The sequence below is a fragment of the Streptomyces xantholiticus genome, from assembly GCF_014651015.1.
Classification (GTDB): Bacteria; Actinomycetota; Actinomycetes; order Streptomycetales; family Streptomycetaceae; genus Streptomyces; species Streptomyces xantholiticus.
The window spans coordinates 53,218-108,620 of sequence record NZ_BMWB01000007.1 but is presented as its reverse complement, the minus strand read 5'-3'; the positions used below and the strand labels follow the sequence as shown (position 1 = coordinate 108,620).

The 55,403-nt window shown below is 69.9% G+C and carries 58 protein-coding genes and 2 tRNA genes (2 of these 60 only partly in view); 16 read left to right on the top strand and 44 right to left on the bottom strand.

The genetic code is table 11. From position 1 onward, the window contains the following. Positions 1-727, top strand: partial view of a trypsin-like serine peptidase gene (locus IE198_RS13910; RefSeq protein WP_189886292.1) — the 3' portion only. 218 nt of this gene lie to the left of the window's left edge; only the last 727 of its 945 coding nucleotides appear in the window; its start codon lies beyond the left edge, outside the window; the stop codon is at positions 725-727. A gap of 259 nt (positions 728-986) precedes the next feature. Here the strand turns inward: IE198_RS13910 and IE198_RS13905 are convergent, their stop codons facing one another. The 10 genes from IE198_RS13905 to galU form a co-directional block, all read right to left on the bottom strand. Further along, positions 987-1,817 (bottom strand): hypothetical protein, encoded by an 831-nt coding sequence (locus IE198_RS13905; protein ID WP_189886290.1) that lies wholly within the window; start codon positions 1,815-1,817, stop codon positions 987-989. A 3-nt stretch (positions 1,818-1,820) separates the two neighbouring features. Continuing rightward, the gene (locus IE198_RS13900; RefSeq protein WP_229833911.1) at positions 1,821-3,176 is read right to left on the bottom strand and encodes a hypothetical protein; all 1,356 of its coding nucleotides are present in this window, start codon (positions 3,174-3,176) and stop codon (positions 1,821-1,823) included. Further along, entirely contained in the window at positions 3,176-3,601 is a 426-nt protein-coding gene (locus IE198_RS13895) for a hypothetical protein (RefSeq protein WP_189886288.1), read from the bottom strand. The genes IE198_RS13900 and IE198_RS13895 overlap by 1 nt, the downstream gene beginning before the upstream one ends. Positions 3,602-4,442: 841 nt before the next feature. Next, positions 4,443-4,516 (bottom strand) — tRNA-Ala (locus IE198_RS13890). 114 nt (positions 4,517-4,630) lie between these two features. Further along, positions 4,631-5,737 carry a divisome protein SepX/GlpR gene (gene sepX / locus IE198_RS13885; RefSeq protein WP_189886286.1) on the bottom strand — a complete coding sequence of 369 codons (1,107 nt, stop codon included), beginning with the start codon at positions 5,735-5,737 and terminating at the stop codon, positions 4,631-4,633. Between the two features lie 136 nt (positions 5,738-5,873). Next, positions 5,874-6,503 carry a GNAT family N-acetyltransferase gene (locus IE198_RS13880; protein ID WP_189886284.1) on the bottom strand — a complete coding sequence of 210 codons (630 nt, stop codon included), beginning with the start codon at positions 6,501-6,503 and terminating at the stop codon, positions 5,874-5,876. Further along, positions 6,500-7,006, bottom strand: a complete 507-nt coding sequence (locus IE198_RS13875; protein WP_189886282.1) for a MogA/MoaB family molybdenum cofactor biosynthesis protein — start codon at positions 7,004-7,006, stop codon at positions 6,500-6,502. The genes IE198_RS13880 and IE198_RS13875 overlap by 4 nt, the downstream gene beginning before the upstream one ends. Next, on the bottom strand, positions 7,003-7,512 hold the full coding sequence (moaC, locus tag IE198_RS13870; RefSeq protein WP_189886280.1) for a cyclic pyranopterin monophosphate synthase MoaC: 510 nt from the start codon (positions 7,510-7,512) through the stop codon (positions 7,003-7,005). Before moaC ends, IE198_RS13875 begins: the two co-directional genes overlap by 4 nt. A 72-nt stretch (positions 7,513-7,584) precedes the next feature. Beyond that, the gene (glp, locus tag IE198_RS13865; protein ID WP_189886278.1) at positions 7,585-8,886 is read right to left on the bottom strand and encodes a molybdotransferase-like divisome protein Glp; all 1,302 of its coding nucleotides are present in this window, start codon (positions 8,884-8,886) and stop codon (positions 7,585-7,587) included. A 4-nt stretch (positions 8,887-8,890) separates the two neighbouring features. After that, on the bottom strand, positions 8,891-9,817 hold the full coding sequence (galU, locus tag IE198_RS13860) for a UTP--glucose-1-phosphate uridylyltransferase GalU (protein WP_189886276.1): 927 nt from the start codon (positions 9,815-9,817) through the stop codon (positions 8,891-8,893). 93 nt (positions 9,818-9,910) lie between these two features. On the opposite strand from galU, the gene IE198_RS13855 reads away from it, so the two are divergent. Next, the gene (locus tag IE198_RS13855) at positions 9,911-10,528 is read left to right on the top strand and encodes a 5-formyltetrahydrofolate cyclo-ligase (protein WP_189886274.1); all 618 of its coding nucleotides are present in this window, start codon (positions 9,911-9,913) and stop codon (positions 10,526-10,528) included. Here the strand turns inward: IE198_RS13855 and IE198_RS13850 are convergent. After that, positions 10,494-13,283, bottom strand: a complete 2,790-nt coding sequence (locus tag IE198_RS13850) for a penicillin acylase family protein (protein ID WP_189886272.1) — start codon at positions 13,281-13,283, stop codon at positions 10,494-10,496. The genes IE198_RS13855 and IE198_RS13850 overlap by 35 nt on opposite strands. 216 nt (positions 13,284-13,499) lie before the next feature. Here IE198_RS13850 and IE198_RS13845 point away from each other — a divergent pair, with 216 nt between their 5' ends. From IE198_RS13845 to IE198_RS13820, 6 genes are all read left to right on the top strand, one after another. Further along, the gene (locus IE198_RS13845; RefSeq protein ID WP_189886533.1) at positions 13,500-15,011 is read left to right on the top strand and encodes a potassium/proton antiporter; all 1,512 of its coding nucleotides are present in this window, start codon (positions 13,500-13,502) and stop codon (positions 15,009-15,011) included. A 270-nt stretch (positions 15,012-15,281) separates the two neighbouring features. Next, a complete protein-coding gene (locus IE198_RS13840) occupies positions 15,282-16,553 on the top strand; it encodes an MFS transporter (protein ID WP_189886270.1) in 1,272 nt (423 codons plus the stop codon). 68 nt (positions 16,554-16,621) lie between these two features. Next, positions 16,622-16,945 carry an FmdB family zinc ribbon protein gene (locus IE198_RS13835; RefSeq protein WP_189886268.1) on the top strand — a complete coding sequence of 108 codons (324 nt, stop codon included), beginning with the start codon at positions 16,622-16,624 and terminating at the stop codon, positions 16,943-16,945. Positions 16,946-17,026: 81 nt separating this feature from the next. Then, on the top strand, positions 17,027-17,890 hold the full coding sequence (locus IE198_RS13830) for an S-methyl-5'-thioadenosine phosphorylase (protein WP_189886266.1): 864 nt from the start codon (positions 17,027-17,029) through the stop codon (positions 17,888-17,890). A gap of 299 nt (positions 17,891-18,189) precedes the next feature. Next, on the top strand, positions 18,190-18,711 hold the full coding sequence (locus IE198_RS13825) for an RcpC/CpaB family pilus assembly protein (RefSeq protein WP_308426805.1): 522 nt from the start codon (positions 18,190-18,192) through the stop codon (positions 18,709-18,711). Positions 18,712-18,834: 123 nt separating this feature from the next. After that, the gene (locus tag IE198_RS13820) at positions 18,835-19,347 is read left to right on the top strand and encodes a large conductance mechanosensitive channel protein MscL (RefSeq protein WP_189886262.1); all 513 of its coding nucleotides are present in this window, start codon (positions 18,835-18,837) and stop codon (positions 19,345-19,347) included. Between the two features lie 23 nt (positions 19,348-19,370). Here IE198_RS13820 and IE198_RS13815 read toward each other — a convergent pair whose 3' ends face one another. Then, the gene (locus IE198_RS13815; RefSeq protein WP_189886260.1) at positions 19,371-19,577 is read right to left on the bottom strand and encodes a hypothetical protein; all 207 of its coding nucleotides are present in this window, start codon (positions 19,575-19,577) and stop codon (positions 19,371-19,373) included. 550 nt (positions 19,578-20,127) lie between these two features. Here IE198_RS13815 and IE198_RS13810 point away from each other — a divergent pair. Together IE198_RS13810 and IE198_RS13805 are read left to right on the top strand one after the other, a co-directional pair. Beyond that, a complete protein-coding gene (locus tag IE198_RS13810; protein ID WP_189886531.1) occupies positions 20,128-21,180 on the top strand; it encodes a P1 family peptidase in 1,053 nt (350 codons plus the stop codon). Between the two features lie 144 nt (positions 21,181-21,324). After that, positions 21,325-22,146 (top strand): DUF6227 family protein, encoded by an 822-nt coding sequence (locus IE198_RS13805; protein ID WP_189886258.1) that lies wholly within the window; start codon positions 21,325-21,327, stop codon positions 22,144-22,146. A 120-nt stretch (positions 22,147-22,266) separates the two neighbouring features. On the opposite strand, the gene IE198_RS13800 is transcribed toward IE198_RS13805, so the two are convergent. Then, a complete protein-coding gene (locus IE198_RS13800; RefSeq protein WP_189886256.1) occupies positions 22,267-23,850 on the bottom strand; it encodes an MFS transporter in 1,584 nt (527 codons plus the stop codon). Positions 23,851-23,912: 62 nt separating this feature from the next. Here IE198_RS13800 and IE198_RS13795 point away from each other — a divergent pair, with 62 nt between their 5' ends. Beyond that, entirely contained in the window at positions 23,913-24,872 is a 960-nt protein-coding gene (locus IE198_RS13795; protein ID WP_189886254.1) for a helix-turn-helix transcriptional regulator, read from the top strand. 106 nt (positions 24,873-24,978) lie between these two features. Here IE198_RS13795 and IE198_RS13790 read toward each other — a convergent pair whose 3' ends face one another. Next, positions 24,979-25,980 carry a sigma-70 family RNA polymerase sigma factor gene (locus IE198_RS13790; RefSeq protein ID WP_189886253.1) on the bottom strand — a complete coding sequence of 334 codons (1,002 nt, stop codon included), beginning with the start codon at positions 25,978-25,980 and terminating at the stop codon, positions 24,979-24,981. A gap of 148 nt (positions 25,981-26,128) precedes the next feature. On the opposite strand from IE198_RS13790, the gene IE198_RS13785 reads away from it, so the two are divergent. Next, on the top strand, positions 26,129-26,668 hold the full coding sequence (locus IE198_RS13785) for a GNAT family N-acetyltransferase (RefSeq protein WP_189886251.1): 540 nt from the start codon (positions 26,129-26,131) through the stop codon (positions 26,666-26,668). Positions 26,669-26,753: 85 nt separating this feature from the next. On the opposite strand, the gene IE198_RS13780 is transcribed toward IE198_RS13785, so the two are convergent. Beyond that, positions 26,754-27,536 carry a dioxygenase family protein gene (locus IE198_RS13780; protein WP_189886249.1) on the bottom strand — a complete coding sequence of 261 codons (783 nt, stop codon included), beginning with the start codon at positions 27,534-27,536 and terminating at the stop codon, positions 26,754-26,756. Positions 27,537-27,669: 133 nt separating this feature from the next. Here IE198_RS13780 and IE198_RS13775 point away from each other — a divergent pair, with 133 nt between their 5' ends. Continuing rightward, positions 27,670-28,185, top strand: coding sequence for a MarR family winged helix-turn-helix transcriptional regulator (locus tag IE198_RS13775; protein ID WP_189886247.1), 516 nt, complete (start codon positions 27,670-27,672; stop codon positions 28,183-28,185). Between the two features lie 105 nt (positions 28,186-28,290). Here IE198_RS13775 and IE198_RS13770 read toward each other — a convergent pair whose 3' ends face one another. Beyond that, a complete protein-coding gene (locus tag IE198_RS13770) occupies positions 28,291-29,814 on the bottom strand; it encodes an MFS transporter (RefSeq protein WP_189886245.1) in 1,524 nt (507 codons plus the stop codon). Positions 29,815-29,909: 95 nt separating this feature from the next. Then, a complete protein-coding gene (locus IE198_RS13765) occupies positions 29,910-30,554 on the bottom strand; it encodes a TetR/AcrR family transcriptional regulator (RefSeq protein WP_189886243.1) in 645 nt (214 codons plus the stop codon). Positions 30,555-30,818: 264 nt separating this feature from the next. Here IE198_RS13765 and IE198_RS13760 point away from each other — a divergent pair, with 264 nt between their 5' ends. After that, positions 30,819-32,096: a M6 family metalloprotease domain-containing protein gene (locus IE198_RS13760; protein WP_189886241.1), complete on the top strand. Its 1,278-nt coding sequence runs from the start codon at positions 30,819-30,821 to the stop codon at positions 32,094-32,096. A gap of 58 nt (positions 32,097-32,154) precedes the next feature. Here the strand turns inward: IE198_RS13760 and IE198_RS13755 are convergent, their stop codons facing one another. Together IE198_RS13755 and IE198_RS13750 are read right to left on the bottom strand one after the other, a co-directional pair. Further along, positions 32,155-33,834: a class I adenylate-forming enzyme family protein gene (locus IE198_RS13755; RefSeq protein WP_229833909.1), complete on the bottom strand. Its 1,680-nt coding sequence runs from the start codon at positions 33,832-33,834 to the stop codon at positions 32,155-32,157. 72 nt (positions 33,835-33,906) lie between these two features. Beyond that, positions 33,907-34,965 (bottom strand): maleylacetate reductase, encoded by a 1,059-nt coding sequence (locus IE198_RS13750; RefSeq protein ID WP_189886239.1) that lies wholly within the window; start codon positions 34,963-34,965, stop codon positions 33,907-33,909. Between the two features lie 107 nt (positions 34,966-35,072). Here IE198_RS13750 and IE198_RS13745 point away from each other — a divergent pair. Beyond that, positions 35,073-35,145: transfer RNA gene (locus tag IE198_RS13745), tRNA-Arg, on the top strand. A 608-nt stretch (positions 35,146-35,753) separates the two neighbouring features. Here the strand turns inward: IE198_RS13745 and IE198_RS13740 are convergent. Further along, the gene (locus tag IE198_RS13740) at positions 35,754-35,966 is read right to left on the bottom strand and encodes a hypothetical protein (RefSeq protein WP_189886557.1); all 213 of its coding nucleotides are present in this window, start codon (positions 35,964-35,966) and stop codon (positions 35,754-35,756) included. A 184-nt stretch (positions 35,967-36,150) separates the two neighbouring features. Next, positions 36,151-36,339, bottom strand: coding sequence for a hypothetical protein (locus IE198_RS13735; protein WP_189886237.1), 189 nt, complete (start codon positions 36,337-36,339; stop codon positions 36,151-36,153). A 142-nt stretch (positions 36,340-36,481) separates the two neighbouring features. On the opposite strand from IE198_RS13735, the gene IE198_RS13730 reads away from it, so the two are divergent. Then, positions 36,482-36,718, top strand: coding sequence for a GntR family transcriptional regulator (locus IE198_RS13730; RefSeq protein ID WP_189886235.1), 237 nt, complete (start codon positions 36,482-36,484; stop codon positions 36,716-36,718). Positions 36,719-37,063: 345 nt separating this feature from the next. Here IE198_RS13730 and IE198_RS13725 read toward each other — a convergent pair whose 3' ends face one another. From IE198_RS13725 to IE198_RS13620, 23 genes are all read right to left on the bottom strand, one after another. Further along, on the bottom strand, positions 37,064-37,723 hold the full coding sequence (locus IE198_RS13725; RefSeq protein ID WP_189886233.1) for a collagen-like domain-containing protein: 660 nt from the start codon (positions 37,721-37,723) through the stop codon (positions 37,064-37,066). Further along, positions 37,720-38,016, bottom strand: a complete 297-nt coding sequence (locus tag IE198_RS13720) for a hypothetical protein (protein WP_189886231.1) — start codon at positions 38,014-38,016, stop codon at positions 37,720-37,722. Before IE198_RS13720 ends, IE198_RS13725 begins: the two co-directional genes overlap by 4 nt. 20 nt (positions 38,017-38,036) lie before the next feature. Beyond that, positions 38,037-38,396: a hypothetical protein gene (locus tag IE198_RS13715; RefSeq protein ID WP_189886229.1), complete on the bottom strand. Its 360-nt coding sequence runs from the start codon at positions 38,394-38,396 to the stop codon at positions 38,037-38,039. Positions 38,397-38,424: 28 nt separating this feature from the next. Then, the gene (locus IE198_RS13710; protein WP_189886227.1) at positions 38,425-39,348 is read right to left on the bottom strand and encodes a peptidoglycan recognition protein family protein; all 924 of its coding nucleotides are present in this window, start codon (positions 39,346-39,348) and stop codon (positions 38,425-38,427) included. A gap of 62 nt (positions 39,349-39,410) precedes the next feature. Continuing rightward, the gene (locus IE198_RS13705; protein ID WP_189886225.1) at positions 39,411-39,911 is read right to left on the bottom strand and encodes a hypothetical protein; all 501 of its coding nucleotides are present in this window, start codon (positions 39,909-39,911) and stop codon (positions 39,411-39,413) included. An 8-nt stretch (positions 39,912-39,919) separates the two neighbouring features. Next, positions 39,920-43,255 carry a hypothetical protein gene (locus IE198_RS13700; RefSeq protein WP_189886223.1) on the bottom strand — a complete coding sequence of 1,112 codons (3,336 nt, stop codon included), beginning with the start codon at positions 43,253-43,255 and terminating at the stop codon, positions 39,920-39,922. A 15-nt stretch (positions 43,256-43,270) separates the two neighbouring features. Then, the gene (locus IE198_RS13695; protein WP_189886221.1) at positions 43,271-45,424 is read right to left on the bottom strand and encodes a phage tail family protein; all 2,154 of its coding nucleotides are present in this window, start codon (positions 45,422-45,424) and stop codon (positions 43,271-43,273) included. A 22-nt stretch (positions 45,425-45,446) separates the two neighbouring features. Further along, a complete protein-coding gene (locus IE198_RS36115; protein WP_268246474.1) occupies positions 45,447-45,575 on the bottom strand; it encodes a hypothetical protein in 129 nt (42 codons plus the stop codon). A gap of 50 nt (positions 45,576-45,625) precedes the next feature. Then, a complete protein-coding gene (locus IE198_RS13690; RefSeq protein WP_189886220.1) occupies positions 45,626-46,051 on the bottom strand; it encodes a hypothetical protein in 426 nt (141 codons plus the stop codon). After that, a complete protein-coding gene (locus tag IE198_RS13685) occupies positions 46,048-46,470 on the bottom strand; it encodes a phage tail tube protein (RefSeq protein ID WP_189886218.1) in 423 nt (140 codons plus the stop codon). The genes IE198_RS13690 and IE198_RS13685 overlap by 4 nt, the downstream gene beginning before the upstream one ends. Positions 46,471-46,538: 68 nt before the next feature. Then, positions 46,539-46,961 (bottom strand): minor capsid protein, encoded by a 423-nt coding sequence (locus IE198_RS13680; protein WP_189886217.1) that lies wholly within the window; start codon positions 46,959-46,961, stop codon positions 46,539-46,541. Further along, positions 46,954-47,304 carry a minor capsid protein gene (locus IE198_RS13675; RefSeq protein WP_229833907.1) on the bottom strand — a complete coding sequence of 117 codons (351 nt, stop codon included), beginning with the start codon at positions 47,302-47,304 and terminating at the stop codon, positions 46,954-46,956. Before IE198_RS13675 ends, IE198_RS13680 begins: the two co-directional genes overlap by 8 nt. Continuing rightward, positions 47,301-47,612 (bottom strand): hypothetical protein, encoded by a 312-nt coding sequence (locus IE198_RS13670; protein WP_229833929.1) that lies wholly within the window; start codon positions 47,610-47,612, stop codon positions 47,301-47,303. Before IE198_RS13670 ends, IE198_RS13675 begins: the two co-directional genes overlap by 4 nt. A gap of 2 nt (positions 47,613-47,614) precedes the next feature. Further along, on the bottom strand, positions 47,615-48,010 hold the full coding sequence (locus tag IE198_RS13665; RefSeq protein WP_189886215.1) for a hypothetical protein: 396 nt from the start codon (positions 48,008-48,010) through the stop codon (positions 47,615-47,617). A 3-nt stretch (positions 48,011-48,013) separates the two neighbouring features. Continuing rightward, complete coding sequence (locus tag IE198_RS13660; RefSeq protein WP_189886213.1) at positions 48,014-48,229, bottom strand: hypothetical protein; 216 nt, start codon at positions 48,227-48,229, stop codon at positions 48,014-48,016. Continuing rightward, positions 48,216-48,848 (bottom strand): hypothetical protein, encoded by a 633-nt coding sequence (locus IE198_RS13655; protein WP_189886211.1) that lies wholly within the window; start codon positions 48,846-48,848, stop codon positions 48,216-48,218. Before IE198_RS13655 ends, IE198_RS13660 begins: the two co-directional genes overlap by 14 nt. Then, entirely contained in the window at positions 48,845-49,804 is a 960-nt protein-coding gene (locus IE198_RS13650; RefSeq protein WP_189886209.1) for a major capsid protein, read from the bottom strand. The genes IE198_RS13655 and IE198_RS13650 overlap by 4 nt, the downstream gene beginning before the upstream one ends. Positions 49,805-49,818: 14 nt before the next feature. After that, positions 49,819-50,571 carry a hypothetical protein gene (locus tag IE198_RS13645; protein WP_189886207.1) on the bottom strand — a complete coding sequence of 251 codons (753 nt, stop codon included), beginning with the start codon at positions 50,569-50,571 and terminating at the stop codon, positions 49,819-49,821. A 98-nt stretch (positions 50,572-50,669) separates the two neighbouring features. Further along, positions 50,670-50,828 (bottom strand): Rmf/CrpP fold protein, encoded by a 159-nt coding sequence (locus IE198_RS13640; protein WP_189886205.1) that lies wholly within the window; start codon positions 50,826-50,828, stop codon positions 50,670-50,672. 12 nt (positions 50,829-50,840) lie between these two features. Further along, entirely contained in the window at positions 50,841-51,911 is a 1,071-nt protein-coding gene (locus IE198_RS13635; protein ID WP_189886203.1) for a hypothetical protein, read from the bottom strand. 19 nt (positions 51,912-51,930) lie between these two features. Further along, on the bottom strand, positions 51,931-53,079 hold the full coding sequence (locus IE198_RS13630) for a phage minor capsid protein (RefSeq protein ID WP_189886201.1): 1,149 nt from the start codon (positions 53,077-53,079) through the stop codon (positions 51,931-51,933). Between the two features lie 15 nt (positions 53,080-53,094). Next, a complete protein-coding gene (locus IE198_RS13625; RefSeq protein WP_229833905.1) occupies positions 53,095-54,573 on the bottom strand; it encodes a phage portal protein in 1,479 nt (492 codons plus the stop codon). Further along, positions 54,573-55,403, bottom strand: the 3' portion of a protein-coding gene (locus IE198_RS13620; RefSeq protein ID WP_189886199.1) for a PBSX family phage terminase large subunit. The gene runs 453 nt beyond the window's last position; 831 of the gene's 1,284 nt are visible here — the last part of the coding sequence; the start codon falls outside the window, past its right edge; the stop codon is at positions 54,573-54,575. Before IE198_RS13620 ends, IE198_RS13625 begins: the two co-directional genes overlap by 1 nt.

The window sequence follows — 55,403 nt, the reverse complement described above, 5'->3', positions numbered from 1 at the left end:
GGCACCCGTTCCGGCCGGTACGGAGACCGTCATCGGCCCCACCTCCTTCCCCCAGGCCGGCGGGCCGTGGACCGGTGGCGGCGCGGTGGTGAAGACGTCCGGCCGGGTCTTCTTCACCTTCCAGGGCCGTACCGCCTCCTGTTCCGGCAACTCGGTCACCAGCCAGAACGGCAGCACGGTCATGACCGCCGGCCACTGCGTGAAGTACCAGGGTTCCTGGCACACCAACTGGGTCTTCGTCCCCAGCTACAACAACGGCCAGGCCCCCAACGGACAGTGGAGCGCCACCAAGACGCTCGCCACCGACCAGTGGGCGGCGAGCGAGGACATCAACTACGACGTCGGCGCCGCCGTCGTCGCCCCGAGAGACGGCAAGACGCTCGCCCAGGCGGTCGGGGCGCAGGGCCTGAAGTTCAACGGCGGCTACAACAAGGCCATGTACGCCTTCGGCTTCCCGGCGGCGGATCCGTACGACGGCAGCAAGCTGATCCACTGCAGCGGCAACAGCTCGAAGGACTTCCTCTTCTCCCAGGACCACAGCCTCGGCTGCAACATGACTGGTGGCTCCAGCGGCGGCCCCTGGTTCGAGTCCTTCGACGAGTCCTCCGGCACCGGCCTTCAGGTCTCGGTGAACAGTTTCGGCTACCGGTTCCTGCCGAACCGCATGTTCGGCCCGTACTTCGGTCCGGAGGCGAAGGCGGTCTACGACAAGGCGCAGGCGTCCTGATGCGGTGAGGCCCCATCGCCGAACCGGTACAAGAAGGGGGCCTGGCGGAAGAGTCCGCCAGGCCCCTTGCCGAGCCGCCCGCCAAGGCCGCCACAGCCTGCTGCCTGGGGCCCGCGAAGCTCCCTCGGAGTGGCGACAGGTACGAGGCAGACAGCCTTCGTGGTGTTCAACGCGGCCCCGCTCCCCAGGACAGCCTTTGCCGGTGCGGCGCCGCTGAGCGACTTCTCCACCGCAACTGGTGCAGGAGTCGGTGGATTCGTCAGCTCGGATCGTGATCGATGGTGGTGCCGCCCAGGCTGTCGGCGATTGTCCGCCCGGTGGAGGCGTCGCACAGTTGAATCGTCCAGTTCCCGGCGGCGACGAAGTGGCGCGGGCTACGTGTCTCGGCAAGCAGCATCCGCAGGTGATCGTCTCGTTCCGCGCTGGTGCGGTGGAGGGTGAGATGCGCGTCGCGTCCTTCCGACGGATCGCTGCAGGTCGGGTTCTTCGGCGCCTTCGTCACGCAGAGGAGCGTGCCCTTGTCGGTCTTCTGGCGCTGTGAGCAGGTGACTGCCGCGTCCAGCGCATCGGCAAGGGCGTCGACGTTCCGGTAGCGGGGGTCGGCCGGAATGGTGGGCAGGGGGCGCAACGGCGGGAGGACGACCGCGTCCAGTGCTGTGGCGACCTTCTGCGCGGCGATCGGAGAGTCGCCCGGCAGGACGCGGATGTACCAGTTGCCCGCCGCCACCAGCATCTGGCCGCGAGGCGGCGTTCTGCGGCTGTAGACCGACCGTCCGATCTCTCCCTCTTTGACGACGTCCGTGTCGAACACCGAGATCTCCGTCTCGACCGTCGCGCCGTGGTCCTCGAAGACGCAGTCCAGACTGCTGCCCGAGCCGGCCTGTCCCTGCCTGCGGCGCAGCACCTCGCAGTCGACGCCATTTCGCTGCAGCGCGACGACGACGTCATCGGCGGTGGCGAACCTGGGCCGCTCCGGCACATTCCCCGGGAGCGGCGTCGGCGGCGCCCCACTGCTGCGCGTGAACGCGTCGCACGCCGTCAGCGCCAGAAGCAGGAGACAGGCTGCTCCTGCAATTCCCGTCTTCCTCATCGTTCAGTCTCCAGGAGGCGTGGGCGGCGGGCCGGGACTCGGCGACGGTGTACCCGGCTCCGGCTCACCTGTACCGGTGCCGGTGGTCTGGCTGCCGGCGCTGTAGATCGGCTCGATGGACACGTGGTGCCCTGCCGGTGTCTCCGATTCAACCTGATTGATGGCCCGCGCACGTTCCTCGTCGCTCAGGTCTTCCCACGCCATCGCGTCGTCCAGGTGGGGCTCGATCCTGTCCCAATTCATGCCACGGGCCTTGATGTCGCCGCCCCGGGAGTCGGAATCATCTCCGGACTGCTCGTTCCGTTCCCGAACGTCCGGAGTATCCGCGGCATACAGAGTGAAAAGCTGCTTGTCGGTGTCCGATCCATATGGATTCTCCCGCAGCTGGGCGAGGTGGTACGCGGACAGCCGCACGTCGAGTTCCGGGTCGGCCTCGATCTCGGCAGCGAGCTCGGCGTCGCTCAGGTCGCCCAAAGACCTGCCGTCCGTCAGCCGGAACCTGTCCGGGTACTCCTCAATGACCGCCCGGGCCGTGGGCAGCTTCATATGGGTGATACCCAACGATTTATCCGGTTTGGGATAGAGAGTCAGTCCCCAGTTGAAGAAGCGGCCGAACTCGGTGAGCGGCCCGCGAAGGCTGGGGTTGTGGTTCTGGTACCACTGCTGCTCCTGCCACAGGATGGCCAGCAGCAGCTTCCTGCTGATCCCGGTCTCCGCGGACGCGAGCTTCACCGCGTTGAGCACGTTCGGCGGGACATTGATCGGGTGGATGCCGTCCAGCCCTCCGTCCAGGCGCAGCGCGATGCTCAGTGGGCTGTTGCCGTCCAGTGCTTCTCGGACCAGTTTCGGGTCGCTGATCCTGGTCAGACCCTCAACGGTCCGCAGCGCGCGGGCCGCCTCCAGGTCTGCGCGATCGGCCTTCGCCAGGGCATCCGATATGACGCTGTGCGCATGCTGCAGCTTCTCGCGCTCCGGACTCTCGGGCCCCAGCACGGTCGGCTGCGCGAAGTCGACTCTGCCGCTCTCGTCGACCTTGAGCCCGTTCCGGCGCGCATAGTCGAGGCCGCTCTGCAGGTCGCGCTGCGCGTTCTCGATGCCGGCCGCAAGGTCGTCGTAGGCCCGCGCCATGGCACGCAGAGCGAGGCCTGCCGCTTCGTAGTCGTCCCCGTGCTTGACGAACGTGTCCCGTGCGGCACGGCCGCCATCGCCCACCCAGCACTGCCGCAGGGTGGCGGCGATCTCGTCACGGGCATAACCGGCGAGACCGTCGCACTGCTTGGCCGCTCCCAGGACGTCGTCGGCCGCTTCCCGCCACTGCTGGGGCTTCGCGGAGTCGAGGTCGTTGACGGAGACCACCATCAGGCGTCCTCCAGCCAGTCGGCGGACTTCCTGAGCTTCGCCGCGATGGAGCCGTCCTCGCTGATCTGCGCGTCCATGCCCTTCGTCAGCGCCTTCGCCGCGTCCTCAACAAGGTCACTGAGCTGGTGGAGACGTTTCTGCCAGGCAGCCACACAGTCGTTGCTGGCGGCTCCGGCGTCCCACCCGGAATGGGTCTTCCCCACGGCCTCGGCGTCGTCGAGCTTCGACTTGCCGCGTGCCTCACCCTGCGCGACGTGCAGTCCGGAAGCCCTTGAACGAAGCGGCGCGTCCGCCAGGCCGAGATCCGTGCCCTGAAGGGTCGGCGTGGGGGCGGGTCCACCACTCGCCGAGGCGAGTTCCATGCCCGCATCGCGTCTGCGCAGTGCGTCTTCCTTGAGCTGACTCCACTCATCCGCGAACGACATGTATCCCCCATCTACACGTGCGCTTGGTCGGCGGTTCACATCAACCGTACAACCGGCCTCCGACAACTCGCCTTCGTATAAGCGGCGATGGCGACGAGTGCCGCGACTGGCGTGATCGTCAGGCTTTCAGTTGCGTCGGGGTGTGAGAGTCGGAGGTGGTGTCGGTGTCGTCCAGGCCGTCGTCGTTGCCGGCACCGTCCGCGGCGTCGGCGGCGTCGCCGTTCGAGACCGGAGGCACAGGCCACGGGACTTCGCTACGCGCAGGGCGTCGCTCAGGCACTCGGCGAGCCTGATCCCTGCGTAACGCACCTCGCCGTACGTGGACATGGAGTCGTATGAGGAAGCAGGCCTGCCTTCCGGCGACGGCCACGGAAGCAGGCAAGGTGCCCGGGAGGCGGTGGCGGCGGGCCTGGTTACAGAGCCCGGCACGGAAGGGGTTGCGGGATTCATCACCGACTCGGTCATGCCGCTGCCCCCTGCGCGCCGGGGCGAGCGTGTCGGCGGGGTCGCCGTCCGTGCCGAGCACGCAGCTCATGGGCCAGCTCCACGGCGGTCATCACTGTGCCCTGCTCGGACAGGATCGCCACCAGCTCGTCCTGGATCCGCGCACTCACGGCAGGGACGCCCACTGCTCGACGGCGGCCAGACGGTGCTCGGAGACCGTAGGGGGGGGATCCCGATCGCCTCGGCGACGGCCGCCTGCGCGATGAGAGCTGACAGGCCACCGCGATGGGAGCTGACAGGCAACACTGAACGTCTTGGACCCAGTTGCTGTACGTGGCCACCGCACGAAAGGCGAGAGCCTCTGCCGGATGGATCCGGCAGAGGCTCTCAGCTGCGGTGGACCTGTGGGGATTTGAACCCCAGACCCCCTCGATGCGAACGAGGTGCGCTACCAGACTGCGCCACAGGCCCTTGCAACGAGTGAAACTCTAGCATCCCGGTCGGGGTGCTTGGAAATCCGTTCCCGGCAGGTCCCTGCGCAGGTCACGGACACCGCCCGGAGGCGGCGTCACGCGCCGGCCGACGTCACTCGTTGGCCGCGCGCGGCCGGTCCTGGTCCGCGTACTGGTCGAAGAGCGGCGTGCGGCCACGCTCACGGGCACGGCGAGGCTGGGGCGCGCGGCGGCCCGAGGCAGGGTCGGCGGCCGGGTCGGGCGTCTCACGCTGCTGGGCCGGCGTCGGCTCGGCCGTCGAGGAGCGGGCCGCGCTCCACGTCTCCGGGTCGCTGACGTCCACGCCGCTCGAGGCACGCGGTGCCACAGGGGCGGTGACGTACGTCGGCAGCGGCACCGGGACCGGTTCCCAGCTCTCGCCGGTCACGGGGCCGCGCTGGCGCTGCTGGTCCACCCATTCCGCGTGGTCCGTCTGCTCGACCAGCGCGCGGCGGCCCGCCTCCTGCGGGGAGAGCCTCGGCGAGGGCTCGGGCTCGGCGTGCTCGGTGGGCACCGCGTCGGGCTGGGCTGCGTCCACCGTCACCTGGTGTCGGCGCGGACGGTTCTCCCGCAGCCGCTGGGCCGCGGCCTCGGCCCGCCGCCGGTCCATCGTGAACGCGAAGCGCCGCCGTTCCTGAGCGCGCATCTGCATGATGTAGGCGCTGAGGAGCACCGCCGGGACGGCAGGCGCCCACAGGAAGCCGAGCCCGCCGACGGCGGCGACCACAGCGCCGAGGGTGAAGGCCAGGAAGAGGACCGTGGTCGTACGTCTGCGCCGGGCGAGGACCTGGCTGCGCCGCGCGCGCTCGGCGGCCGCGGCGCGGTCGGCCCGCTGGCGCGGGTCCGGGCGACGGGCCGGGTTCCGGGCGGGCCGGTCCGTCTCCTGCTCGGCACCCTCGGGGGTGTCCCGGCGGACTTCGGTGCGGGGCGCGGCGAAGGCCCGGACGTCCACGGAACTCAAACGGTCCGTGGCGGCGTCCGGGTCCGCGCCGTGCTCGGGCTGCTCGGCGGTGCGTTCCTGCAGCTCCTTGGCGTACCGGCGCTCCATCGCCGCTCGTCCGGACAGCAGCCGGATGGCGGTGGAGAAGCGTTCCGTGGGACGGGCTTCGTTCAGCTCGTCCTGCCTGCGGAGCCACATCGGCACCAAGTAGGCGGCCCAGGCCCCGACGATGACTGCGTAGATGAGGCCGCTGCTGCTCACGCAACACACCGTAGAGGGATTCGCACCAGGGCATCCGCCAATTGGCCCGGTGTGTCGCACGATCTGGCTGATATCAAGGACTTTTTTTGTGATTGTTCGGATCGATTCATGGCCGAGGGCGGCCAAATTCGAACGTTTATTTTATTCCGGGGGCGGTTCCAGGTCGTACCTGGTGCCAGCGGTTGACCATCCCTTCCGGCACCTCCTCTGCCGTCAGCGCAAAGACGAGGTGGTCCCGCCATGCGCCGTCGATGTGGAGATAACGGGGGCGCAGACCCTCTTCGCGGAATCCGAGTTTCTCCACGACCCGGCGGCTGGGTCCGTTCTCGGGCCGAATGCAGACCTCGATCCGGTGCAGACCGATCGAGCGGAAGCAGTGGTCCACGGCGAGAGCGACGGCCGTCGGCATGACCCCGCGCCCCGCGACGCTGCGGTCGACCCAGTAGCCGACATGACCCGAGCACATCGAACCCCAGGTGATTCCGGCCACGGTCAGCTGCCCGACCAGCCGGTCCTGGTACTCGACGACGAAGGGCAACACCCGGCCCGCGTTCGCCTCCGAGCGCAGATGACGGACCATCTGCCGGTACGTCGGACGCTGGATGAGCGGACCGCCCGGGGCGGGCGGCGGGATCGTGGCCTCCCAGGGGCGCAGCCAGTCACGGTTGCGCCGGTTGACCTCACGCCAGATCCGCTGGTCGCGCAGCCTTATGGGGCGGAGGGTGACGTCACCGTCCACCAGGACGACAGGCCAGCTGACGCTCATGACTCGCTGGGATGGTCGCCACCGCGCAGCTGATCGACGGCGTGGCGCAGGATCTGCTCCAGTACGGCGAGCCCGTCCCGTACACCCCCGGTGGATCCCGGGAGGTTGACGATCAGCGTGCGGCCGGCGACACCGGCGACACCGCGGGACAGCACGGCGGCGGGCACCTTCTCACGCCCGTGGGCGCGGATCGCCTCCGGGATTCCGGGGACCTCGTGGTCGAGGAGGGAGCGGGTGACGTCAGGAGTGCGGTCCGTGGGCGAGATGCCTGTGCCGCCGGTGGTGACAATGACGTCGTACCGGTCGGCCACGCCCTCGCGCAGCGCGTCGCCGACCGGACCGCCGTCCGGGACGACCCGGGGGCCGTCGACTGCGAAGCCGAGCGCGGTGAGCTTCGCGGCGATGAGCGGGCCGCCCTTGTCCTCGTACACCCCGGCGGACGCCCGGTTGGAGGCGGTCACCACGAGCGCCCGGTACGGGGCGGTGGCGTGGGCGGCCGTCATGCGCGCGCCTCCTGCGCTCCCTGTGATGCCTCGCGGGTCCAGTCGCCGGACTTGCCGCCGGTCTTCTCCTCGACCCGAATGTCGGTGATGACTGCCGCCTTGTCGACGGCCTTGATCATGTCCACGACCGTGAGGGCGGCGACGGAGACCGCGGTGAGCGCCTCCATCTCCACGCCCGTACGGTCCGTCGTCTTCACGGTGGCGGCGATCTCGACCGCGTCGTCGGCGACCGACAGCTCGAGCTTCACCCCGGAGACGGAGAGCGGGTGGCAGAGCGGGATCAGGTCGGGTGTGCGCTTCGCGCCCATGATCCCGGCGATCCGTGCCGTGGCGAGGGCGTCGCCCTTGGGAACCCCCTCGCCGCGCAGCAGCTCCACCACGTGCGACGAGACCAGGACGCGGCCGGTGGCACGCGCGGTGCGGGCGGTGACGTCCTTCCCGGATACGTCGACCATGCGGGCCGCCCCCGCCTCGTCGATGTGCGTCAGCCTGCCTTGCGTGCTCATGTGCGCCTGTGCTCCCGGTCCGGTCCCGTCAGGGCCTGTGTGGTCTGACACGGTACCGCCACAGGGGGCCGGTCACCCCAGGAGGACCACACCGACCTCCGTGCCGGGCTCCACCGACGTCTCGGCCTCCGGGACGACGATCAGACAGTCGGCATGGGCGAGTGCCGCGATCAGATGGGAGCCGGAGCCGCCGACCGGGCTGACGCTGCCGGATTGGGCGTCGTAGGCGCCGCGGAGGAACTGGCGCTTGCCGGCCGGGGAGCCGAGCGCCGCGTCCGCCTTGAGCACGGCGCGGACGGTGGGGCGATGCACGTCCGGCAGGCCCATGAGCGTACGGATCGCGGGGCGGACGAACAGCTCGAAGGAGACGTACGACGACACCGGATTGCCGGGCAGGGCCAGCAGCGGTGTGTGATCCGGGCCGATGGAGCCGAAGCCCTGGGGCTTGCCCGGCTGCATGGCGAGCTTGCGGAAGTCGATCCCGCCGCCCGGCTCGCCCTCGTCGCCGACCGAGGAGAGCGCCTCCTTGACCACGTCGTACGCGCCGACACTCACGCCGCCCGTGGTGACCAGCAGGTCGGCGCGGACGAGCTGGTCCTCGATGGTGGCGCGCAGGATCTCCGCGTCGTCGGTGACCGCGCCGACCCGGTAGGAAATCGCACCCGCGTCCCGCGCGGCGGCGGCGAGCGCGAAGCTGTTGGAGTCGTAGATCCTGCCCTCGGTCAACTCCTCGCCGGGCTGGACCAGTTCGCTGCCGGTCGACAGGACCACCACACGAGGGCGGGGACGGACGCGCACCACGTGGCGGCCGATCGCGGCGAGCAGCCCGATCTGGGGCGGTCCGAGGACCGTGCCCGCCTCGAGGGCGAGGTCGCCCGCCTGTACGTCGCTGCCGCGGGCGCGTACATGGGCGCGCTCCTCGACGGGCCGGTGGACACGGACCTCGCCGCTCGCGCCCTCGGGGGCCTCGCCGGCGGGACGCATGGTCCTGGCGGCTCCTCCGCCGGTGCCACCGTCGGTCCACTCGACCGGTACGACGGCCTGCGCGCCGGGCGGCAGGGGGGCTCCGGTCATGATGCGGGCGGCCTGGCCGGGGCCGACGGTGGGCGGTCCGTCGCTGCCGGCGGCCACGTCACCGATGACCGTGAGGACGGAGGGAGACTCCTCCGTGGCGCCCGCGACATCGGCGACCCGGACCGCGTACCCGTCCATGGAGCTGTTGTCGAACGGCGGCAGCGCGACCGGGACGGTGACGTCCTCGACGAGGACACAGCCCTGCGCGTCCGGCAGCTGCAGCTCGATCGGGTCGAGCGGGCGGATCGCGGCGAGGATGTCCTCGAGGTGGTCGTCGACCGACCAGGTCGTGCTGCTCACGGTCCTACATCTCCTCGGTCACATAACTGCGAAGCCAGTCCCGGAATTCCGGGCCCAGGTCCTCACGTTCGCACGCGAGTCTGACAATGGCACGCAGATAGTCGCCGCGGTCACCTGTGTCATAGCGGCGGCCCTTGAAGATCACGCCGTGCACCGCGCCGCCCGCGCTCCCGGCCCCGCCCGCGGCCGACTGCTCGGCCTCCGCGAGCTTCTGGAGGGCGTCGGTGAGCTGGATCTCGCCGCCACGGCCCGGCTCCGTCTCGCGCAGTATGGCGAAGACGGCGGGGTCGAGGACATAGCGGCCGATGATCGCAAGATTGCTGGGCGCGTCCGCCGGGTCCGGCTTCTCCACCAGATCGGTGACCTTGACGACGTCGCTCTCGCCGGTGGGCTTCACTGCGGCGCAGCCGTAGAGGTGGATCTGGGCCGGGTCGACCTCCATCAGCGCGATGACACTGCCGCCCTCACGCTCCTGCACCTCGACCATGCGCGCCAGCAGCGGGTCCCGCGGATCGATCAGGTCGTCGCCGAGGAGGACCGCGAAGGGCTGGTCACCGACGTGTGGTGCGGCACAGAGCACGGCGTGGCCGAGGCCGCGCGGGTCGCCCTGGCGTACGTAGTGCATGGTCGCGAGGTCGCTGGACTCCTGGACCTTGGCGAGCCTGCCGGCGTCACCCTTGCGGGAGAGCGCCTCCTCGAGCTCGTAGTTGCGGTCGAAGTGGTCCTCGAGGGGGCGCTTGTTGCGCCCTGTGATCATGAGCACGTCGGAGAGGCCGGCGGAGACGGCCTCCTCGACGACGTACTGGATCGCGGGCTTGTCGACCACAGGCAGCATCTCTTTGGGAGTGGCTTTCGTGGCAGGCAGGAACCGGGTGCCGAGGCCTGCGGCAGGGATGACAGCCTTGCTGATCCTGGGGTGCGACTGAGTCATGCGCAGACAATAACTGCTGCGCATGGGCGGAAGATGATGCTCCGGTTAATTTCGTCCCCATAAAGAGGTGTACCAGATGTTTACGGGTGGTCAATGAACGCCGACATGTCGGAAAAAAGTGAGCTGCGGGCCGAACTTCTCGGCGCACGACGGCTCCTGTCCGAGCAGGACGTCCAGGAGACCGCCGCGGTTCTCGCGCGACACGCCTTGGAACTGCCCGAGTTGGCGGACGCCGGCACCGTCGCCGCCTATGTCTCCGTCGGGCGCGAGCCCGGCACGCGCGCGCTGCTCGACGCGCTGCACGCCCGCGGCGTACGTGTCCTGCTGCCGGTACTGCTGGCCGACAACGACCTCGACTGGGGTGCCTACCAGGGCCCGGACCGTCTGGAGCCCGCCGGGCGCGGGCTGCTGGAGCCGGCCGGGGAACGGCTCGGCCCGGACGCCGTCGTCACGGCGGACGCCGTACTGCTGCCCGGCCTCGCCGTGGACGCCCGCGGCATGCGGCTCGGGCGCGGCGGCGGCTCGTACGACCGTGTCCTCGCGCGCCTGACCGCCGCCGGGGCGGACCCGGCGCTCGTGGTGCTCCTCTACGCGAACGAGGTGGTCGAGCGGGTCCCGGTGGAACCCCACGACCACCCCGTGCACGCGGTGGTGACGCCCAGGGGCGTCAGCCGCTTCACGGGACCGACTGGCCCGGCGGGTGGAGGGTGAGCGTGTCGGCGGTCCCGGCCGACACCGCGTCAGCGCTGTAGACCCAGTCCAGCAGCTCGCCGTCGGCCCACTTCTCGGTCTGGTCGGTGTAGTGCGCGCTGTACGCGTGACCGGACGCACCGGTGAGGTTGACCCACCGGGACTCGTCCCAGTCGCCGACGTTGACGACCATCCGCATCGAGGGGACCCACACGACCTCGTAACCGCCTGCCGCGTTCCACCCGGTGGCGTTCACCGCGGCCTCACCGCCGCCCAGGTTCCACGGGCCGCGGTTGAGCATGAACTGAAGGAAGCCGGGGCCCTCGGTGCCCAGCGTCGGGTTCTTCAGCGTGAGCTGGTGCAGACGGCCCCAGCTCCAGCTGGACGCGTCCTTGCCCAGCTCGGCGGTCAGCTCCCAGCGGGCGTCCACCATCGCACGGCCGAGCAGCTCGTCACGGTGGTCCGTCGCCTTCTCCGTACGCGTCCTGGGCGACTGCCACCACGCGTTGTCCTCGTCCTTCAGCAGCCGGCGCACCACCTCGAACCAGCGGTCGCCGCCGTCCGGCTGGGCCGAGTCCGCGTCGCGCTGTCCGCACTCGCGCACCCGCTCCTCGAGGTCGTCGTCCGGGGCGGTGCTGTCGGCGGGCCGCACGCTGAGGCACTCGCCCTCGACCCGCAGCTCCTTGGGGAGCTTGTTGCCGAACGCCAGCTTGAGGACGTTGCGCCACACGGCGTTGAAGTAGGCGGCTGCACCGGAGTCCGGCTCCTGGGTGTAGTCCCAGCCCTCCAGGAGCTTCTGTGCCTCGCGGACGTACGGGTCGGAGACGTCGATCTTCAGCAGGTAAGGCGTCAGCAGCTTGGCGATCTCACTGCTGTTGTCCGTCTGCATGGTGCGCATGTCTTCGGTGGAGATCTTGCCGCCACCCTGGATCTTCGACTCGATGAGGTCGTTGATGCGCTGGCTGCGGGCGCCGTAGCCGTAGTCCTTGGTGATCGGATACGGGTACTTCTCGGCGTCGATGACGGCCTGGTTGGCGGTGACGACGTAGCCGCGGTCGGGGTTGTACTCGTAGGGCAGCTCGTCGAAGGGGATGTAACCGCTCCACTTGTACGCCGGGTCCCAGCCGGGCGCGGGCATCGAGCCGTCGCCCTCGGCCCGGACCGGGATCCTGCCGGGGGCCTGGTAACCGATGTTGCCCTCGGTGTCGGCGTAGATCAGGTTCTGCGAGGGCACCTCGAACTTCTGCGCGGCCTTGCGGAAGCTCTGGAAGTCGCTCGCCCGGTCGATCTCGAAGACGGCGTCCATGGTGTTGCCGGGCTGGAGCGCGGTCCACTGCAGGGCGACGCCGTAGCCTGCGCCGCGGTCGGGTGCGGCGTTGGACACGGGGGCCTTCTCGCCAACCTTCTCCAGTTCGTCGCTGCGGTCGGAGACCAGGGGGCCGTGGCCGGTGGAGCGGACGGTGATCGTCTTGCTGGTGCCGCCGGCGACCTTGATGACCTCCTTGCGGGTGGTCAGCTGCTTCTCCTCGCCACCGACCAGGTAGCTGTCGCCGCTGAGCTTTTCGAGGTACAGGTCGGTGACGTCGGCGCCGAGGTTGGTGAAGCCCCAGGCGATGTCCTGGTTGTGGCCGATTATCACGCCGGGCATGCCGGAGAAGGTGTAGCCCGCGACGTCGTACCGGCACTTCGCGGAGGTCTCACGGCAGTGCAGACCCATCTGGTACCAGAGGGAGGGGAGCTGCGGCGCCAGGTGCGGGTCGTTGGCCAGCAGAGGCTTGCCGGTGGTCGTGTACCGGCCGGAGACCACCCAGGAGTTGGAGCCGATGCCGTTGCCGCTGGGGCCGAGGAGCGACGGGATGGCTTCGAGGGTGTCGGAAAGCGCCGACAGCTGCGAGTTCAGACCGGAGGCCGCGTTCGCGGCGCTGCCGGCGCCGTCTCCCGTGCCGTTGCCGTCGCTGGTGCCGGTGTTCGCGTCGGTCGAGCCGTCGCCGAGGTCGGAGGGCTTGGCCGCCGGGTCGAACTTGCCGGTGACCTGGCTGATGCCCCCCTCTTGGACGATCGGCTTGTTACGGTCGAACGGATAGGACGGGTACAGGTCCTTGATCTGCTTCTCGCTCAGCCTGCTGGTCAGCAGGGAGCGGTCGATCTCGTCCTCCATGTTCCCGCGCAGGTCCCAGGCCATCGCCTTCAGCCAGGCCACCGAGTCGACCGGCGACCACGGCTCGGGCTTGTAGTCGTTGGTGAAGGACAGTGCCGCGTACTCGACCGAGATCTCCTCGGCCGAGCGCTCCTTGAGATACGCGTTGACACCCTCCGAGTAGGCCTGGAGGTACTTCTTGGTCTCCGCCGAGAGCTTGGTGTCGTACTCCTGCTGCGCGACGCGGCGCCACCCGAGTGTGCGGAGGAAGGCATCGGTCTCGACCTGGCCGGGGCCGAACATCTCGGAGAGCCGGCCGGCCGTCATGTGCCGGCGGACGTCCATCTCCCAGAAGCGGTCCTGCGCCTGGACGAACCCCTGCGCTCGGAACAGGTCCTCGTCGCTGTCCGCGTAGATCTGCGGAATGCCGTAGCCGTCCCGCTTGACCTCGACCTGGCCGCCGAGTCCTTCGAGTTGGATCGACCCGGTGGTCTGCGGGAACGAGGCACGCACCGTACTGATGCTCCAGTACGCCCCGTATCCGACGCCCGCGACGAGCGCCAGCACCAGGACGAGCAGGAGCAGGCGGGCGCGTCGCCCCTTCTTCTTGGGGGAAGAGGCGGTTGTGTTGGCGGGCATCGCTGTCCTTCGAGGGGCAGGGTGGTCCTGGGAATGCTGAGGCAACTCTAGGCGCAGCCCCCGACCCGCCCGGACGCGGTATCCACAAGGCACCGACCATTCACAGACAAACGGATCATCACACCGTCAAGGAAGCGTTAAAGATTAGGTAAGGTAACGAAGTGTGCCCGCCGGTAAGAGGATCCGGCCGCACGGCGCAAGGGGAAGGATCGGCCACTGACTGTCCACCAGCTCAACGAACTTCTGCTCGTCTGCTCGCTCGTTCTGCTCATCGCCGTGGCGGCCGTGCGCGTCTCCTCGCGCAGCGGCCTCCCCAGCCTGCTGCTGTACCTGGGTATCGGCATCGCGATGGGCCAGGACGGCCTGCTCGAGCTCCAGTTCGACGACCCCGAACTGACACAGGTGATCGGCTACGCCGCACTCGTCGTGATCCTGGCCGAAGGTGGACTCGGCACGAAGTGGAAGGAGATCAGGCCCGCGCTGCCCGCTGCGGCCGCCCTGGCCACGGTCGGCGTCGCGGTGAGCGTGGGGGTGACGGCCGCTGCCGCCCACTATCTGGTGGGCCTCCCCTGGCAGCAGGCGCTGATCGTCGGCGCGGTCGTCTCGTCGACCGACGCCGCCGCGGTCTTCTCCGTACTGCGCAAAGTGCGACTGCCTTCCCGGGTTACGGGAGCACTCGAGGCCGAATCCGGTTTCAACGACGCCCCCGTGGTGATCCTGGTGGTGGCCTTCTCGTCCACCGGGCCGATGGACTCCTGGTACCTGCTCGTCGGCGAGATCGCCCTGGAACTGGCGATCGGCGCGGTCATCGGTCTCGCGACCGGCTGGCTCGGCGCGTACGCACTGCGGCACGTGGCACTGCCCGCGTCCGGCCTCTACCCGATCGCGGTCATGGCCATCGCGGTGATGGCCTACGCGGCCGGCGCCATGGCCCACGGCAGCGGCTTCCTCGCCGTATACCTCGCCTCGATGGTCCTCGGGAACGCCAAACTGCCGCACTCCCCGGCGAACCGGGGCTTCGCAGAGGGCCTGGGCTGGCTCGCCCAGATCGGCATGTTCGTCCTGCTCGGCCTGCTGGTGACGCCGCACGAGCTGCTCGGCGACTTCTGGCCCGCGGTGGTGGTGGGCCTGATGCTGACCGCGGTGGCACGCCCGGTCGGAGTGTTCATCAGCCTGCTCCCCTTCTCGATCCCGTGGCGGGAGCAGGTCCTGATGTCCTGGGCGGGCCTCCGCGGGGCCGTGCCCATCATTTTCGCGACGATCCCCATGGTCTCGGGGGTCGAGGGCAACGACCGGATCTTCAACATCGTCTTCGTCCTGGTGGTCGTCTACACATTGGTGCAGGGGCCGACACTGCCCTGGCTGGCGAAGCGGCTACGACTCGGGGACCCGTCGGAGGCGGCCGACCTGGGCATCGAGTCCGCGCCTCTGGAGCGGCTGCGGGGGCACCTGCTGTCGGTCGCGATCCCCAAGGGCTCGCGGATGCACGGGGTCGAGGTCGCGGAGCTGCGGCTCCCGGCGGGCGCCGCGGTCACCCTCGTCGTACGGGACGGGAAGAGCTTCGTGCCGCTGCCGGCCACCGCGCTGCGGCACGGCGACGAGCTGCTCGTGGTGGCGACCGATCCGGTCCGGGACGCGGCGGAGCGGCGGCTGCGGGCGGTCGGCCAGGGCGGCAAGCTGGCGGGCTGGCTCGGCACCGGCGGGGGAACCCGTCGCAGATCCGGTTGATGCAGGGGTCGGTCAGCGCGCCGGTGAGAAATCGCAGGAATGCGGCACGTGATCCCTGTCATTCCCCGGGGCCGTCAGCCAAAGTCCCTGTACCATGAAGGCACACTGATCGACCAACTCTGCCTGACGCAGAGCTGGCGCGACCGTATGGCGGCCGCGGAGTCCCCCGCAGTGGACCCCGGTATCTACCGCAGTTCCGCGCAAGAGGACAGCTCTCGGCGGCTCCCGACACCCAGGGGAGCGCTACCAGGCGGCAGAAAGGCAAGGACCGTGGAGTCCACGGTCGCTTCTGGCACGCGTCCCGGTTACGGGCAGCTGCTCCGTACCGCAGGCGCATGGACGTTCCTGCTTCCAGGATTCGCCGCCCGCCAGCCCTTCGCGATGCTCACCATCAGCATCGTCCTGCTGGTGCAGCACACCACCGGCTCGTACGGCAGCGCAGGCGCCGTCGCGGCCGTCACCGGCGTGTCCATGGCACTGTTCGCGCCGCAGAGCGGCAAGCTCGCCGACCGCTTCGGACAGCGCGCCGTACTGGTGCCCGGCGTGCTCGTGCACGCGGCGTCGGGTGCCGCACTCACCGTGCTCGCCCTGGCCGACGCCCCTGTGTGGGCGCTGTTCGCCGCGGCCGTTCCGACCGGCGCCTCCGTTCCGCAGATCGGCCCGATGGTGCGGTCCCGCTGGGCGGCACGGCTCCAGGGCTCGCCGCTGATGTCGACGGCCGCGGCCTTCGAGTCGGTGACCGACGAGTTCACCTTCGTGGTGGGCCCCGTCCTGGCCACCGCCCTGTGCACCGGCGCCCACCCGGCGGCCGGCCTGATCGCCGAGTCCGTGCTCACGCTGGCCGGCGGACTGCTGTTCGCGGCCCAGCGCCGCACCCAGCCGGCCCACGGCCACTCCCTCACCGACGCACGGTCCAAGCGCACGTCCGCGCTGTCCGTACCGGGGGTGCGGGTCCTGGCGGTCGCCTTCCTCGGCATCGGCTCCGTCTTCGGCGGCATGCAGGTCTCCCTGACGGCGTTCACCGAAGAGATCGGGCAGCCCGGCATGAACGGCCTGCTCTACGGGCTCTTCGCCGCGGGCAACATGCTCGCCGGTGTCGCGGTCGGGGCCATCGCCTGGAAGACCGGGCCGCTCCGACGACTGGTGATCGGCTACGCCGGCCTCACCCTCGCCGCGTCCCTGCTGTGGACGGCGCACTCCGTCGTACTGCTCGGAGCACTGGGCCTGGTCGTGGGCCTCTTCATCGCCCCGGCACTTATCACGGGCTACACGCTGGTGGACCCGCTGGTCCCGGCCACAGCCCGCACCGAGGCCTTCACCTGGCTGACGGGCGCGGTGGCGCTAGGCCAGGCGGCCGCCGTGACGGTCGCCGGACGACTGGCCGACACATACGGCGCGAGCGCCGGGTTCGCCGTGCCGCTGGTGGGGACCGCACTCGCACTGGCCACCCTCGTCGTGCTGCGTTCGCGGCTGGCGCCGAAGACCTCGGGGCGGGTCGCGGCACGTGGGATCGGTCACCGAGTGCCGGTGACGGTGGACTGATCCGGCGGAATACGTCAGTATGGAGTGTCGTTAGCACTCATCGAGTGAGAGTGCCAGGAGGAAGACAAGTGCCGACCTACCAGTACCAGTGCACCGAATGCGGCGAGGGCCTCGAGGCGGTGCAGAAGTTCACCGATGACGCCCTGACCGTATGCCCCAGCTGCGACGGACGCCTGAAGAAGGTGTTCTCCGCGGTCGGCATCGTCTTCAAGGGTTCCGGCTTCTACCGCAACGACAGCCGCGGCTCGTCGTCGACCAGCTCACCGGCGTCCTCGTCCTCTTCGGCGACGGCCACGAAGTCGTCGGACTCCAAGGCGTCGTCCTCGGCCTCCTCGTCGACGACCACCTCGTCGTCCTCGAGCACGTCGAGCGCGTCCGGCTCCGCCGCCTGATCCTTACGTTCCGAGGACCCCGCCGGAGCAGCAACCACGGCGGGGTCCTCGGCGTGTCCGCGTGCGGCTACTGTGATCGCCATGGCGACCCATTCGAACGCAAGCGAAGCGGCCGGACCGGCGGACATCGGCGTGATCGGCGGCTCCGGCCTCTACTCCTTCCTGCAGGACGTCACCGAGATCCAGGTCGAGACCCCGTACGGCCCGCCCAGCGACTCGCTGTTCCTCGGTGAGATCGCGGGACGGCGGGTCGCCTTCCTGCCGCGCCACGGGCGCGGCCATCATCTGCCGCCGCACCGCATCAACTACCGCGCCAACCTCTGGGCGCTCAGGTCGGTGGGGGTCCGCCAGGTGCTCGGCCCGTGCGCGGTCGGGGGCCTGCGCCCCGAGTACGGCCCCGGCACGCTGCTCGTGCCCGACCAGTTCGTCGACCGTACGAAGTCCCGGCCGCAGAGCTACTTCGACGGTCTGCCGCTGCCGGACGGGACCGTCCCCAACGTGGTGCACGTGTCACCCGCCGACCCGTACTGCGCGACCGGGCGACGGAAGGTGCTCGAGGCGGCGCGCGGGCGCGACTGGGAGCCGGTGGACGGCGGGACGCTCGTGGTCGTCGAAGGGCCCCGGTTCTCGACCCGGGCGGAGTCGCGGTGGCACGCGGCGATGGGCTGGTCGGTGGTCGGCATGACCGGGCACCCGGAGGCGGTTCTCGCCCGTGAACTGGAGCTCTGCTACACGTCGATCACGCTGGTCACGGACCTCGACGCGGGTGCGGAAGCGGGCGAGGGCGTCTCGCACGAAGAGGTGCTGAAGGTGTTCGCGGCCAATGTCGACCGGCTGAGGACCGTGCTGTTCGACGCGGTGGCCGGGCTGCCGGCGAACGAGGAGCGCTCCTGCTTCTGCGGCAGTGCGCTGGACGGCATGGACCCGGGTTTCCGGCTTCCGTAGGCGGCTGCCGCGAGGGGCCCTCCCGCACACGGCACCCGCGGTCTGCAGGGGTTTCCGTCCGACGCGGCCGGCTGCCGGGCCCCGGCCGCGTCGGACGCCATCACGCCCACTCACCCTTGTCGGTGAGCGAGTTGTCCACATGCGGCGGCCTGTCCACAGGCCGCTGCAGGTCGGCATCGGAATGTGGATCGTGGAGAGCGGTCGGTCACGGGCACCGGGCTCGGGCCACTGGCCACAAGGCGGTGCGCAACATGTCCTGTCTCCCCTCCTCCCCTCCCCCTTCTCCCGCGCCGGAGCCCTTGGGCGTACCACCGTTCGCCCCGCTGCACGTCCGCGGCAGGGCACAGCGGCTACGGCGCGCGCTGTGGCGGCAACGGCGCACGATGGCGGCGGGCCTGGCGGTGACGGCCGCAGCGCTGGCCGCGTCCACGGCACGCGGAGCCGATGCTCCCGGAGGGCCCCCGGGGCAGGAGGCCCGCGGCGGGGCCGGTACGGGTGTGCCGACCGCCGCGGCTCCGGGGCGCGGTCCCCGGCCCGCCGCCGACCTGGTGTCCGCCCCCGTACGCATCGCGGATGCGGCCACGGTGCGGCTGCTGCGGCCCGGGGACCGCGTCGATGTCATTGCGGCCGCCGACTCCCCTGCGGGCGACCCCGTCGAGGCGAAGGTCGTGGCATCCGGGGTGCGGGTGGCCGAGGTTCCGGGCACGGGTGACGACTCCCCGGACGGCGGGGCTCTGGTCGTCCTGTCCGTGCCGCGTGCCACGGCGACGCAGTTGGCCGGTGCGGGGGCGACCTCACGTCTGGCGGTGACGATGTGCTGACTCGTACTGATGCCGTGCCAGGTCGCGTGTGGACGGGCACGGATTGGACAAGGTGGTCGGGCGCTGCCGTAGGTTGCGGAGCCGTCCCCCTCCCCTGCTGCAGGTATGAAAAGAGGCTCATTCGTGAGCGAGAAGAAGCCGAGCGTGCTCGAAGGCTTCAAGGCATTCCTTCTCCGCGGCAACGTGATCGACCTCGCGGTCGCGGTCGTCATCGGTGCCGCCTTCACCAACATCGTGAACGCGGTGGTGAAGGGCGTGATCAATCCGCTGGTCGGCGCATTCGGAACGAAGGACCTGGACGCCTACAGCTCTTGTCTGAAGGCCCCCTGCGCGGTGGTCGACGGCGAGATGCAGGGCATACAGATCATGTGGGGTTCCGTGCTCGGCGCGACCCTCCAGTTCCTGATCACCGCGGCCGTCGTCTACTTCCTCATGGTGCTGCCCATGTCGAAGTACCTGGCCCGCCGCGCCGCCGCGCAAAAGGCGAGAGAGGGTGTGCGGGAGACGTTGGAGGTCACCGAACTGGAGGTGCTGAAGGAGATCCGCGACGCCCTGGTGGCGCAGCGCGGTTCCGGCACCCCAGGCTCCGGGGGTGCCGAGCCGTCGGGTGCGCCGGGGTCCGGCGAGGGTCGCTGAGGCGACGGCCGCTTCGTCGGCACTCAGATGTGATGGGGCGGCTTCTCGTCGAGGAAGCGCGCAAGATCGGCGGCGCTGTCGCCGCTCGCGGGAGGCCGCTCACCCCACCCACGGTCCGTATCGTCCGCCGATTGCTGGTCCAGCGGATCGTCGAAGATCAGCCTCGGCTCGGGTCGCTGCTGTCCGGGCTGCTTCGCATCTCGCGGTCCGGGGGCGGGGGCGGTGCTCATGATTCCAGGGTACGCGGGCTCGCCGCCCTGTCAGCGGTCCTTCGGGCCGAGCCACCACAGGGCCAGGACGACGAGGAACGACAGGATGAGAAAGGCCGCATCCCACCAAGCGGAGCCGGGCCTGCCCCTTATCCACGCGTTGCCCCCCGGTCGGGCCCCAGTCGGCCGACGACGGCGCTCTCCGGTGCGGGACGGGCGGTGGGCTTCGAGGACCGCTCGGGTTCCTGCTCGGTACCAGCCCCCGGCCCCGCGATACGTGCCCCTCGGGTCGCCGTAGCCGCTCGTGGACCGGATCTGCGGACAGCGCTCCTTGAGACCGATGTCATTGGCGGTGGAGCAGGCGGTGTCCCGCGGGCGCTGGGCAAGCACGGCCCGGTGGCACGGCGGTGGGGCGCCCGGCCCCGTTGAGCTCGTCCCGGCGGCGCGGCGCGACCCGTACCGGCAGCCGCCGAGCCGCCGGGCTGCGGGGAAGACCGGCCGCCGGGCCGCCGGGAAGACCGGGCCGCCGCAGGACGGCACAGATCCAACTAACCTGACGGACATGGTCGTTATGGAGAAGGCCGACGGACCGGCCGGCGGGCTCACGGATGTGGCGGGCCTGCGGGTCGGTCATGCGCAGGTCGCCGGGCCCGGCGCGCTCAGCGGTACCACGGTTGTCCTCGCACCCGAGGGCGGAGCCGTCGCCGCCGTGGACGTCAGGGGCGGAGGCCCCGGCACCCGGGAGACGGACGCCCTGGATCCGCGCAATGTCGTCCAGCGCATCGAGGCGGTCGTGCTGACCGGTGGCAGTGCGTTCGGTCTCGACTCGGCCGCCGGCGTGATGGCCTGGCTGGAGGAGCAGGGCCGGGGCGTCCGGGTGGGTCCCGACCCGTCACAAGTCGTACCGGTCGTGCCCGCCGCTTGCGTCTTCGACCTGGGACGCGGCGGGAACTGGCGCGCGCGGCCGGACGCGTCGACGGGGCGCGCGGCCGTGGAGGCCGCGGCCGCCACCGCCGAGGGCACGCGGGTGGAGGAGGGCTCCGTCGGCGCCGGGACGGGCGCGGTGATCGGCCGGCTCAAGGGCGGGGTCGGCACGGCGAGCACCGTCCTCGACTCGGGCGTCACCGTGGCGGCGCTGGTCGTGGCGAACGCCGTGGGCTCGGCCGTCGATCCCCGGACCGGCGTGCTGTACGGCGAGTTGGTCACCGAAGGCGTCCACCGTTCAGCGCTCCCCTCCGCCGCGGTCCACGCCGCGGCGCAGCTGCGGCTCGCCGAGGCGGGCGAGACGAACGGACCGCCGCCGCTGAACACCACGCTCGCCGTCGTCGCCACCGACGCCGACCTCACCCGCGCGCAGGCGCACAAGCTCGCGGGAACGGCACACGACGGCATCGCGCGCGCCGTACGGCCCGTACACCTCCTCAACGACGGCGACACGGTGTTCGCGCTGGCCACGGGCTCGGTCGCGCTGGACGCCGACAGCCCGCTGGCGCTCAACGATGTGCTCGCCGCAGGCGCCGACATGGTGACCCGGGCGATCGTGCGCGCCGTGAAGTCCGCCGCGAGCGTCGAAGGACCGGGCGGCACCTTTCCTTCCTACGCAGAGCTGTACGACGTCGACTGACGTGTCCGGCAGCCAAGTTGGGGGCGCGCGGGAACTTCTGCCGTGCGCCCCTTCCTTTTACCCAACCCTGAAGCACACTGCCGGGCGGAAGCGCTACTTTTAGCAATCACCAAGTGACTTGTGGCGACGGCCTGGAGACCCCTCTTGAACGATCCGAACGAGCCGTACGGTCCGTACGAGCCGTACGAGACGACAGAGACGACAGAGACGCACCTCGAGCGACTCCTGGGTCGGGCGCTCAACTCCTTCGACCTGCCTGACGCGACGGTCGAGCGGCTCGGTTCCGCGCTGGCGCACGCCAGTTCGCTGCACTCGTCGCACCACAGCGCGCCGCTGCACCGCTCCACGTACCGCCATGCCTATCTGCTCCGTGACGGCAGCTCGCTCGTCCTGTGGGAGCTGGTGCACAACACCGGTCGTGGCGGCACCGAGCAGCACGAGCTCTACTCGGAGGAGTCCGAGGCACGACTGGCGGCGTCCCGGCTGCCCGCCGGTTTCCCCGGGTTCGCAGGGCCGGGGAGCGGGCCGGCCAGCGCGCTCGAGCAGGAGCTCGGCATCGACCTGGACGCCGAGCTGGACGCCGGCCTGGAACTGCTGGCCGCCCTGATGGCACCGCCCCCGGCCCCGATGCCGCCGACGTACGTCCCCGACGACTCCGCCGACCACGCGCGCCGGCTGCTGCGCCGCGCGGAGAACGACGACCGGCCGGGCGAGGAGACGGCGCGTCTGCTGCGCGCTGCCTTCGCCCACCACATCACCCAGGTCTTCGGGCGCCAGTTCCGCGTAGCCGGCAAGAACGCGGGCTTCACGCTCTACGAGCACGCGTTCCTGCTGCTCGACGGGACGGAGCGAAGCCTCTGGGAGGTCGAGCACACGGCGACGCCGGACGGCCGCCACATGTGCGAGGTGTACGAGGCGGAGCACGACGCCCGCGAGGCGATGGAGCTCCGCGCACGGGTCCGGTGACTCGCGCCCGGCAGCCCTGGCCCGACCCGCCACCGCCACGCGCACGACGGTGACCGCAGCACGTGCACGTCGGTGCCCGCGCCAGGGCAAGTGGCGCGGGCACCGAGGGCCTTCGGTCGCTCAGCGCGAGAGCACCGGCTCCGGCTCGGCGTCCTGCTTCACCGGCGGCAACGCCTCGAGCTGCCCGGGGGCGCCGGCGTCGTCGTCCGCGACCCCGGCCTCCACATGCTGCTTCGGCCGCGCCGGCAGAGCGAACATCACCGCGAAGATCGCGACCAGCACCCCGGCCACCCACCACAGCGAGTCCTCGAAGGCCTCGACGAAGGCCGCGCCCATGGCGTCCGGCGACCCGAGCCCGGCGGCCGAATCGTCGATCGAGCCGAAGAAGACGAGCGACACCAGACCGAGGCCGAGCGCCATGCCCATCTGCCCGGTGGTGTTGATCAGGCCGGACGCGGAGCCCGCGTGCTCACGCGGCACTTCGGAGAGCACGGCATCGGTGAGCGGCGCCACGATCAGCCCCATGCCCACGCCCATCACGACCAGAGGCAGGATCATCTGCCACGAGTGGATGGCCGTGCCGTAGCGGTCGGCCTCCCAGATGTAGACGATCAGCCCGGCGGCCATGGTGGCCGCGCCGGCCTGCAGCACCTTGCGGCCGAATCGCGGCACCAGCAGTTGCACGGACATCCCGGCCGCCGCCGAGACGGCGATGGAGAACGGCACCCCGGTCAGGCCGGCCTTGAGCGGACTCCAGCCGAGCCCGGCCTGCATGTAGAGCGTCCAGACGAGGAAGAAGATGCCCATCACGACGCCGAAGGTGAGCTGCACGGCGATACCGGCGGCGAAGCTCTTCACCTTGAACAGCGAGAGTTCCACCAGCGGCGAACCGTCCTTGCGCGTCTTGTACTTCTCGTACGCCACGAAGGCGGCGAAGACGAACAGGCTGCCGGCCATGCAAACGTGGCCCCAGAGCGGCCAGTCCAGCTCTCGGCCACGGGTGAGCGGGTAGACCAGCATCAGCAGGGCGACCGTGACCATCGCGACGCCGACGAGGTCGAGCCTGAGCGCCTTGGGTGCACGGGACTCGATGATGAACTTCCGCCCCAGGACCAGCCCGGCGATGCCGACCGGCAGATTGATCAGGAAGATCGGGCGCCACTCGAGGCCGAAGAGGTTCCACTGGGTCAGCAGCGCGCCGAGCAGCGGGCCGGAGACCGCGCCGAGACCGACGACGGCACCGAACAGGCCGAAGACCTTGCCGCGTTCGTGCGCCGGGAAGGTGACGTGGACGATCGCCAGCACCTGAGGCACCATCATCGCGGCGGCCGCGCCCTGCAGCAGCCGAGAGGCGACGAGCATCTCGTCGCCCGCGGCGAACCCGCACAGCGCGGAGGCGAGCGTGAAGCCGGTGATGCCGATGAGGAACAGCCGCTTGCGGCCGTAGATGTCGCCGAGCCTGCCGCCCGTGATCAGGCCCGCGGCAAAGGCCAGCGCGTATCCGGCGGTGATCCACTGGATCGCGCCGAACGACGCGCCGAGGTCCCGCTGGATGCTGGGGATCGCGATGTTGACGATGGTGACGTCGACCAGGTCCATGAACGCCGCCGTCATGACGATCGCCAGGGCGATCCAGCGCCGGCGGTCGGATTCCGCCTGCGGTACGGCTGCCGTTTCTGCCACGGCGGGCTGCTGTGAACTCATACGGGGAAACTAGGCCCCGTATAGGTCAGAACAAGTCCTAGATGGCGGGCATCCTGAAGAACATGACGGACACCCCGGCACGACTCCTGAATCTGCTGTCCCTCCTCCAGACTCCTCGGGAATGGCCCGGCAGCGAGCTCGCCGAGCGCCTCGACGTCACCCCGCGCACGATCCGGCGGGACATCGACCGGCTGCGCGACCTCGGCTATCCGGTCGAGGCGACCAGAGGCGCCGTCGGCGGCTACCGGCTGGTCGCAGGCACGGCCATGCCGCCGTTGCTGCTGGACGACGAGGAGGCCGTGGCGATCGCGGTGGGCCTGCGGGCGGGGGCGGGGCATGCCATCGAGGGCATCGAGGAGGCGTCGGTGCGGGCGCTGGCCAAGCTGGAACAGGTGCTGCCGTCCCGTCTCCGCCACCGGGTCACCACGCTCCAGGCGGCAACGCTTCCCCTCACCAGGGGCGACGGCGCGACGATCGACCCGCACACGCTGACGGTCATCGCGGGCACGGTGACGGCGCGCGAACGGCTGCGGTTCGCCTACCGGGCCGGCGACGGCGCCGAGACCCGGCGCCAGGTGGAGCCGTACCGTCTGGTGTCGACGGGGCGGCGGTGGTATCTCGTCGCGTACGACATCGGGCGCGAGGACTGGCGCACGTTCCGCGTGGACCGGGTGACGGAGCCGCTCGCGACGGGCGCCCGCTTCACGCCGCGCGATGCGCCGGTCGGGGACGCGGCGGAACTGCTGAGCCACTCGATGTCGCGCCAGCAGCAGGAGCACGACGTCGATGTGAGTTTCGGGGCGCCTGCGTCCTTCGTGACGGGACGGCTGCCGGAGCATCTGGGCGCACCGGTCCCGACGGGAGAAGGCAGCTGCCGCCTGCGGACACGGTCGGCCGACTCGGTCGAGTGGCTGGCGCTCCGACTGGCTCTGGTGGACTGCGAGTTCACCGTCCATGGGCCGCAGCCGCTGCGCGAGTACATGACGGACCTGGCGGCACGGCTCACGCGGGCAACGGCCTGACCGGCCGTCGAACGAAGCAGGCCCGGCGCCGCCCGGGGCGCGGGCTCGGGGCGGCCCGCACCGCGCTCAGGCCGGGGGGCGGGCCCCGGCCGCGTAGCCCCGCGGGCTACGCCGCCGGCTCGAAGCCCGTGTCGCGGGCCATCCGCTTGAGCTCGAGCAGCGCGTGCTTCTCGATCTGGCGGATCCGTTCGCGCGTCAGGCCGTGCTCCTTGCCGACCTCGGTCAAGGTCCGCTCCCGGCCGTCCTCGATCCCGTAGCGCATACGGATGATCGACGCCGTCCGGTGGTCGAGCTTGCCGATCAGGTCGCCGAGCTCCTCGCTGCGCAGCAGGGTGAGCACGGACTGCTCCGGGGACACCGCCGAGGTGTCCTCCAGCAGGTCGCCGAACTGGGTCTCGCCCGCGTCGTCCACCGACATGTTCAGGCTGACCGGGTCACGGGCCCAGTCGAGGACGTCCGTGATCCGCTCGGCCGTCGAGCCCAGCTCCTCGGCGATCTCCGAGGGCTCCGGGTCCCGGCCGTTCTCCCGGTTGAACTCGCGCTGGACACGGCGGATGCGGCCGAGTTCCTCCACCAGGTGGACGGGGAGCCGGATGGTGCGGGACTGGTCGGCTATGGAGCGGGTGATCGCCTGGCGGATCCACCACGTCGCATACGTGGAGAACTTGAACCCCTTGGCGTAGTCGAACTTCTCGACCGCACGGACCAGGCCTGCGTTCCCTTCCTGGATCAGGTCGAGCAGCGGCAGTCCGCTGCGCGGATAGCGCCGGGCGACGGCCACGACGAGCCGCAGATTCGAGCGGATGAAGATGTCCTTGGCGCGCTCGCCGGCGTCGGCCAGCGCTTCCAGCTCCTCCCGCGTGGCACCGCCCGCCTCGCTCTCCACCTCTTTGTCGAGGATCTGGCGGGCGTAGACACCTGCCTCGATGGTCTGGGACAGTTCGACCTCCTTGGCGGCGTCGAGCAGCGGCGTACGCGCAATCTCGTCGAGGTACATGCCGACCAGGTCGCGGTCGGCGATCTCCCCGCCCACGGCGCGAACGCTGCTTGCCCTGTCGGTCGTCCCCCCGGAGTCGGACTGACGACGGGCGACGGCACGGGTTGCCATGCGAGCTCCCTTGCTGAGTAGGTCGCGACACCCTCCCGGGTGCCCTGCATCCGAAGGAAACAACGACTGGAATCCGGACAGAATTCCCATCGGGTGCATCGATTTACGCGATCATGCAGTACCCTGTCGCGCCACCGAAGGAGGACGGATGCTGCCGGAACACGCGGAAGTGCAGGTCAGGACAGGCGCCGAGGCCGACCTCGAAGCTCTCACGGACATCTACAACCATTACGTCAGTGAGACCGCCATCACGTTCGACACCACGGTTTTCGCCCCCGAGCAGCGCCGCTCATGGCTGCACTCCCACCCTGAAGACGGCCCCCACCGGCTTCTGGTTGCTCAGGATGTCCGTTTTGTCGATACGAATCCACCGGCCGGCATCCTCGGATACGCCACCAGCAGCCCCTTCCGCCCCAAGCCGGCGTACTCGACCTCCGTCGAGGTCAGCGTCTACTGCGCGCCCGAGGCCGCCGGACGCGGCATCGGCACGCTGCTGTACGAGGCGCTCTTCAAGGCACTTGGGGCCGAGGACGTGCACCGGGCCTATGCGGGCGTCGCCCTGCCCAACGAGGCCTCGATCCGTCTGCACACCCGCTTCGGCTTCCGGCACGTCGGCACCTACGAAGAGGTGGGCCGCAAGTTCGGGCGGTACTGGGACGTGGCCTGGTTCGAGAAGCGCCTGGAGTGAGCACGGGCGCTCCCCGGACTGGGCCCAGGGCCCAACACCCAGGACGCAGCGCCCAGGACTCAGCGCTCGGGACAGCGCTCGGGTCTCAGCCGAACTGAACCGATCGTTTCGCCAGTCCCATCCAGAAGCCGTCGATGACACTGCGGCCGCTCCCTGTCTCCCCCTCCGACGCCCCGAGGGTGACGAACAGCGGCGCGAAGTGCTCGGTCCGCGGGTGGGCGAGTTTGCCCGCCGGGGCCTTGTTCTCGAAGTCGAGGAGCGCGTCCACATCGGCGGCCGCCAGCGCGCGCCGCCCCCAGTCGTCGAACTCGGTCGACCAGCCGGGCGTGCCGACGTGCCGCAGCGCCGCCAGATTGTGCGTGAAGAAGCCGCTGCCGACGATCAGTACGCCCTCGTCCCTGAGCGGCGCGAGCCTGCGCCCGATCTCGAGCAGCTTCTGCGGGTCGAGCGTGGGCATGGAGATCTGCAGTACGGGGACGTCGGCGCCCGGATACATCTCCACCAGCGGCACGTAAGCGCCGTGGTCGAGGCCCCGGTCGGGGATGTCCTGCACCGGTGTCCCGGCGCGGCGCAGCAGTTTGCGCACCGAGTCGGCCAGTCGGGGTGCGCCCGGGGCGTCGTAGCGGACGCGGTAGTAGTGCTCGGGGAAGCCCCAGAAGTCGTACACCAGCGGCAGGGTCCGGGTCGCGCCGAGCGCGAGGGGCGCCTCCTCCCAGTGGGCGGAGACCATCAGGATCGCCGCGGGCCGGGGCAGTGACTGCGACCACGCGGCGAGCTCTCCCGGCCAGACCGGGTCGTCGGCCAGGGGCGGGGCGCCGTGGGAGAGGTAGAGGGCGGGCATGCGCTGTGCGGCGGAGGTGTGGTTCATGGCGGTCGGCTCCCGGTCTGCTGAACCTGGTGTGCGGTGCGCTGAAGTGCGACTTGCTTGAACTTTCAAGCGCACCAGCGACCCTAGCCCCATTTAGTTCAACTTTCAAGGATGGGGTCGTAGAGTGGGATACATGAACAGGGCACTCAATGGCGAGGGCGGTCCCGGACCACGCTGGCTGAGCGACGAGGAACAGCGCGTCTGGCGCGCGTACCTCCATGCAACCACCCTCCTCGAGGACCACCTCGACCGCCAGCTCCAGCGCGACGCCGGAATGCCGCACATCTACTACGGCCTGCTCGTCCAGCTCGCGCAGGCTCCCCGCCGCCGCAAGCGGATGACCGAACTGGCCATCGACGCCAAGATCACCCGCTCCCGCCTCTCGCACGCAATCGCCCGGCTGGAGAAGAACGGCTGGGTGCGACGCGAGGACTGCCCCTCCGACAAACGCGGCCAGAACGCGGTACTGACGGACGAGGGCTTCGGCGTCCTGGAACGCACCGCGCCCGGCCATGTCGAGGCCGTACGACAGGTGATGTTCGACCGCCTCACCCCCGAGCAGGTCATGCAGCTCGGCGAGATCATGCAGCTCATGGCGGAGGGGCTGCAGCCGCAGGACACCGGCGCGGACCTGCCCTGGCTCAGATGACCACAGCGTGAAGGGCCCCGCCCGGATGTGCTGCACCCGGGCGGGGCCCTTCCTCACGCGCGTACGACTTCCGCTCCCGCGGCGCGCTCGCCGCAGATGGACCGCTCAGTGCGCGATGACGGGGATCTTGACCTCGTCCTCCGTACCGGCGCCTTCGTCCGAACCGGCCGCGACCTGACCGGACTGCGGGCGCCCGGTGTTGATCAGCGTGAACGCGATCGCCGCGGCGGCGGCCAGGATGCCGACCGCCCACCAGATGGCCGACGAGAAACCGTGCACCATGCCCTGGAGCTCCAGCAGCTTCGGGTCCGTCGCACCGGCGGCGTGCGAGGTGATGTACGAGGTCGTGGCGGAGGCCGCGATCGTGTTCAGCAGCGCCGTACCGATCGCGCCGCCCACCTGCTGCGAGGTGTTGACCATCGCGGAGGCGACACCGGCGTCCGCCGGGTTCACGCCGTGCGTGGACAGCGACATCGCCGGCATGAACGCCGTACCCATGCCGAGTCCCAGCAGCAGCTGCGCCGGCAGGATCAGGCCCGCGTACGAGCTGTCGACCTCCAGCTGGGTCAGCAGCAGCATGCCGATCGCCGCGAGGACGAAGCCGGGACCCATCAGCAGCCGGGGCGCCACACGGGTCATCAGCCGGGCGCCGATCTGGGTCGAGCCCGTGATCATGCCCACGATCATCGGCAGGAAGGCGAAGCCCGTCGTCACCGGCGAGTACCCCTTCACGACCTGCAGATAGAACGTCAGGAAGAGGAAGAGCCCGAACATCGCGATGATGGCGAGACCCAGCGAGAGATAGACACCGCCGCGGTTGCGCTCGGTCAGCACGCGCAGCGGCAGCAGCGGCGACTTCACCTTCGCCTCGGTGGCGACGAACGCGGCGAGCAGCACCGCGGAGGCGATGAACATGCCCACGGTCAGGTCGTCGGACCAGCCGGCGGACTCGGCGCGGGTGAAGCCGTAGACGAGGGCCACCAGACCCAGCGTGGAGAGCACGACACCGGGGATGTCCAGGGAGGAGCGGTTGCGTGCGTCCTCCGGCTCACGGATCACCAGGTAGGCACCGACGGCGGCGATGATCGCGAACGGGATGTTGACGTAGAAGGTCCAGCGCCAGTTCAGGTACTCGGTGAGGAACCCGCCGAGGATGAGACCGACGGCGCCACCGCCACCGGCGATCGCACCGTAGATACCGAAGGCCTTGGCGCGCTCCTTGGCGTCGGTGAACATCACGGCGAGCAGCGAGAGCGCGGCCGGCGCGAGCAGCGCGCCGAAGACGCCCTGCAGGGCGCGGGCGCCGAGCATCATCGCCTCACCGGTGGCCGCACCGCCGAGCGCGGAGGCCGCGGCGAAGCCGAGCAGGCCGACGACGAAGGTGCGCTTACGGCCCCACAGGTCGGCGATGCGGCCGCCGAAGAGCAGCAGTCCGCCGAAGGCGAGGGCGTAGGCGGTGATGACCCATTGCCGGTTGGCGTCGGAGATGTGGAGGTCCTGCTGGGCGGTGGGGAGCGCGATGTTCACGATCGTCGCGTCGAGCACCACCATCAACTGGGCGAGGGCTATGAAGACGAGTGCTTTCCAGCGGCTCGGGTCAGGGAGTGGGATGTCGGCTGTTTTGGGCATGGGTTGGCCACCTCATCGGGTAACGGAAGGTCACGCGGTACGCGAGCAAGGGAATGTAAGGAGAGAAATGCGAGGAGGTCGAGGGAGTTACGGCGTCACGAGGTGATCCGGAGGTCCTCCAGGGTCGCGGCCGTACCCGGCAGTTCGGAGCGCGCGGGCGCCTCGAGTCCGTCCAGGAACAGTTGCAGATGGCGATGGACGAACCGGTCCATGTTCGGGCACGCCGTGCCCGGCAGCGGCCGGGTGAGCTGGGAGAGCGCCACCATCAGGTCGCCCACGGCGACGTCGGTGCGCATCCTGCCCGCCGACTGCGCCGCCTCGACGAGACCGAGCACGGCCTCCTCGAGGCGCTCACGTCCGGCGTGCAGGTCGGGGTGGTCGATGTCGAAGGCACCGGAGAGCATCGGGCACAGGGCGCCGATCCGCTCGTCGGCCGCCGCGTGGACGAAGCGGCGCAGTGCGGCGAAGGCGTCGGGCTCCTCGGCAGCCGCCGCGTCCGCCTGCTCGGTGGTGCGGGAGACGACGGACAGGACGACCTCGCGAATGAGGGCCGCGCGGTCGGGGAAGTGCCGGTAGAGCGTGGCGTTGCCGACGCCCGCGCGGCGGGCGATCTCGTCGAGCGGGACGTCCGGCCCGAACTCGACGAACATCTCGCGCCCGGCCGACACGATCCGCTCACGGTTGCGCAGGGCGTCCGCACGGGGGCGCGGCGGGCGGCGCGTCGCGGCGGCGGTGCTCACGTCTCCACTTCCTTCCTGTCCTTGTGTCCTCAGCGGTTTCCCAACCGGGGATAGTTTCCCCGTTTCGCGGGACACCGGTTCAAACGGGGAAACGATCCCCGGTTATTTCCCGGCCCTGCTGTGACCTGAGCCACATATGCGTCCCGCCGGGAAAATCCCACGATCGGACCATCCCGGCGCGCGCCCTGCCACCACCCGACACAGGCTGTCGGACAGAGCGCAGCCAGGGCCGGGCCTGCTGCCGCGGACCGGGAGGCGATCGGCATGGAGCAGACCCGTCACCGGATACGCGGACGGGCCAGGGTCGGCGGACTCGCCGCCTTCGCGGCCCTCGCACTCGCCGCCCTGACCACATCCAGCTCTACGATCCCCGCCCCGGGCCGGGTCCCGGCCGGACCCAGCGCCGCGCCGGACGCCTTGGGCCTCGGGCCCTGCCGCATCCCGACGGCCGTCGGCGTCCAGATGTCCGAGGGCCTGCCCACCCCGTCCGGCTACGTCCGCTCCACCGGCGTGGTCCACGCCCTCAACCTGATGATCGACTTCCCTGACGCGGAAGGCAGCGGCTCCGCCCTCGACCGGCTCGCGGAGTTCTTCCCGCAGACCTCGCAGTGGTTCGCCACCAGCTCGTACGGGCGCCTCAGCTACCGGCCGCACGCCCCGGTGAGCGACTGGCTGCGGATGCCGAAGCCGTTCGCCGCCTACGGGATAGAGCGCGGTTCTCCGTACGAACCGGGTTACCGGCGGCTGGTCGAGGACCTGGTCGCCGTAGCCGACCCGAAGGTGGACTTCGACGCGTACGACCTCGTCAACGTCCTGGTGACCCCCAACGCGGGGCCGTCCGCGCTGGACACCGTGCTGTCGGTGACGTTCTCCGGCAACGAGCAGGCGCCGATCGCCGACGGCATGCCGCTCGCCAACACGTCCTTCGTCTACAGCCGCCAGGACGACGGCTCAGGGACGTACGCGGAGACCGGCTACCGCGTCCTGCCGCACGAGAACGGCCATGTCTTCGGCCTGCCCGACCTCTACACCGCCAGCGGCGGCAGCGCGGTCGGCCACTGGGACATCATGTCCGAGGACTGGGGGGCCAACAACGACCTGCTCGCCTGGCACAAGTGGAAGCTCGGCTGGCTCGACAACAGTCAGGTCAACTGCGCCGCCGCGCCCGGCACCGCGGAGTACGCCCTCACCCCGCTCTCCACCCGGGGCGGCTCCAAGATGGCGATCGTGCCGCTGAGCGAGAACACCGGCTACGCGGCGGAGGTACGCACCAGGGCCGGCAACGACGCCCACGTCTGCGAGCCCGGGGTGCTCATCTACCGGGTGAAGTCCCACATCGACACCGGACAGGGCCCGGTCACCGTCTCCGACAGCGACGACGACAGCGGCGGCTGCACCCGCCGGCCCAACGTCCACGCGGAACTGTCCGACGCCCCCTACCGGCCGGGCCAGTCGTTCACCGACCGCGAGAACGGCGTGCGCATCTCGGTGCTCGACGAGGACAGGAACGGCCGCTACCGGGTGCGGATCACCCGCGAATGATCACGGAGGCGACGGGACGACCGAGCGGACGAGGCGACCGATCGGGCGAGGCGACCGATCACCGGACCGTGAGTGTCTCCCGCAGGACCCGCTTGAGGATCTTGCCCGTCGGGTTGCGCGGCATCGGCTCGTCCCGCACCAGCACATGGGCGGGCACCTTGAACGCGGCCAGGCTCCCGCCGACGTGCTCCCGGAGCCCCTCGGCCGTGACCGTGGCACCGGGCCGCAGCCGCACGACGGCCGCGACCTCCTCGCCGAGCACCGGGTGCGGCACGCCCAGCACGGCGGCGTCCGCGACGTCCGGGTGGTCGTGCAGCACCGCCTCGACCTCGACGCAGTACACGTTCTCCCCGCCCCGGATCACCATGTCCTTGATCCGGTCGACGATGCTCACCCGGCCCTCGCACACGGTCGCGAGGTCCCCGGTCCGCAGCCAGCCGTCGGCGAAGGCCGCGGCGGTGGCCTGCTCGTCACGCCAATAGCCGCGCACCAGGCCCTGACCCCGCAGCCACAGCTCACCGACCGCGCCCTCGGGCAGCGCCTCGCCGCCCGGTCCGGCGATCCGCACCTCGACGGCCGGCGCGGGCCGGCCCACACTGCGCGGGTGCTCGCGGTAGTCGTCGCCGAAGTTCGCCAGCACACCGCCGCTGGTCTCGGTCAGCCCGTATCCGCTGCGCGGCTCGATCCGGTGCCCGTAGGCCGCCGTGAGCCGTGTGACGAGGTCCGGCGGCGCGGCGGCGCCGCCGGTGCTCAGGTTGGTCAGCGTCTCCAGGCGCGCCCCAGCGCGCTGTGCTGCGTCGACGAGTTGGAGCGCGGTCGTCGGCACACCCGAGTAGTGCGTGACCTTGTGCCGGTCGATCAGCGCGAGCGCCTTCTCGGCGTCCCACTTGCGCATCAGCACGAGCGTGCCGCCGACGCCCATCATCGAGTACAGCGTGGTGAAGGCGGCCACGTGGAAGAACGGGAACGTCATCAGCGCGACCGGCGCGGGTCCCTGTCCCGGCAGCACGCCACGCGCCAGCGCCGCCGCGGCGGCGTGGTAGCGCGGGTGCTGTGCCGCACCGGCCTGCGCCAGCTGCGTGGCGACAGCGCCCTTCGGCCGGCCCGTGGTGCCCGACGTGTAGATGATCGTGGCGTCCGCCTCCGCCGTGACCTCGACGGCGGGCGGCGCGGCGAGCGGGTCGGGGGCGTCGAAGTCCTCGTACCGCTCGACGCCCTCGGCCACGTCACCGTGGTGGTGGAAGACGACGGTACGGGCATCGTGCGCCGCCGCCCATCGCGCCACCCGCGGCAGCCGCTCACCGTCGACCAGCAGTACGCGCGGGGCGCAGTCGTCCAGCGCGTACGACAACTCCTCCTCGGTCCACCATGCGTTGAGCGGCACAGCCACGAGCCCGGCCAACTGCGCCGCCCAGAAGGCGATCTGCCACTCGGGGTGGTTGCGCATCGCGACGGCAGCCCGGTCCCCCGGCCGCAGCCCGTACGCGTCGACGAACCGCCGCGCGAGGGCGGAGGCGGCGGCGAAGAACTCGCCGTACGTGTACGTCCGGCTCTCCGCCACGAGGAACAGCCGCTCCCCGTACGCCCAGGTCGTCTCGACGAACTCCCGCAGAGTGCGCGGCCCGTTCTCGTACAGCAGCCCGCCGTCCTCGCCGCGGACGACCGCGAAGGGAGCACCGGGGGCGGTGAGGGCGGCGGCGGAGTACGGGTGCGGGTGCGGCACGGTCTGCCCTTCCAAGCGCTTGCTCAGTACGCCCGCGACGCTATGCCGCACCCCGGACCCCGTCAAGGTCGCCCCACCTCGTGGGAGCTACCAGGCCTCCTCGAGGAGCCGGGTCAGCGCCTCGGCCTCCGGCAGGCGCGGGTTCGGGTAGGGCCGGGCGGCGACCCGTTCGGCGACCGCGCGCAGGCCGTCGCGCGGCACCCCCAGAGCGCCGAGCGTGGTCGGGCCGTCGTAGCTGCGGGCGAGGCGGCCGACGACGGCAGCCGGGTCGCCGCCGGAGATGCGGCGCAGACGGGCGCCGGCCTTCGGGGCCGAGGGGAGGTTGAAGGCCATGACGTGGGCCAGCAGCAGAGCGTGGAGCTCCGCGTGCGGCAGGTCGAAGGTGCCGCCGAGGGCGTGCGCGAGCTGGTGGTGGAGTCCCATCCGGGTCCGGGCCAGGCAGAGGCCCGCGAGCCAGGCGGACTCCTGGAGACGCTCGCGGCCCGCGATGCCGGTCGGGTCGGCGAGCACCGCCGGCAGGGCGGTGAGGATGCCGTCGATCGACTCCGTGGCGAGCGCGTCGCTCACGGCGGTCGCGTCCGGCGCCCAGAGCGCCTCGACCGCGTGGGCCAGGGCGTTGAGCGAGCTGGTCAGCGTGAGCCCCGCGGGCATCGTCAGCGTCAGCTCCGGGTCGTAGACCACGGTCCCCGGCGCGATCGCGGGGTCGCGGCGCGTGGTCTTCACGCCGTTCTCCGTCTCGCCCAGGACGGGGGTCACCTCCGAACCGGCGTACGTGGTCGGGACGGCGATCTGCGGCATCCCCGTACGCGTGGACACCGCTTTGGCGAGACCGACGGCCGAGCCGCCGCCGATCGCCACCACGGCGTCGGCGGACGTCTCCTCGACGAGCTTCATCGCCTCGGCCGTCACGGACACGGGGGTGTGCACGGCCGGCCGGTCGAACCGCGCCGCCAGGCGGGCTCCGAGCGCCCCCGCGAGATCATCGGCCGCAGCGCGCGCCGAGCCGGTCGCGACGAGCAGCACCCGCCGGGCACCGAGTCGCTCGATCTCCCGGGGGATCTCGCGGCGCGCTCCACGGCCCACGAGCACCCGGGAGGGGAGCGTCTCGTGGACGGCCACTTGGGCGGCGGCGGTGTTCTCGGACATCGGTCGTTGCCTCCGTCGTTTCAGCCCGTCCGACACTGATACCGACACCCAACCACCGACCCGCATCCGCTACGCTGTTCCTGGCCTGGAATGAGATCCAGGCTTCCGCCTTCGTAGCTCAGGGGATAGAGCACCGCTCTCCTAAAGCGGGTGTCGCAGGTTCGAATCCTGCCGGGGGCACACTGAGAAACCACAGGTGAGAAGCCCAACAGGCCCCCCGGTCCAGACCGACCGGGGGGCCTTTCTCGTCCGCGACGCCACATCGACGCCACATCCCCGCCGGAGAGGCCCTCCGGAACCCCCGATTGGGGGATGGCGAATGCGTGCTCACACCAATTAGAGTCGGCGTCGAGAGGGGTAAGGAGCGTCTCCCCGCGCGCACCTGAGATGTGCCTCTCGAGACCTGTGGTCGCCCGGCGGGGAGGCCGGCGCCACAGGCGGAAGGCCCCCACCGGGATTGTCGGTGGGGGCCTTCTGTATCCAAAGTAGACCGCCCCGCACGCACAAGCGCGCGGGGCGGGACGCCTTGACCGAGTCTTAGCGTCTAACGGCCGAGCGTGGCGGAGATGTGTACGCCCGTCGGCCGCTGCGGTGCCGCACCCAAACAGTCCCGTCAGATGCGGCCGTCCACTCTGCTTCCCTCAATCCCCGTGGCCACGCGAGCGAGCCCCGATCATCCGCCACGGGGGCAACGGACGATCGGGGCCATTTCAGCGGGCGCCCTGTACTGCTCGCCGTCGGGCTCCCGCTTACCGCCCGGGGGACAGTACCGAGCCCCGGGCGGGGACCTAAGGGCAGGCGTAGGCGTCACAGTCGAGGACGTGCGCACCCATGCGGCCGACAGCCCGGCCGACGAGTATCGCCCCGGTCGTGAGCCGCTTTTCGCAGGCGTAGCAGGCGCGGCCGGCGTATGCCTCCCGCGACAGGGCGGCCGCAGGCGGAATCGGCGTGCCGGCGCACCTTGAGCGGCCGGTGACCGGGGTGGTGTCCTCGGCGGTCACTGCCGCTCCTTCCCCGTGTTCGGCCACTCTGCCTTGGTCGACCAGTCGTAATGCCGGTGCGTGTGCCCGGGAGACTCGCTGCAACGGTCGTACCGGTCCGGGTCCGGATGCTTGACCCAACACGGCGACGGGATACGCACCCGCGGCTCGATATCGAGGATCGGCGACCAACGCCTCTTGCCGGTCATGCCACCGTCCCCCGGAGCGGGGTGAGGCGGCGCTGCTCGCGGCACGGCGCGCATGCGTACAGCAGCACGTCCGGGCCGGAGTTCCGGATGACCGACTTCACCGGTAGCGCGGTGCCCGAGTCGCCTCCGTGGAAGTGGCAGAAGCCACCTGTTCCCTGCGGTGCGGGGTCTGTACGCTCGTCCACGACGAAGCCCTCCTCTGGGGTGTCGTCCACACCCCCGAGCCGGTCGCACGGCTGCGGGGGTCTTCGCTCGGCATGGTCTACCGAGGTCTACCGCACCATACTGCGGTCGCGCCGTCTACCGCAGCTACCTAGCGTCAACCGAATGAGCAGTGATCTTGACCGGACGCGGCCGGTGTGGAGGCAGATTGCCGCGGTGCTCGAGCAGCGTATCACGGACGGCACGTACCCCGCGGGCAGTCGCGTGCCGTCCGTCGTCGAACTGAGCGCGGAGTTCGAGGTAGCGGCGTCCACGGCGCAAAAGGTGTTGGCGCACCTGAAAGCCGAAGGGCTGGTCAGAGCCGAAGTCGGGTTGGGAACGTTCGTCGCCGACCGGGGGTGATGGGCCCTGAGCGACGAAGAAGCCCCACCCATCTGGGTGGGGCTTTCGTATCCCCGCGTTGGCGGGGAGCAGGTGTTGCACGCCCCTAAAACTTGGGCCATCCCCGCAACGGCGGGGAGCAATGCTTGTCCGGATGAATCATCTGGACCAACCCCGCGTTGGCGGGGACTCCCGATAGAACCAGGCAGGAACACCCCCGCAGCGGCGGGGACAACGCCTAGCACTAGATCGGAACACCCCCGCAGCGGCGGGGACGAGACGACTATGGCACAGCCCGCCGACAACGGGGAGCCGGAACGCAAAAAATGCCCCCTCCCGCCCGAAGGCGAGAGGGGGCACAGGTGTTCACGGGTACTGGCGGCGGTTCGGATCCAGCGCCAGGGACAACGGCAGCGAAGGTTCGTCGTCTTCGGGCGGCGGTGCGCCGTCGCGGCGGCACACCTTCGCATCCGGGTCGTATTCCGGTGTCTGCCAGGAGTAGCCCTCGGGGCAGGACTGACCAGCCGGCCCGGCGGGCCCCTGCTCGCCCTGCTCGCCGCGGGGCCCCTGCGGTCCCTCCGGGCCAGCGGGCCCCGGTTCGCCCTGCGGTCCCGGCGCGCCCGCCTCACCGGCGGCCCCATCCTGGCCGGGCGCCCCCGTCGCGCCGATGCCCGCGGCGCCGGGAGTACCCGACTCCCCTACAGGGCCGGACGGTCCGACGGGCCCGCGCGGTCCGCTCGGGCCCTCTTCGCCACGCGGCCCGGGAGGTCCGGTAGGGCCGGGCTTGCCCTGGCCGGGCTCACCCCGGGATCCGGGCGGCCCCGCTATCGGCTTCTCGCCCAGCTGCTGCACCTGCGCAGCCAGTTGATCCCGCGCCGCGTTCGCGTTGCGCAGCTCGACTTGAAGACTGCGGACGCTAAGGAGAATCCCGGCCAGGACCATGCCCAGCACCAGGGCCCCGAAGATGGCGAGGACGTCGCCGCGGCGGTGCTTCCGTGCCTCTGCGCGAAGCGCCGACCGCGTCATGTCCCAGCCCCCTGCATCAGTAGGAGTATCACCGGCAGCAGCACGCCGATCAGCGGTATGACGACGGCGCCGATCAGCCACCTTCGGGTGGCCACCAGCTTTTCGGCGTCCTGCTCGCGGCGGGTCTCCAGCGTGGCGACGCGCGCGCCGAGCGCTTCATGGCGCAGGTCGTAGACCTTTTGGTCTACCTTCTCGTCCATGCGGCGCCCGAGCTGCTGGATATCGTCGCGCACGTCGGCGAGCCGATCCTCGAGGCGCCGGACCATTTCCCCTGGGGTCGGCTCATCTGCCATGGGGCGGTGCTCCTGTCAGGTCAGACGCCGCGCGACTGACTCGGTACGGTCAGCGTGGGCGACACCTGCGCGCGGGTGAGCAGCGTCAGCCCGGCGAGGATCACGCCGTTGATACCGCCGATGACCTCCTGAGACACCTCGTATCCGAAGGTGGCAACCAGGACTGCGCCAGCTGCCGTGATGGCAGTGAACGCTTGCGGGGCTATCGGCCGCGTCTTGGCCGCAGCCCAGCCGCCCAGGACGGCAGTCACGAACGCGACGATGGCGCCGGCCATCTCCGCCGTGAGGGGGGAGATGCCGAGGGAAACGACCAGACCGAGCGTTGCCGCCAGAGTGTTCAGGACCGCTACCGGCTCGCGGCCGAAAAGACGTGTCTGCATGGAGTATCCGATCTTCGTTGGGGAGGGGTCATGCGGTGACGGTGAAGCCGTACCGCTTGCCGAGGCGCTCGAGGGAGGCCCGGCCAGGGATGCCGTCGGCGGCCGCGCCGCGGTACCCGCCACCAGCCTTGGATCGCTGCCACTTGGCGTACGCCTCCACGGTGCTCGAGCCGAAATGGCCGTCGCCGTATCGCTTGGCGAGGAGGCCGGCGTCGATGAGGGCGGCCTCCACGGTCCGTACGCCGCTGTACGTGACCGGTGTGCCTCTCCGGGCAGGATCGGTCCGGGCGGCGGTGATGAGCCGGGACAGGTCAACGACCGGCTTCCGCGGCGCCGGCAGCTGCACGGCCGGGGCCTGCGGAGCGCCAAGGCGTCCAGCGATCCGCGTGCGCATCGAGTCCATGCCGAAGCCGCGCGGGTCGACCTTGCCCGGCTGCCACTCGGCATGCCCGAGGACGCTGCGCTGCGTCCAGCCGTGCGCGCGGCAGATCGCCGCCGCAGCCCTCTCAATCGCCTCCAGCTGCGCCGCCGGCCACGGGTCCTTACCGTCACCGAGGTTGATGCACTCGAAGCCGTAGAAGGCGCGGTTCCCGTCGGTGTTGGCTTCGTTGTCCGCCGGCAGGGTGCGCTCGTCGATGATGGCGCGCAGCACGTCGTCGTCCCCGAGCCCGGCATGATTCGCGCGGCCGTTGCCGACCAGGTAGACCGTGCCATCCTTGGCGATCACGCCATGGCACAGAGGGCCGGGCAGCGTGGAGTGGCCGTTGTAGCAGAGCTCTACTGAGGACTGGGTGCCCTCGGTGACCGTGTGGTGGATCATCACGCCGTTCACCGGTCCCCACGGGCCCTTGTGGTTCCGGCTGTGAGTCCGCCACGACCGGTGTTCGACGACGCGCAGGCCCTCGTTGCGCAGCGCCTGCAGCAGCCGATCGGCGGATAGTGGTGTGGCCATAGGGACTCCAGACATGAGAAAAGCCCCGACAGGCGGGGCGGCGAAAGAAGAGCAGGGGGCGGTCAGATGATGGCGACAGCACTCGGGAAATCGCTGGCCGGGCCAATGTCTTCCACCTGGATGTACGACACGTGTGTGGCGCTGGCCGCCATGAAGCAGTTGCCGGTCCCTGTGTTGCGGACGTAGGTGCCGACCAGGGCGGCCGACACATCGGCACCGGTCGTGTTCGTGCAGACCTGCGCCGAGTAGTAGTCGACATTGACCCCGCCAGCCGGAATGTAGATCCGGAAGCTCTCCAGAAGCACTTGTCCGCTGGTGTTGGTCTTGCGGACACGCATCGTCATGGTGTCCTCAGCGACCGACGACTGGCCGAGCCCTCTGAGGATCACCCGGTAGGCCCGGCCGGTCTCGAAGGTCACAGAAGCGGTGGTGATAGCCACCGTTTCTACGGTCGTAGTGTTCGAGGAATTTGCCGTGATCGGCGTGTAGTTCTTCAGCACCGGGGCCCGGCGGTTCCACATGTCCGCGGTGATGAGCTGCCCAGCGAGCACAGTGTCAGGCATCGGGCTCCTTACAGTGCGACGTAGGACGGATAGGCCAGCCGGACCGCGGTCCCGGCCGCATGAGACTTGACGATGCCGTTTACCGAGCGGGTGACGGTGAACTGCTGCGGCCCGGCGCGCAGATTGTCGAACTGCACGGTGACCGGCAGGGGGTTGGTCGTCGTCGCACCCAGGAAGGTACGGGCACCGACCGAGCCAGCGGCGGTCATGTCGGTGTCAGTCGCGGACAGCTGCCAACTACTCGGCTCCGTCCCGGACCGCAGCCACACCTTTGCGTTCAGGGTGCTGCCGGTCATTGCAACCCGCAGCGTGTACCAGGTGCCGGCGGTCAGCGTGATCCCGGGGGCCACGCTGGTGAGCAGCGTTTCCGACCCGTTTCGCTTCCGCAGCGACAGGGAGAAAGCCCCGCCCGCTGAGACCTGCACCCGCGCGAAGTACATGTGTGTCTCGTCGATGTACCTCACCGGGGCGTACACGTATGCCGCGTCACCCGCGGGCACAGCGGATAGGGAGAAGTCGAATCGCAGGTCGACATCGGAGACCGGCACGGGCACGGTCGTGACCCGGAAGAGGCCTCTCGTATTCATGATGTGCCGGCCCGTGCCGGAGCTGACCGCGTAGTCGGCCGCGGCACCACCGGAAGTAGCCCACGCCTGGCCAGAGTCGGACGTGCCCCACCCAGAGGCCACCGTGCGGCCAAAAGCGTCCTCAGCCACACCGGTGCACGCGGTGACCGTGACCACCTCGCCACCGACGCGGACGTCAAACGGGAATTGGTCCGCGTACGTGGCGCTGTCGATCCACTCCGGGCCGCTGGTCGTCACGAGCGGCAGTACCGTGTCGTCCGCGTCCACCGCGGCCGCCAGCTCCGTGCCCGACGTGTCCGCCCGCGCCGTGTCCGCAACGGCCACCGACCACGGCCCGGCCGGCGCGCAGAACAGGGTGAGGTCCCATGCCAGGGGGCCGATTTCCTCCTGATAGCCCATGACCATCAGGTCGACGGGTCCGGGCGGCAGGTGGTCGGGCAGGTCGGTGATGCGGATGACGTCGCCGACGTCCAGCAGGAGCACATCGGAGATCAGCGCCGGGTATTTGTGCAGGTACAGCCGCACCGACGGATACCGGGCCTCGTCCCACGTGCCCAGGTGTGCGGCCCACGCGGCGATCTGCAGGGGCTGCGTGTCGTCGTACATCGACAGCGACAGGGACTCGTCATAGATGCCCACGCCGCCCTCTTCCGGGGGCAGTACGGACAGCGGCCCGTCCTCGACGACCACGCGGGCACTACTACCGCCGATCCTTTGCCTCGTGACGTCGTTCCGAATCGCTTGGTCGTCGTCCACAGGGGTGAGCGGCGGCGCAAGCTGCCCGTACGGGATCGTGAGACGCGGCGTCTGGTTGTAGAGCGAGGCCCGGTCCCGATACCGCAGGCCGGTCGACTCGCGGTCTTCGTAGAGGATGCCGCCGTCGGTCGCCTCACATTCCTCCAGCAGCTCCAGCAGAGTGGCCGGCAGTTGCGGGCCCATGCGCTGCTGTAGATCGGTCGTGCCCGCTACGGCGATCGGCAGCGACTCCTCATCAGACAGGCGGGAGATACGCTCTCCAGCAGTCTCACCCGTCCATGCGTCGGCCGCGCTGAAAAGCGCAAGCGGGCCCACGCTGCTGCTCGATGTGGGCCACACGGACACGTGGCCGATGGCCATGCCGTCGAGCTCGGTACCAAATCCGCCTAGCGGACTGCCCACCGCCGTTGGCGTTCCCACGGTTCCAGCGAAGCTCAGGGTTACGCCAACGCCGTCGCCCTCGACAGGCACCCACGCAATGTGCCACTCGACGTTGCCCCCGGACTGTGTAGCGGTGAAGTCGACGCGCATCCACTGCCCGAACAGGGTGGTGTCCGTGGCAATGTCCTCGGTGAAGACTGTCGCGCCGTCGGAGTCGAGCCCGAAAACGCGGGTCAAATCGTTCCGCGTTTGGATGTACCACTCCCGCACCGTTCCCGTGGACTGAATCCGCATGAACGTGTAGAGCGTCGTATTCGGCTGCTCCAAGTAGTACATCCACACGACGCCCCACGAGCTGAGAGCGCTACTCGGTGCGGGGACTTTGCCCTGCATCAGGCATGCGCCGCTGGACCGGTCCACGACAGCCAGCGCCTTCGATCCGGCAAGCGTGTCGTTAGCGCCGAAGTCCATGTTTTGGGTGTCCATCGGCTGCACGCCCGCTATGGGTGATGCTGCCGCGGTCGAACCGCTCTCGTCCTCCATCGGCCAGTACGCGAGCGGCCCAAACGACGGAATGCGGCGCCGCAGCGTCGAGTCGAGGGCCTTGCGGCCCTGCCCGAGCCGGCGCAGCGTCCCCGCCGCGGCCAGGCGGGCGCTCACGTTATGCCCGGACACGTGCCACGACGGCGGCCACTCCGGAATGGCCAGATTGAACCGCTGCCAGCGATCCGACAAGCTGCTGCCCGACCGCACAGACCACGACAGGCCCACACTGTCGACGAACGCGGTTGCTCCTGCGGTGGTCTCCGCAAAGTGCGGCGCGGCAACGAGCGTTCCCCCGATGCCGTTACGCAGCTCGAACGCGTGCACCTTGCCGCTGGCCGACGCGAACGACAGCGTGGACCAGCCCTGACCGACGCGTACGCCTGAGGTGCTGTTGAACAGGCTGGTCACGCCGGCCCCGGTAATCGGCTCGCCAAGCTGCACCCACGGGCCCTCGATCGTTGGTGCGGTGTAGAACGTGGTCGTGTTGCCGGTAGCCCCGTTGTCGACATCGAACGTGACGCGCACAGCGAGTTGGCCCGATGCCGGCACTGGTAGCGGCTGAGTTGAATCTCGCTCGACCGCCGTAACGCCGTCCGTCGACCACTCGAAGTGAAGGTTTCCGTCACGGGCCATGACAATCCATGACCTCTGATTGCCGGTTACCTCTCCTTTGCCGCACAGCTCGACCGACCCGGCGGCCTGCCAGTTGTCAAGGGTGGCCTCAAACCGGATGTCGATGTCTCCGACAATGTCAAGTGCGGCAGAGTCGCTAGCGAGGACCCCAAAGCTGCTGCTATCTGATGTCATGGAGAGGTACGTAGGACCGGCGACGGTGCACCGCGCGGGCGTGTTCCGCGGCAGCAGCCCGAAATACTCGGAGCGCGGGTTGCGGTTGGAGTACTTCCCGCCCGGTGACGCCACCGTGAAGTCAGCGGCGGCCGGGTCCACGCGGGTACCACCCTCGCGGTACCCGCGCGTGTGCGTGATCTGCGTACCCGCCGCCCGCACATCGTCCGTCACATCGACCCACTCGCCGCCGATCAGGAACTCCACACGCGCGTCAGGCACCGGCATTCCGCACCCCTTTCCTCAGTTACCGAACGCGGTCTGCACCGACCCGCGCCCATCGACCTTCACGATCTTCCGAATGAGGCGCTTCACCTCGTCCGGCCCGGACACCTCGATTCGCACCGTCGTCACACCGCCGCCAGCCTGCGGCACACCACGGAACTGCGCGGCCTGCGCCCATCCCGGCACGCCGCTGCCAACATCCGGTATGCCGCTGTGAGCGCCAGCCATCAGGCCCGACACGGCAGACGACACCACGCCCTCACGGGACCGGATGCCAGCGGCCAGAGCCTCACTGATCGCCCGGCCTGAATACAGCGTCCAGCCCGTACCCGAGAAAGGTCCCTTCTTCGCGGGGCTGAAGGGGAAGTAACTACGGGCCGCGGCCACGACTCGACTTGCCGCGGATGCAACTTCTGAAATCCGCGACAGAATGCCGCCGATGAAACCGCCGATCAGGGCGCGGCCTGAATTCCACAGCATGCTGCCGAGGCCGCCAAATGCTCTGCGGAGCTCACCGGGAATCCGCTGGAACATGCCGATCATGTTGCCCACCGTGCCCGCGACTCGCCGGCCGAAGCCAGCCACAGAACCAACGAAGCCCGCGATTTTCAGGGCAGCAACCCGGACGACGCCCGACACGGAGGAACGAAACTCCTCGAACCTCCGGGCCATGACGCCGATCTTGGCCGACGTCTCACGTGACGCGGCGGCAATGGCCTCAACGTACTTGGAGTTGAGGATTTGCGAAACCAACCGGAGGGCCGGAACAACAAGGTTGTGCAGCACCCAGCGGACGATACCGAGCACGAAAGTCAGGGTTTGAATGGCGGCCGTCGCCAGCTTGATGGCAAAAGGCATCTGCTCTCGGAGGATCACGGCAAGGTCAACCAAGATCGGGCCGAGCTCCCGCATAAGCGGCAGCAGTTCCGGGCCGATTTTGTTGATGAAGTCCCGAATGGGCGGGCCCAGCTCCCGGATTACAGGGGCGAGCTGAATGAACGCCTCTTTCAGCAGCGGCAAAACATTGTCAACCAGATCACCCGCAGTTTTCGACAGCTCGCGAAGGATGGACTGGAATTCTTCCGACGCAGTCAGCCGCTCGAACGCCTCGGAAACCCTCTCCAGGATGGAGAACAGCGAGCCCGTTTCGTCAGTAACTCCGCCGATGATGTTCTTGAGTCCGCCGAAAATATTGCGGACGATCCGGCCCATTTGAGCGAGCGCGTCAATGGCGCCGTCGATGGCGCGTTCCAGCCTGCCGGACTCGAACGAGTCGGTCAGCGAATCCGTGATACGGGCGGATACTTCGTCCGCCTTCTTCGCGATCCGCTCCAGCGACGGGCCGGACGCTGATGCCAAAAGCCCGAGCGAAGTGACCACCCGGCCGGGCACCTTTTCCATGTTTTCGAGTGACTTGGTGGCCGAATCCAGGGCGCGCCCGAGAACGCCTTTGTCGCCAAGGTCGCGGGCTGCCGCGCCCGCTCCCTTAGCCATGCGGTTGAGAGTGTCGCCTGTACTCAGGAGCGCCCGCTTAAGGGCGGGCGCAACCGACTTGGCGGTGCGCTCCATCTCCTTGTTAAGGCCAGCGAAAACCCGGTCCTGTACCGCCTTGCGGAGCTTGTCCAGCTCCGGGGCCATGGCTCGCAGGGAGTCGGTGAACTTACGAGCCTCCGGGGACAGCTTCTTGATCGCCTCCGCGTACGCCTCTGCACCCTCCGGGTCCAACGCCGCCTTGACCGCGTCCCCTACACCCACCATCGCGATCTTCAGCGTGTTCGATGCGAGTTGCAGCGCCACCAGCGCGGACACGCCTACAGCCGCAGCCGGGGCGATCTGAGACAGCGCCGCCACAAGCCCGGCGGCCACCGGCACCGCGGCACCGAGCAGCACGGCCATACGACCCAGCGACGACACCGCACCCAGCAGGCCCCGCCCCGCAGACGCGATCCGCCCGAGCTCGAAACCGAAGCGGCGCCCCTCCTGCGTGCCCTCCCGGATACCCGCGGCCAGCAGTTCGCCGGTCGTCGCGAAACGGCCGTTAAGGGTGCGGAGCTGGCCGTTCACGTCCCGCTGAAAGCCGCGCATCCGCAGTTCGGCATCATTCAGGCCGCGGCGCATCCCCGAATCGTCCGCGCGAATCAGGCCCACCAAGTCGCCGATAACAAGGGACACGATGGCCTCCCGTATGTGGTTGTCAGCCCTGCAGAGCGCTACTGATCTGGCCCGGATCGTCGATGATCGACAGCTCGTGTTCCGCGACCCGCCGGAACACGGCGGCGTCGGACAGACCGACCAGCAGGACCGCGAACCGGCGCCGCGTCATGGCGGCGATGTCCTGCGGCCCGAGCCCGTACTCCCGCTGAAAGTCGGCTTCTACCGCCCACCAGTAGCGCCGGACGGCTTCCTCTGTGCGGTTCGGCGTGCTGCCCGATTCGGCGGCGTCTTGGCTTTTCCCGTGAGGTGGTCCTGTAGCCGCTGGTACGCCTCCGCGAAAGTGATGTCCTCCCCGGATGCCTGCGCCATGCCCCACAGGAGTGCCGTCATCAGCTTTCGGGTGCCGATCTGCGGCGGCTCCATCCACTTCTTCGCGGCCTCGTCGCCGTACAGCATGGCGACCAGCTCCGCCGCGTCCTCAGCCTTGTCGGAGTCCTTGAGCCGGTCGAACCGCTGCGCGAAACCCTGCGGGAGGTCGTTGGGCACGGCAACCTCAACACCGTTGATGACCGTGGTACGCAGCCCGCCGGTCTGCTCCTCCCAGAACGCGTCAAAGGAGTCCTCGATAGGGCTCGGCTTGGTCATACGATCGCCGCCGTGGTGTCCGCGCCGGAGCGGGTGAACGTGGCCGCCCACGCCCCCTTGTCGTTGTTGCCGCCGCCCTGGTCGCCGAGGTTGACATGCGCCGTCCACACGGTCCAGTTCGTCGCGCCGGGCGCGTGAAACCGGAACTTGATCAGGGACTCGTCCCCGAGGAGTTCGGAAACCTCCTCTACCCGGGTCTGGCCGGCATCGGTCGTGTTGTGCAGTCCCTCGAGCGTCAGGGACTTGCCCAACTGCATCTTCTGCGACTCGGCCTGGCCCTGCGAGCCGAACACGGTGGTGTCGGCTGTCTCCTCTTCGTGGCTCTTGGAAAAAGTGCTGATGTCGCCGATCTCGATCCACGTGGCTGGCGTCTCGGACTCGATCTCGAAAACGCAGTCCCTCGCGTTGTAGCGAGCCATGGGGCCCTCCTTCGGGCATGGGGTGAGAGCCCGTACGCGCAAGGCGCCGGGCGGCAGGGGAAGCGGGGTTACACGCGGTGCGCGGTCACGGACCGCACCTCGGTGCGGAAGTTGCAGACGTGCTCATGCCTGCCGGTGTCGTCCGCGCCGATCGGCGCCGGGGCGGACTGCTGCGCAATGCACAGCTGCAGGAACGTCCCGTCGGGCAGGGTGATCGGCCCGAGTCCGTGGAGCTCGGAGCGGATCGCCGCGCAACGGTTGTAGGAGACGCGGGGATCCGGGCCGCCCCGTACCCGCACCTGCACTGAGGGTTCGTCCCAGCCCAGTTTCGAATCCGACTCGGGCCCGCCGTAGATGGTCAGCGCAACCGCGGCGTCCGGGCGGGATGGCATGGTGCCGATGAACGTGTCGCCGGTGACCCCGTCCGGGTCGTACTCGAGTAGGCCCAGCCCCTCGAGATGGCGTGCGAGGCCGTCGAGGAAGTCAGCCACGCAGCCACCTCCGCAGGCCCACGGCCATCAAGCGCAGCATCACGGCCCGCTCGCTGGCCATGGGGTCTTCGAGGTACTTGGCCTTACGGCCCGGCAAGTGCCGCCACGTCAGCTCCTCGTGCTGCCGGACCGCATACACGGTGTCGTACGAGATGGAGCCCTCGAGGCCGTCGACATCGACACGGCCGGACCGCTCGAGGGTGCCCTCCTCCAACGGCACCTGCTGATTCGACACGCTCAGCGTGTGCTCGAGCGCGCGGCGCAGGCCATCGGAGGCGAGGCGCTGGCCGCGGCCGCCCCACAGGCGGCCGCCCTGCCAGGACATGCGGCTGTACTGGGTCACCGGAGCTGCACCTCCCAACATTGCGGGGTCGGCAGGTTGCCGCCGTCGTGCCGTAGCCGGGCGATGACCCTGGTCGTGTCCCCGGTGGGGAGCGTCACCCGGGACTCTGGCGGGCAGTCGGGCATGTCGAGCGGCGCCCGGAAAGTGGCCGACGAAGTGACGTCGCTACCGTCCGCGCCGACCACGGCCCGGGTCTGCTGCTCGAGCAGGCACGCCACCGTGACTGCAGGCCCGTACCGCGGTCCGTACGCCGACGAACCGAGGTACGGCTCTATCGTCACCTCGTGTTGCAGCAGGAAGTCCGGCATCTTCACCAGATCACCCGCTCGAGCCCTAGCCCCTCGAGGATCTCCACGGCTTCAGCCGTCAGGGCCGTGTCGTCCACGGTCGCCACCGGCGCCGACTGGCGGGAGAAGCTGAGCCCGCCCGCTGACACCGACGTCCACGGGCTGTTCACCGGGTCATTCCCGGACGCCGCAGCATCCCGCGACGCCCACACCTGCACCTGAGCGGCCGTGGCATCCCGGAAACCCGCCAACACGTCAGAGTCGGACGGGTATCCGGCCGCCGTCGTGTCGTAGATCGCGGCCACCATGGCGCGGTCAACGAGGCGGGAGGCCCGCGCCAGCAGCCGGCCGGCGTTCGCGGGCGCGGTCTCGCCCGTGAAAGCCTCGTACTCCGCCACGTTGGCGTAGACGCGGGCCACCGGTCAGCCCTCCGGCGCGGCCGGGGCCGGCTTCGGGGTCCGCTTCGGGAGCGGCGCAGCAGCGGCCGGGGTGGGCGCCGTGCTGGTCGCCTCCGCGGACTCGTCTACGGCCTTCCACTCCTTCGAGCTGGCCAGGCGGGCATCGTTCCGCGAGCCTGCAACGGTCTGTACCCGCTCGACAACCTCGTGATTGTCGCCGTAGCGCTCATACAGAGGCATCCGGGGTGTCCTCCTTCGGTCCGTACTGTGCGATCAGGTCGCCCTTCGTGGCCTGCTCCGCAGCCTCACGGGACGCGCCCCGGGCCACGGCCCAGTCCACCCACGTGGCCTTTGCGGCGCCCTTCGTCGGGGGCTCCTCCGGCTGCGGGTTCGACTCCGCGGCAGCCTGCGCCGCGTCGTTCGCGTCCGCGTTGTCGACCATCACGGCCTGAGCGAGCGCGGTTTCCCGCTGCTCCTGCGCCACCGGGTCGCCCGGAGTGACCGGCCCCGGGTGGATGGGCTTCGGGCCCTCCGCGGCGTGGATCTCCGGGGCAACGACCAGCGGCCCGTGGGGGTTCGCCTCACCCGCGTTCGTCGGCGGGAGGAAATCCTCCGGCCGCGGGTCCACCGCGGCATCCCGCAGCCGGGTACCGACCTGCTCGGGCTGCTCGTAGTCGCGCGGGTCGGCCGGCTCCGGCTGCTCCGGAGCGGCCGGAGCGTCGCCGCCGACGCCGTATCCGGCCTTCCGGAAGTAGCGGATCAGCTTCTCGTCGTCGGTCTCCGCGCGGCCGTCCTTGAACTCGAGCCCGCCGGGGCCGGATCCGGTGAACCCTTCCACAGGGCTGTGGATGACGGTCACGGCGTCACCACCTTCACGTCACGCAGGACCGCGGCGGCCTTCGTCGCCTTGAGCGCGACACCAACCGGGCCCATCTCCACTTCGCCGGTCTTCACGGCGCCGGGGGTGGTGAAGTCCGGCATAAACTGCTGAACCAGCTGGCCACCCAGGGTGCTGATGCCGTGGAAGCCGTCCAGCCCGAGCCGCACGGCGTAAATGTCCGTGGTGCCCGCGACACCATCGGTCGCGATGATCGGGCTGGTCGAACCGGGCTTGTCGCCGAGGTCGACCAGGGCGATCCCGCGCCACGTGGTGATGGTGCGGCCGAACACGTCGCGGGAGTCGAGGCTCGAGGCGAAGTCGCCGACGGTCTCGAGCGCGGCGAGCGCGTCAGCGTTCATCAGCAGCGCATCCGGGCGGCCGTCCATCGCGGCCATGAGCCGGCGAAGCATCGACTGCGCGGCCACGGCGGTGGCCTGGCTGTTGACCGTGGTCCAGTCGACCCCGGTCCCGTCCAGCTCGGTTGCAGACCCTGCGAGCGCCTTGGACAGTCCGTCGAAGGAGTTGGCGTTCACGGCGGTGTCACCGTTGATCACGGCGTCACTGAAAGTGGACTGCGCGGCCTTGATCTTCTGCTGCATCTGCAGCGTGACCTCAGACGACAGGGCCGGGCCCAGCTTCGCCAGCACGCGGTCAATCTGGAACGACCCACCGAGAACCTTCAGGTCCGTGGTGTACCGCTGCCGGGTGACTTCCTGCGGCGTGTACTCGGAGTTGATCGCACGGAAAGCCGCGGTCGGCTGCGTGATCAGACGCGTGTAGCCGTACGTCAGGGTCGCCCCGCCGCCCGCAGGATTCACGACGTCGTCGAACGTCAGATTGTCGAGCAGCCACGACGACTTGCGGAACTCGTCGATGACCATCAGGTCAACGTCGTCCTGCGTGTTGAGCTTGGCCTGAGCCAGGGTTACGGGCATGGATTGCTCCTAGGTCATCCGCCTAGAGCGGCGGAAACGGCGTCTTGCAGTGAGGTGGGGCGGCCGTTCGTGCCGGGCCCGCCGGCAAAGTCGCCCCCGCCCCGCCGCGGCACCTGGCCTGCGCGGAGCTGCGGGTTCGCGGAAATGGCGTTGTTGATCGCCGTCTCCACTTCTTCGGTGAACTTCTTCGGGTCCTTCGCGTCGATCGCGTCGATCGCGTCGCAGAAGGACCGCGAGTCGAGCAGCTGCTCCGCGTCCGCGCCCAGCCGGGTAGCGGTGCGGAAAACGTGCAGTTCGATCCGGGCCGCCGCCGCGTCCTCCTGGGCCACGGTGCGTTCCGTTGTCGCGGTCGTCAGCTGCCGCGTCAGCTCCTCCGGGGTCGGAGGCTTCGCGCTGGTGTCCAGCCCCACGGCCTTACTGAGGGTCTCCAACAGTTCCTGCCGGGCGGCCTGCGCCGCGTTCTCCTTCGCGGTCGTGCGCGCCTTCCCGGCTTCCTCGCGCGCCTCGCGAATCACCTTCGCGACGTCCGCGGGCAGCGAGTCAACCTTGCCGTCCCACTGGAATCCGTCCCACGGTCCAGCCGCAGGAGCTGCCGGAGGCTTGCCGTTGTCGCCACCCGTACCGTCACCGGCGGCGTCGCTGCCGGATCCGGAGCCTGCGCCGTCCCCTCCGTCGGCGTAGACGATCGGCGAGAAAGGGCCGTGACCGTACGGGTGCGCCCAGCCGGCGCCGTCGAGGCGGTGGCGGGCAAGACTGCGCTTGTGCATGGTGTGCCCTCCCGGGGCATCGGTGGGAGCCCGCGCCCGGCGGGCATGCAAAAGGGCCCGCCGTAGCGGGCCCAGAGGTGGGGTGAAGCGGTCGGGGGTTACTCGCCCGGGAGTGGCCGGGCCTTCGCGTAGCCGCGGAGCCACGCGGAGCGCCGCAGGTCGTCACCCTTGTACGGGCAGACGGTCGGACGGTCGCCGCGGCGTCCAGCCTCAGCGCCTTCCGTGAGTGCCTGCACGATCTGCTGACGCGGTCCCATGACGCCCCCTGATCAAAGCCGGTTTTGCTGGTCGCTGCCGCTCTTGCGGGCCCTGTCGCCTGCCTCGCTGCGCTGCCCGGACACCTGCTCTTCGTACTCGGCCAGGGTAGTGCGGGGGTTGTCCCTCCACCAGCGCTTCAGCTCCTCCGACGCGCGGGCGTAGGCGACGTGCGACGGGCCGGTGAACACGGCCATGGGGTCAATGCCCTGCCGCACGGCTTCCTTCGAGAGCAGCACGCCCCGTAGTTCGTCCTCAGCCGCAAGGTACTGGCCATACACGTGCTCGCGGTACATCTCGCGTACCTGCTCCCGGCTGTACGCGGCACGGGAAGACGCTGCCGCGTCCTCCCGGTCGGCGATCCACCGCTCAGTGGCCGTCATCCGGTCGCGCGGATCTTCCGGCATGTCCTCGGACAGGTGCGCCCAGTCGTCCGGGTTCGACCGCAACAGGTCGTCGACTGCGGCGCGGTCGTCCAGCTGCCCTCGAACCGTTCCCGCTCCGGCGGCCGGCCGAAGTGGTGCCGGTGGGTGCCGGCGATCCATCTCCGCGGCGATCCGTGCGGCCTCGTCAGGGCTGGCGTAGCCCAGCGCCCAACCGAGGGTGTTCTCGTCCACTCCGGTCAGGTCGTCGGCGAGCTGGCTATCTGGGAAGACTTCGGCGATCTTCTGTCGTCGGTCGGCCTCTTCGACGACCGCGGCAAACTCTGCGCCGGTCATGTCCCGCATCCGCTGCCCGAGCTCCTCGTCTGAGAGGCCGATCAGGTCCGGGCGGGCACCGGGCATGCGGGCGGCGGCGTCGCGCCGGTCCATCTCTGCAGCAACGCGCGCCATCTCGTCCGGGGTCAGATCCTGCAGCGCGCGGCCCAGTTCGGTGTCTGAGAAGCCGGTCAGGTCTCGCGAGAGACGCCCGGAGCGGCGGACCCTGCCCATGAGTGCGCGCTGCTCCTCCGCGTCGTCGCGGCCGGCCTTGGCGAGCCGCTGAAACGCCCGCTTGCCGAACTTCTTCCGGCCGATCCACGCTGCGAGCGCTTCCGGATCCCGGGCCCCCTCGCGTGCCAGCTTGGCGACGAACGCCTTACCCATCGGTGTGCCTCCCTGGCGGTCAGTGGGCCGAACCGATCTGCTCGCGGGCCGGCTTGCGCCGGAGGTGCTCGTGTGCGGCGACGTGCTCGCGCTGCGCCTGCTGCCACTTGCGGACGTAGGCGCCTGCGCGGCGGCGAGCGGCGTCGTCGATGGCGGCCGCCTGCCGGCGTTTCCACGCGCGGATGTGCCGCTCGATCTCCCGCTGCCGCTGCGTGTCCTCGTATGTCGTGCCGGGGGTCGGGTGGTGCGGCGGCCGGGTGGTGACTCCGGGCAGGTACGCCGCAAGGGAATGTCGACAGTTGGGGTGGAAGAGGCCTGCGGCCCGTGCTTCCACCAGGGAGCCCGCGACGTGCACGGCAACCGTCTTCGGCGGCCGGAGCGCAGCGCGTAGCCCGGTCGGCTGGATCGCGTGCTCCGCCCGGATCGTGTGCGGTCCCGACTGCGGCCCGAGGGTGAGGGTTTCGCCTTCCCACGGTGCGCACAGCGGGCACTCGAGCGGCGCATCCGACACGATGACCAGCCCGACGCCGATCTCTCCCAGCGCGTCTGTGTGCCCCTCAATCGCCGCGCGGGCGGTGACAGACCGCACGGCCATTTCTGCGTAGGCGGCGAGCTCCCACGACCGGCCCGAGGAGTCGACAAAGCCCGTTACGCCGCGTTGGGCGAACTGGTCGAGTGCCCGCTGAGAGGCTTGGCGGCGGGTCAGGGTGCCGAGGAGCGTGGAGGCTGACGCGCGGGTCACCACCGACCGGTACGTGTCCACCACGGCCCGCGTGATGCGCTGGTACAGCGGGCGGGTGTCTGCCGCGTACGACGCGGCCAGGCGGTCGACAGCGGGAGCGTTCGGCAGCACCCGGCGGGCCTGCAACTCCCGGCCGATGTCCAGCCCGCCCATCTCCGCTACAGCGGCCTGCCGGCCGCGCCCGTACGCCTCCGCCAGGGCCCGCGCCACGGCGCCGTCAGCGTCGGTCTGCAGCGCGTCCGTCACTTCTTCGATCGCGGCCCGTAGATCGCCGATGGAGCGGAGTTTGATCTCTGCCCAGAGGGGCGAGTCGATGCCTTCGGCGAGCGCGGCGGCCAGCTTCTCGAGGATCGCCACCTCGGCATCCTCGTACAGGACGCGAACCGCGGCGGCCAGGTCTTCGGCCATGGCAGGCGAGACGGGCATGAGCGGCCCTCCCGCCTACTCGGCGCCGGTCTGCGTCGGGTCGGCCATCTCGCCTTGCCCGGTCTCTTTGAGGATCCGGGCGGTTTCCTCACGGACCGCGGTGTCGTCGAGGTCCGGGGACCGCATCCGAACCTTCGCTTCCGTGCTGATCGCCTGCGCCTGCGCGAGGAGCGACAGCGTTTCGGCGACGCGGTGGGAGTCCTCGGAGCCCCTCCCGAAGTCGACCGTTGGCCGCTCCGGCGTGACCTTCGAGAACCCCAACTGGACGTCCATCATCAGCTGGACTTCGAGCATGTCGGCCAGCTCCGGCGCCCAGTACCGGGACTTCTTTCCCCGGGTGGTCAGGCTCTTGCTCCTGCTCGCGACGACTTCGGTAGCGGTGACCGTGGCGCCGCCCTCGTCCAGTCCGAAGCTCTGCGGGGAGTAGCCGGCCAGCTTCACCGCTTCCCGCACGATGGCATCGGCGGTGCGCTGGTGTTCGTCCACCCTGATCGCGAACTGGTTTTCGGTGATCCCTTCGCCGGCCGTGGGCGGCGTGTTGATCGCCGCCAACACCTCTTGATCGACGTCGAACCATGCTCCCAGCCCGGGGCCGGTGGTCTGCAGGTACCCGTTCGGGATGATCAGCCGCGATTTCGCGAGCCGAATGTCACGGATCCACGACGACCACACCTCGTCAAGGGCGTGGAACATGCCGTGGAGGCCCTGATAGTCGCTCCTGCCCAGCTGTGAGCGCCTGTCCTGCCGGTCAGGGCCCATGTTCCGCACGTATCGGGCCGTGAGCCGCTGGATACCGGTGCTGATCGTCTGCCCGTCGCCGCCCTTGTCGAGGGATGCGGCGAGCGGTGTCGTCTCCTCGTGTTCGGTGAGCGGCACCACGCGGCCGATGCTCGCCGTCGTGCCCTCGTACAGGGCGTGCCGGATCGCGCCAACCTCGTGCAACTCCAGATGCCGCAGGACGCGCGTGCCGTCGTTCTCGAGCTCCCGCCAGAAGGTGACCGCGGCCAGGATGCCGGAACGCCATGTCGGGATCGCTGTATCGGCGTGATGGACGGTGAGCAGCGCCCGTTGTGCCAACTCCTCGTCCCACGTCACGCGCATGTACGCCCCGCGTAGGGCCGCGCACACCTCCGCAGCCTCCAACAGGGTGTTGGCCAGGCCTCCGGCTTCGGCGAGCTCCTCGAGCCGCTCCTGTGTCGACGGGGTCTCGGCCATCAGTTTTGGCGGCTCCGAGAACAGCAAATCGGCGCTGGTCGTGGCAATGTCCCCGGGGAGCGGCACGTGCAGCGAGTGATCCGGCGCGGCAAGGTTCCGGGGCCGCTCCCAGAAGCGGAGCCGGCGGCCGGTGCTCGTCGTCTCCGCGCCCGGCTTCTGGTACGCCTTGCGGATCCGGTCACGGTCACCGGAGTACCAGGCGTCATCCACGGCCATCGCGGCAAGCGGCTTCACCATCTGCGGCGGCGGCCATGCCGTGTTCGGCTCAGGCAGCGGCATCAGGCAGCCTCCTGGTAGTCGATGAGTCCGCGCCACTCGTGCGCGGTGCTGTGCAGGGCGTACCGCAGCGCGTCCGCACTGTGGTCGTCAGCCTTGATCGGCTTGTCTTCGCCGCGCTCCGCGGCCTTCTCGTCCCACGCGTATCCGGGGAGCTCTCCGAGGAGCCCGGTGCAGGAGCGGTGGATGCGCAGCAGGCCGGAGCCGAGGGCGACGCCTACGGACCGGATGCCGTCGAGGACGTCGTTCACGGCCGGCGCGATGTTCGGCACGCGCTCTTGCCACAGCTGGTTCATGAACGAGGCCGCGGAAGGGTCAATAAAGATCCACTCCGGGCGGACTCCGCGCGGCATCCCCTGCTCTCCGGGCCGCTTCACGTTCGCGAGCCACTGCCGCACGTCGCGGGAGTACTCGGCGTCCGTCAGCTGCCGGAGCGCCGTTTTCGACTCGTGCCGGTACTCGGAAACCACGTACAGGTGGTCGTCTTCGCCCTGCCCGAGGAGCACCGCGGAGAAAGGGTTCACGGTGCCGTAGTCGACGCCCACGGCGGTCCAGCGCTTCATGAACGGCATGAGGTCGACGACGTGCCGGTCCTCGTCGAACATGTCGTACACGCTGCCGGCGGCGAGGCACCACTCGCCGAGGATGAACCGGCGGTACCACAGGCCTACGTACTGCGCTTTCAGCCGCTGGACCCATCCCGGATCCAGCGACGGATTGTCGTCGAGGGTGAAGTGCCAGTTCGTGAGCCCGACTTCGGGGCCGCGGAGGATGAACTCCTTCCGCAGCCAGTGAAACGGCCCGTCCGGGTTGGTTGTGGCGAGCAGCCGGGA

Bases quoted from the DNA above. Each gene is read 5' to 3' on its own strand.
- IE198_RS13720 (WP_189886231.1), bottom strand. From the start codon at position 38,016: ATGGCAGATGAGCCGACCCCAGGGGAAATGGTCCGGCGCCTCGAGGAT.
- IE198_RS13855 (WP_189886274.1), top strand. From the start codon at position 9,911: ATGAACGCCGACATGTCGGAAAAAAGTGAGCTGCGGGCCGAACTTCTC.
- IE198_RS13650 (WP_189886209.1), bottom strand. From the start codon at position 49,804: ATGCCCGTAACCCTGGCTCAGGCCAAGCTCAACACGCAGGACGACGTT.
- IE198_RS13730 (WP_189886235.1), top strand. From the start codon at position 36,482: ATGAGCAGTGATCTTGACCGGACGCGGCCGGTGTGGAGGCAGATTGCC.
- IE198_RS13810 (WP_189886531.1), top strand. From the start codon at position 20,128: ATGGAGAAGGCCGACGGACCGGCCGGCGGGCTCACGGATGTGGCGGGC.
- IE198_RS13670 (WP_229833929.1), bottom strand. From the start codon at position 47,612: ATGCCGGACTTCCTGCTGCAACACGAGGTGACGATAGAGCCGTACCTC.
- IE198_RS13905 (WP_189886290.1), bottom strand. From the start codon at position 1,817: ATGAGGAAGACGGGAATTGCAGGAGCAGCCTGTCTCCTGCTTCTGGCG.
- IE198_RS13790 (WP_189886253.1), bottom strand. From the start codon at position 25,980: ATGGCAACCCGTGCCGTCGCCCGTCGTCAGTCCGACTCCGGGGGGACG.
- moaC (WP_189886280.1), bottom strand. From the start codon at position 7,512: ATGAGCACGCAAGGCAGGCTGACGCACATCGACGAGGCGGGGGCGGCC.
- IE198_RS13700 (WP_189886223.1), bottom strand. From the start codon at position 43,255: ATGCCGGTGCCTGACGCGCGTGTGGAGTTCCTGATCGGCGGCGAGTGG.
- IE198_RS13630 (WP_189886201.1), bottom strand. From the start codon at position 53,079: ATGCCCGTCTCGCCTGCCATGGCCGAAGACCTGGCCGCCGCGGTTCGC.
- IE198_RS13815 (WP_189886260.1), bottom strand. From the start codon at position 19,577: ATGAGCACCGCCCCCGCCCCCGGACCGCGAGATGCGAAGCAGCCCGGA.
- IE198_RS13850 (WP_189886272.1), bottom strand. From the start codon at position 13,283: ATGCCCGCCAACACAACCGCCTCTTCCCCCAAGAAGAAGGGGCGACGC.
- IE198_RS13875 (WP_189886282.1), bottom strand. From the start codon at position 7,006: ATGACGGCCGCCCACGCCACCGCCCCGTACCGGGCGCTCGTGGTGACC.
- IE198_RS13830 (WP_189886266.1), top strand. From the start codon at position 17,027: ATGGCGACCCATTCGAACGCAAGCGAAGCGGCCGGACCGGCGGACATC.
- IE198_RS13880 (WP_189886284.1), bottom strand. From the start codon at position 6,503: ATGAGCGTCAGCTGGCCTGTCGTCCTGGTGGACGGTGACGTCACCCTC.
- IE198_RS13785 (WP_189886251.1), top strand. From the start codon at position 26,129: ATGCTGCCGGAACACGCGGAAGTGCAGGTCAGGACAGGCGCCGAGGCC.
- IE198_RS13780 (WP_189886249.1), bottom strand. From the start codon at position 27,536: ATGAACCACACCTCCGCCGCACAGCGCATGCCCGCCCTCTACCTCTCC.
- IE198_RS13900 (WP_229833911.1), bottom strand. From the start codon at position 3,176: ATGGTGGTCTCCGTCAACGACCTCGACTCCGCGAAGCCCCAGCAGTGG.
- IE198_RS13795 (WP_189886254.1), top strand. From the start codon at position 23,913: ATGACGGACACCCCGGCACGACTCCTGAATCTGCTGTCCCTCCTCCAG.
- IE198_RS13660 (WP_189886213.1), bottom strand. From the start codon at position 48,229: ATGCCTCTGTATGAGCGCTACGGCGACAATCACGAGGTTGTCGAGCGG.
- IE198_RS13640 (WP_189886205.1), bottom strand. From the start codon at position 50,828: ATGGGACCGCGTCAGCAGATCGTGCAGGCACTCACGGAAGGCGCTGAG.
- IE198_RS13645 (WP_189886207.1), bottom strand. From the start codon at position 50,571: ATGCACAAGCGCAGTCTTGCCCGCCACCGCCTCGACGGCGCCGGCTGG.
- galU (WP_189886276.1), bottom strand. From the start codon at position 9,817: ATGACTCAGTCGCACCCCAGGATCAGCAAGGCTGTCATCCCTGCCGCA.
- IE198_RS13775 (WP_189886247.1), top strand. From the start codon at position 27,670: ATGAACAGGGCACTCAATGGCGAGGGCGGTCCCGGACCACGCTGGCTG.
- IE198_RS13710 (WP_189886227.1), bottom strand. From the start codon at position 39,348: ATGGCCACACCACTATCCGCCGATCGGCTGCTGCAGGCGCTGCGCAAC.
- IE198_RS13705 (WP_189886225.1), bottom strand. From the start codon at position 39,911: ATGCCTGACACTGTGCTCGCTGGGCAGCTCATCACCGCGGACATGTGG.
- IE198_RS36115 (WP_268246474.1), bottom strand. From the start codon at position 45,575: ATGACGCGGCGCCGGTTCGCGGTCCTGCTGGTCGGTCTGTCCGACGCC.
- IE198_RS13635 (WP_189886203.1), bottom strand. From the start codon at position 51,911: ATGGGTAAGGCGTTCGTCGCCAAGCTGGCACGCGAGGGGGCCCGGGAT.
- IE198_RS13685 (WP_189886218.1), bottom strand. From the start codon at position 46,470: ATGGCTCGCTACAACGCGAGGGACTGCGTTTTCGAGATCGAGTCCGAG.
- IE198_RS13800 (WP_189886256.1), bottom strand. From the start codon at position 23,850: ATGAGTTCACAGCAGCCCGCCGTGGCAGAAACGGCAGCCGTACCGCAG.
- IE198_RS13895 (WP_189886288.1), bottom strand. From the start codon at position 3,601: ATGTCGTTCGCGGATGAGTGGAGTCAGCTCAAGGAAGACGCACTGCGC.
- IE198_RS13625 (WP_229833905.1), bottom strand. From the start codon at position 54,573: ATGCCGCTGCCTGAGCCGAACACGGCATGGCCGCCGCCGCAGATGGTG.
- IE198_RS13750 (WP_189886239.1), bottom strand. From the start codon at position 34,965: ATGTCCGAGAACACCGCCGCCGCCCAAGTGGCCGTCCACGAGACGCTC.
- IE198_RS13690 (WP_189886220.1), bottom strand. From the start codon at position 46,051: ATGACCAAGCCGAGCCCTATCGAGGACTCCTTTGACGCGTTCTGGGAG.
- IE198_RS13725 (WP_189886233.1), bottom strand. From the start codon at position 37,723: ATGACGCGGTCGGCGCTTCGCGCAGAGGCACGGAAGCACCGCCGCGGC.
- IE198_RS13770 (WP_189886245.1), bottom strand. From the start codon at position 29,814: ATGCCCAAAACAGCCGACATCCCACTCCCTGACCCGAGCCGCTGGAAA.
- IE198_RS13760 (WP_189886241.1), top strand. From the start codon at position 30,819: ATGGAGCAGACCCGTCACCGGATACGCGGACGGGCCAGGGTCGGCGGA.
- IE198_RS13715 (WP_189886229.1), bottom strand. From the start codon at position 38,396: ATGCAGACACGTCTTTTCGGCCGCGAGCCGGTAGCGGTCCTGAACACT.